The following is a 56122-nucleotide window of genomic DNA, read 5'->3' on the forward strand; positions in this document are numbered from 1 at the left end:
TCTCCGCCCTCTCCGCCCTCTCCGCCCTCTCCGCCCTCTCCGCCCTCTCCGCCCTCTCCGCCCTCTCCGCCCTCTCCGCCCTCTCCGCCCTCTCCGCCCTCTCCGCCCTCTCCGCCCTCTCCGCCCTCTCCGCCCTGGAGGCCATGCCAAGTCAGCGGGGCGGCGCCACCCACACCATGCCGGGCAAATGGCGTTTCACGATACGCAATTCAATCTCGCAGATAGGAATGCTTCTCGGGGTGTGGTAAAACTGCACCCTTACCTTTAGTCATATGCCGCAAGACCGGTCCATGGTGCATTGCGGTAAAATCGCGCCCATGCTCTATTCACTCGCCCGCAAAATCTTCTTCTCCCTGGATGCGGAGAAGGCCCACGGCATCGGCCTCAACGGCCTGGCCGCCCTCCACGCTGCCGGTCTGTCCTGCCTCATGGGCAAGAAGGCGCCGGAATGCCCGGTGGAGGTCATGGGCCTCCGCTTCCCCAACCCGGTGGGCCTGGCCGCCGGCCTGGACAAGAACGGCGAATGCATCGACGGCATGGCCGCCATGGGTTTCGGCTTCCTCGAAGTGGGTACCGTCACGCCCCGGCCCCAGCCGGGCAACCCCAAGCCCCGCCTGTTCCGCATCGAGGAGAAGCAGGCCATCATCAACCGCATGGGCTTCAACAACGAGGGGGTGGACCACCTGCTGCAGAACGTGGCCCTGGCCCAGTTCCCCAAGTGCGGCGGCATCCTCGGCATCAACATCGGCAAGAACTTCGACACCCCCATCGAGAAGGCCGCCGACGACTACCTGATCTGCCTGGAGAAGGTGTATGCCGCCGCCAGCTACGTCACGGTCAATATCTCCAGCCCCAACACCAAGAACCTGCGCGACCTGCAGCGGGATGACGCCCTGGACGACCTGCTGCGCCAGCTGAAGGCGGCCCAGGCCCGCCTGGCGGAAAAGCACGGCAAGCACACCCCCCTGGCCCTGAAGATCGCCCCGGACCTGGACGACGCCCAGATCCAGGCCATCGCCGACCTGCTGCGCCAGCACCGCATGGACGGGGTCATTGCCACCAACACCACCCTTTCCCGCAACGGCGTCGAAGGCTGCCGCTACGGCAACGAGGCCGGCGGCCTCTCCGGCGCCCCGGTGCGGGACCTGTCCACCCAGGTGATCCGCAAGCTGGCCACCGCCCTCCAGGGCGAGGTGCCCATCATCGGCGTCGGCGGCATCCTTTCCGGTGCCGATGCGGCGGAAAAGATCGAGGCCGGCGCCAAGCTGGTGCAGATCTATTCCGGCTTCATCTACCGGGGGCCGGACCTGGTCCGGGAGGCAGCGGAAACCCTCTGCCGGATGGGCCGCTGAGCCCTCCGGGGCGGCCCGGCGGGCAATGCCCCCAGGGCCGCCAAGGTTGCCCCTTACGTTGTTCGGCGGGATAATGCACCGCCCCTGAAAATCCGACCATGATCAGCCACTATCTCTTCATCGTCATCGGCGCCGTGTTGGTGAACAACGTGGTGCTGGTGAAAATCCTCGGCCTCTGCCCCTTCATGGGCGTTTCCAAGAAACTGGAAACCGCCTTCGGCATGGGGGCCGCCACCACTTTCGTGCTGACCGTGGCCACCGGGGCCAGCTACATCATCGACCATTACCTCCTGATGCCTTTCGGTCTGGAGTACCTGCGCACCCTCTCCTTCATCGTCACCATCGCCGCCATCGTGCAGCTGACCGAAATGGTGATCCAGAAGACCAGCCCGGTGCTGCACCAGGTGCTGGGCATCTACCTGCCCCTCATCACCACCAACTGCGCAGTGCTCGGCGTGCCCCTGCTCAACGTGGCCAACCACTACGATTTCGTCGAGTCCCTGCTCTTCGGCATGGGCTCCGCCGTCGGCTTCTCCCTGGTGCTGGTGCTCTTCGCCGGCATCCGGGAGCGCATCGAGGGGGCTGACGTGCCGGTTCACTTCCGCGGCGTGGCCATCGCCATGGTCACCGCCGGCCTCATGAGCCTGGCCTTCATGGGCTTCTCCGGCCTGGACAAGTACCAATAATGCTCATCGCCATCGCCATCATGGCCCTGGGGGCCGTCGTCCTGGGCGCCGCCCTGGGCTTTGCCTCGGTCAAGTTCAAGGTGGACGGCGATCCCCTGGTGGACAAGATCGAGGCCATCCTGCCCCAGACCCAGTGCGGCCAGTGCGGCTACCCGGGCTGCAAGCCCTACGCCGAAGCCATCGCCAAGGGCGAGGCCGACATCAACCTGTGCCCCCCCGGCGGTGCCGAGGGGGTGGGCAAGCTGGCCGACCTGCTGGGCCGGGAAGCCAAGCCCCTGGACGGGGTGGAGAAGCCGCCCCAGGTGGCCCTCATCGACGAGAACACCTGCATCGGCTGCACCCTGTGCATCCAGGCCTGCCCGGTGGATGCCATCGTCGGCGCCGCCAAGCAGATGCACACCATCGTCGAATCCCTGTGCACCGGCTGCGAGCTGTGCCTGCCGCCCTGCCCGGTGGAATGCATCACCATGGAGCCGATCCAGGAAACGGTGGATACGTGGAAGTGGAAATACCCGGTCGTTGAATTGAAGAGGGTCGCCTAAGCCATGGGCCTGATGCAGCTGTTCAAGTTCAAGGGAGGCGTCAAGCCGGCCACCAACAAGGCCCAGTCCGTCACCCTGCCCATCGCCAAGGCGCCCCTGCCCTCCGTGGTGGCCGTGCCCCTGCACCAGAGCATCGGCGGCACGCCCCGGCCCCTGGTGCAGGTGGGCGACAGGGTGCTGAAGGGCCAGATGATCGGCGAGGCCGACGGCTGGATCTCCGCCGCCGTGCACGCCCCCACCTCCGGCACCGTGCGGGAAGTGGGCATGTACGCCGCCGCCCACCCCTCCGGCCTGCTCACCGACTGCGTCGTCATCGAGCCGGACGGCGAGGACCGCTGGATCGAGCGGCAGAGCGTCGACTACAAAACCCTGACCCCGGAACAGGTGCGCGAACTGCTGCGTGACATGGGCGTGGTGGGTCTGGGCGGGGCCGTGTTCCCCTCCCACGCCAAAACCCAGGCGTCCCGCAGCGTGCCCATGGAAGAGCTGGTGATCAACGGCGCCGAATGCGAGCCCTACATCACCTGCGACGACCTGCTGATGCGGGAACGGGCGACCGAGGTGGTCAAGGGCATCGCCATCTTCCGCGACCTGCTGCAGCCGAAGAAGGTCCTCATCGGCATCGAGGACAATAAGCCGGAAGCCGCCGCCGCCATGGCCCAGGCCGTACAGGCCGCGGGCGAGGACTTCCAGGTCGTCAGCGTGCCCACCCTGTACCCGGCCGGCGGCGCCAAGCAGCTGATCCGCGTCCTCACCGGCAAGGAAGTGCCCGCCAACAAGCGCTCCACCGACATGGGCGTGCAGTGCTTCAACGTGGCCACCGCCTACACTGCCTGGCGCGCCCTGGGCCACGGCGAGCCGGTCATCTCCCGCCTGGTGACCCTCACCGGCAACGTGGCCGAGCCGCGCAACTACGAGGTGCTGATCGGCACCCCCATGGACGAACTGCTGGCCATCGCCGGCCCCAAGGCGGACACCGACGGCATCATCATGGGCGGCCCCATGATGGGCTTCCTGGTGCCCGAGGCCAAGGCGCCGGTGGTCAAGGCCACCAACTGCCTGATCGCCCATTCGCCGGCCCTGTTCCCGCCCAAGGCGCCGGAGATGCCCTGCATCCGCTGCGGCTCCTGCGCCCAGGTCTGCCCCCACGAACTGCAGCCCTTCGAGATGTACTGGTTCGCCCGCGCCAAGAATTTCGGCAAGACCCAGGAATACAACATCTTCGACTGCATCGAGTGCGGCTGCTGCTCCTTCGTCTGCCCTTCCCGCATTCCCCTGGTGCAGTACTTCCGTTTCGCCAAGAGCGAGATCTGGGCCCGGGAACGGGACAAGAAGGCGGCCGACGGCGCCAAGACCCGTTTCGAATTCAAGCAGCTCCGGGACGAGCGGGAAAAGCAGGAAAAGGCCGAGAAGCTGGCCAAGGCCGCCGCTGCCCAGGCCGCCAAGAAGGCCGCCGAAGCCGCCGCTGCCGCTGCTGCCGAAGGCGGCGCCCCGGCCGAAGCCGCTGCGGCGCCGGCCGCCCAGAGTCCGGAAGAGGCCGCCGCTGCCGCCAAGAAGGCCGCCATCGCCGCCGCCATGGAACGGGCCAAGGCCCAGCGCGCCCAGGCCCAGCCCCAGAATACGGACGACCTGGCCCCCGCCCAGCAGCAGGAAGTGGCCGACATCGAGGCCCGCCGCGCCCGCCTGCGGGACATCGCCAAGACCGAACTGGCCCACCCCGAAGCCCATCCCGCCGAGGCCGCCCCGGCCGCTCCGGCGGATGACGGCCAAACCCCCAAGAACTGACGCCCCGGTCATGGAATTCTCCACCTCCCCCTACCTGCTCAAGGACACCTCGGTGCGCCGGGTCATGACCCAGGTGCTGCTGGCCCTGGTGCCGGGCATTGTCGCCTACGCCCTGCTCATCGGCCCGGGCATCCTGGCCCAGATCGCCATCGCCACCCTCACCGCCCTGGCCGCCGAGGCCGCCATGCTGCGCCTGCGGGACAAGCCCCTGGCCCTCTTCCTCGGCGACGGCTCGGCCGTGGTCACGGCCTGGCTGGTGGCCCTCACCTTCCCGCCGGTGGCGCCCTGGTGGCTCACCGTGGTCGGCGTGCTGTTCGCCATCGTCGTCGCCAAGCACCTCTACGGCGGCCTCGGGCAGAACCCCTTCAACCCGGCCATGATCGCCTTCGCCGTGTGCATCGTCTCCTTCCCGGCCCTCATGTCCCAGTGGCCCGGCCCCGGCTCCCACCTGGCGCCGGCCCAGCAGCTGGACTGGATCTTCGGCCTGGCACCGCGCCTGGACGGCATGACCAGCGCCACCCCGCTGGATGCGTTGAAGACCGCCCTGCGCGCCGACGAGGGCCATAGCGGGCCCCTGCCCTTCCTGGCCGGCAACGCCCAGGCGGTGATCGCCCTCTGCTATCTGGCCGGCGGCCTCTTCCTGGTCTGGCGCAAGGTCATCACCTGGCACATCCCCACCGCCTTCCTCGGCGCCATGGGCCTCCTCGCCGGCCTGCTGTGGCTGTGGCAGCCCGCCGGCTTTGCCAATCCCGTCTTCCACCTGCTGGGGGGCGGCGCCATGCTGGGGGCCTTCTTCATCGCCACCGACCCGGTGTCCGGCGCCACCACGCCCCGGGGCAAGCTCATCTTCGCCGCCGGCGTCGGCCTGCTGGCCTACATCATCCGCGTCTTCGGCGGCTATCCGGACGGCATCGCCTTCGCCGTGCTGATCATGAACATCTGCGTGCCCCTGATCGACATGTACACCCAGCCGAAGGTCTTCGGCATGAAGGACCAATGACATGGTGACGGTAAAGGAACCCACGGCCGGCACCATGGCGGCGCGCACCGCCGTCATCCTGTTCGTCTTCGTCATCGTCTTCACCGGCCTCCTGGCGGGCGCCTACCAGTGGACCCTGCCGGCCATCCAGGCCTCGGCCACGGAAGAGAAGATGAAGCTGGTGAACGAAGTGCTGCCCACCGCCAGCTACGACAACGACCTGCTGCACGACACCCTGGCCCTGGCCCCCACCCCGGAACTGGGGCTGGAAGAGCCTTCCACCGTCTTCCGCGCCCGCATGGGCGGCGCCCCGGCGGCCCTGGTGCTGGAAGCCATGGCGCCGGACGGCTATGCCGGCAAGATCCGCCTGATCCTGGCGGTGCAGGCCGACGGCCGGGTGGCCGGCGTGCGCGTCACCCAGCACAAGGAAACCCCGGGCCTGGGCGACTACGTGGAGCCGAAGAAGGACAGGAACAAGGAACGGCCCTGGATCACCCAGTTCAACGGCCTCTCCCTCGCCACCCTGGCGGAAAAGGAGTGGAAGGTGAAGAAGGACGGCGGCCATTTCGATTCCAACGCCGGCGCCACCGTGACGCCCCGGGCCGTGGTCAAGGCGGTGAAGAAAGCCGTCGCCTACGTGGACGCCCACCGGGACGAACTGTTCGCCGCGGCCGACAAGAACGCAGCTGACCGGAAATAAGCGAGGCCGACCATGATCACCCGCGAGGAATTCAAGCAGATCGCCGGCAACGGCATCTGGAAGCAGAACACCAGCCTGGTGCAGATCCTGGGCCTGTGCCCCCTGCTGGCCGTGACCACCAACCTGGTGAACGGCGTCATGCTGTCCCTGGCCACCATCATCGTCATGGCCCTCTCCGGCGTGGCCATCGCCAGCCTGCGCAATTTCATCCCCCACGAAATCCGCATCCCGGTCTTCATCCTGGTCGTCGCCGCCCTGGTGACGGTGGTGGACCTGCTCTTCAACGCCAACCTGCACGAGCTGTACCTGGTGCTGGGCATTTTCATTCCCCTCATCGTCACCAACTGCATCGTGCTGGCCCGGGTGGAAGCCTACGCCGCCAAGAACCCGCCCCTGCAGGCCACCGCCGACGGCGTCTTCATGGGCGTCGGCATGCTGTGGACCCTGGGCCTGCTGGGCGGCCTGCGGGAGCTGATCGGCGCCGGCACCCTGTTCTCCGGCATCGACATGGTCTTCCCCGGCCTGCAGCCCCTGCAGCTGCTGCCCAAGGACTATCCGGGCCTGCTGCTGGCCATCCTGCCCCCCGGCGCCTTCATCCTGCTGGGCTGCCTGATCGCCTGGAAGAACTGGATCGAAGCCCGGGCCGCCGCCCGCCAGCAGAAGACTCCGCCGGCGCCGGTGGCCGAAGCCGGCTGCCATTGAAAACCCCTTGCCACAGAGGGCACAGAGGACACAGAGAAATACATGCCATGCCGGAAAGGCAATAGGGACGCCACTCTCCGGTAAGGCATGACCGAGACTCCCGCCCTTACTGCCTCTCAGGCCAGATGTAAAATACCCCCTGCCACCGGCCCCAATGCCGGAGCAACACTTACTCAGTCATCTCTGCGCCCCGAACCCCCAAAGGGGGTGAAGGAAGTCCCCTTGGGGGATGTCCTCTGTGGCCAAAACAAACCTCCAGCCAAGCCCAAGACCATGAATGCCGCCAAGCGGGCCCAGATTTTCGCCCGGCTCCAAGCCGCCAACCCGGCCCCCCGCACCGAGCTGGAATACGAGACCCCGTTCCAGCTGCTGATCGCCGTGCTGCTCTCGGCCCAGGCCACCGACGTGGGCGTGAACAAGGCCACGCGCAAGCTCTTCCCCGCTGCCCCGACGCCGGCCGCCATGCTGGCCCTGGGGGAGGAAGGGCTGATGGACTACATCAAGACCATCGGCCTCTTCCGCACCAAGGCCAAGAACACCATCGCCACCTGCCGCATCCTGCTGGAACAGCATGGCGGCCAGGTGCCGCGGGACAGGGAGGCCCTGGAGGCCCTGCCCGGCGTCGGCCGCAAGACCGCCAACGTGGTGCTCAACACCGCCTTCGGCGAACCCACCATCGCCGTGGACACCCACATCTTCCGCATCTGCAACCGCACCCGCCTGGCCCCGGGCAAGACGGTGCTGGCGGTGGAGGAAAAGCTGCTCAAGACCACGCCGCCGGAATACCGGCTGGACGCCCACCACTGGCTGATCCTGCACGGCCGCTACGTGTGCAAGGCGCGCAAGCCCGAATGCGAACGCTGCGTCATCGCCGATCTGTGCGAATATCCGGGCAAGACCTGTTCCGAACCCGCCCACCTGTAGCCCGTCCCGAGGCACTGCCATGACTGTCGCCACCGCCCTGGTTTCCGGCAACGATCCCCTGCCCCGCCTGGCGGAGGACGCGGTGCGCCAGGCCCTGGACAAGCTCCTTGCCGCCGGCGCCAGCCACGCCAACAGCGTGCTGCTCTACCTGACCCAGGACTTCTCCCGCCAGGTGCAACCGGCCCTGCTCGCCGCCAGCCGTGCCGCCGCCTGCACCCAGGTGGCCGGCAGCGTGGCCGCCGGCCTGTTCACCGAAGAAGGCTGGGTGCTGGACCGGCCCGCCGCCGCCGCCATGGTTTTCGCCGGCCCCCTGTCCCTGGTGCCGGGCCGTCCCGGCGCCGCGCCCCTGCTCTCCCTCGCCTCCGCCTCCACCCTGCCGCCGGAATGGGCGACCCCGGGCAGCCAGCGCTTCGGCGCCCTGCACCTGGACGCCCTGGCCAGCGAACCCGGGCCGCTGTGGCAGCAGGGCCGCCCCTGCGCCGACCACCGCCTGTCCCTGGCCATCGCCGGCAGCCAGGCCAGCGTGGCCCTCTCCTGCGGCCTGCGCCTGCTCACCGAACCGGCGCCGGTGGTGGAGGTGCGGGGACACGACCTGCATACCCTGGGCCAGCAGACGGCCCTGGATTCCCTGCTGCGGGCCCTGCCCCTGGAACAACGGGAGCGGCGCCTGCTGCACCACGTTACCGCCGTGGTGGCGGAACCGGGCCATGCCCTGGACCATCCCGAGGGCACCTACTGCCGCCTGCTGCCGGTGATCGATACCGGCCCGGAAGGCATCGTCACCCTGGCCGACAAGCTGGTGCCGGGCCAGTCCCTGGCCTGGGCGGTGCGCCAGCCCCTGGCGGCGGAACAGGAAATGCGCGACACCCTGGTGGCCCTGGGCGATGAGCTGCCCCAGCCCAGCCTGGGCCTGATGTTCTCCTGCATCGGCCGCGGCCCCTATTTCTACGGCGGCGAGGACCGGGACCTGCTGGTCTTCACCGAACGCTTCCCCGGCGTGCCCCTGCTGGGCCTCTACGGCAGCGGCCAGATCGCCCCCAGCAACGGCGGACGGCTGCTGCACAACAGCGTCGTCACCGCCCTCTTTTCCGAGATTTAAGCCATGTTCAATCCCAGCCGCGACCAGGTGCGCCGCTTCTTCTGCGACGCCTGGCAAAAGGACCGGCAAGGCCTGCCCCTGGTGGGCGCCGAAACCATCGCCGTGGACCTGATCCGCCTGCATCCCGAATACCACGCCCTGCTGGCCGACGTGGAACGGGCCCTGAGCCAGGAATGGACGCCGGAGGAAGGGCAGATGAATCCCTTCCTGCACCTCTCCTTGCATCTGGCGGTGGAGGAGCAGATTTCCATCGACCATCCCCGGGGCATCCGGGAAGCCTTCCACGCCCTGGCCCGGCGCCTGGACGATCCCCACGCCGCCAAGCACCAGCTGCTCGAATGCCTGGGCGAAGCCGTCTGGCGTGCCCAGCAGGCCGGCAACCAGCTGGACCCGGAAGCCTATCTGGAAGCCGTCAAGCGCGCCGGCCGCGGCTGAACCTGACGCCTGGCTGACAGAAGCCACCCCCACCCCCTGGAATTCCGCGCCTGTCGCGGACTTTGGCGGGCACTTGTCATTCCCCTACGGACAGGTGCAGTATTTAGCCACATTAGCCAAAAGTAATAGACAAAAAAACCTACACCCTGGGGGAAATCCATGTTTGCGAAACTCTCGCTCAAGACCAAGCTCGTCTTGCTGCTGGTCATGTCCGTCATCGGCATGGTCCTGCTCACCGGCCTCAGCGCCTGGGGAGTGAAACGGGACCTGACCGACGGCCGCAAGGCGGTGGTCAAGGCCGCCGTCGAATCGGCCTACAGCATCGCCGCCAACTACCAGGCTCTCGAAGCCGCCGGCAAGATGAGCCGGGAAGAGGCCCAGAAGGCGGCCCGGGAAGCCATGCGCCACGGCCGCTACGGCGGCGCCGACGGCAAGTCCGAATACTTCTACGTCTACAGGAGCGACGGCGTCACCGTCATGCACACCACCAAGCCGGAATGGGAAGGCATCAGCAAGGTGGAAGAGGTGAAGGACGTGCTCGGCCGCTATACCCTGAAAAACATCCTGGCCGCCTCCAAGGCCGCGCCCGAGGGCGCCTTCGTCGAAACCCTGTTCCCGCGCCCGGGCCAGCCGGCGGACAAGGCGGTGGAGAAGCTACAGTACCTGAAGCTGTTCGCCCCCTGGGAATGGGTCATCGGCAGCGGCATCTACATGGACGATGTGGCCACGGAAGTGCGGGAGCGGGCCCTTTCCGACACCTTCATCGCCGCCATCATCCTCATCGCCGTGGCGGTGGCCACCTTCCTGGTGGGCGGCAGCATCCGCCAGCAGGTGGGGGGCGAACCCGCCGACGTCATCAAACTGATGAGCCAGGCCGCCGCCGGCAACCTGGCGGTGGAGGTGGGCAATGCACCCAAGGGCTCCATGCTCGCCTCCTTCGGCCAGATGGTGAGCGAACTGCGCCAGGTGATCCGGGAAATCGGCAACAGCGCCACCGCCCTCTCCAACAACGCCGAGCGCATCAACACCGCCTCCCAGGAAGTTTCCACCGCCTCCCAGCACCAGGCCGACGCCACCTCCTCCATGGCCGCCGCCATCGAGGAACTGACGGTGAGCATCAACCACATTTCCGACAGTTCCCGGGATACGGAGGCCGACTCCCACAATTCCGCCAGTCTGGCGGCCGACGGCGAAACCCGGGTCACCACCGCCTCCAGCGCCATCAAGAACCTGGCCGGCTCGGTCACCGGCGCCTCGGAAAAGATCCGCCACCTGGAAGGCCGCATCAAGGAAATCTCCGGCATCGCCGGCGTCATCAAGGAAATCGCCGCCCAGACCAACCTGCTGGCCCTCAATGCCGCCATCGAGGCGGCCCGGGCCGGAGAACAGGGCCGGGGCTTCGCCGTGGTGGCCGACGAGGTGCGCAAGCTGGCCGAACGCACCGCCTCCGCCACGGTGGAAATCGAGGACATGATCGTCAGCATCCAGACCGAAACCGACGAGACGGTGCAGGTCATGGATGCGGCCCTGCCCCAGGTGGAAGAAGGCGTTACCCTGGCCGAATCCGCCGCCGACGCCCTGCGGCAGATCCGCGAGGGTTCGGAAACCACCCTGCACCGCATCCAGGAAGTGGCCGAAGCCACCCGGGAACAGAGCACCGCCAGCACCAGCATCGCCCAGCGGGTGGAGCAGATCGCCCAGATGGTGGAAGAAACCTCCGCCGCCATGCGCAACACCGCCGAGACCGCCGAGGCCCTGGACAACATCGCCCGGGAACTGAACACCATGGTGGGCCGCTTCACCACCTGATGCCGGCCCGGCACCAATGACAAGGGGCGCCCGCGGGCGCCCCTTTTGTTTTTGCCGCTGCCGGCGCCGGCCGGATCAGCGGTACAGGCGGAAGCTGGCCAGGATGGCGCGCAGGCCCTCGGCCGTGGACACCAGGGCCTCGGTGGCCCGCTGGGCCTCCTGGGCGGTGGCGGTGTTCTGCTCGATGAGCACGGAAATGTGTTCCATGCTGCCGTTCACCTCCTGGCTGGCGATGCTCTGCTGCTGGGAGGCTTCTGAAATCTGCCGGGCCATGGCGCTGACCTGCTGGGAAGCGGCGGTAATGCCCTCCAGCCCGGCCACGCTCTCCCGCATCATGCCGATGCCCTCCTCCACCTCCCGCACCGCCTGCTCCATGCGGCTCACCGCCTCATGGGTGGCGCCCTGGATGGCGCCGATGTTGCCGGTGATGTCGGCGGTGCTGGTGGTGGTGCGCTCGGCCAGCTTGCGCACCTCGTCGGCCACCACGGCAAAGCCCCGACCCGCCTCGCCGGCCCGGGCCGCCTCGATGGCGGCATTCAAGGCCAACAGGTTGGTCTGGTCGGCGATCTCCTTGATCACCTGGGTGATCTGGCCAATCTGGTCGATGGCCGTGTTCAGTTCGTGCAGGGTGGCCGAAGAGCCGGTCACCGCTTCCACCACCCGGTTGGTGACGGCCATGCTGCGGCCGATCTGGGTGTTGCTTTCCTCCACCAGCCGTTCCGAGTTCTGGGCCGCGCTGGCAGTCTCCCCGGCGTGGCCGGCCACTTCCTGCACCGACTGGGAGAATTCCTCCGTGGCGGCGGCGACGCTCTGCACGTCGTCCAGCTGCTGCTGGGACTTGGCCGCCACCAGGGCCACCTCGGATTCCAGCTGGCTACAGCGCTGGTCCATCTGGTGGGAGGCTTCCTGGATCTGGTCCAGCATGGCCTTCAGGGTGGCCTGCATGGTGGCCAGCTGGCACAGCAGCTGGCCGGCCTCGTCGCGCCGGCTGATGTCGATGTCGCTGGTGAGGTCGCCCTCGGCGATGAGCTTGAAGGTGTCGATGGCCTGGCGCATGGGATTGACGATGGCCCGCACCAGCAGCCAGCCACCCACCACCGCCAGGGCCAGAGCCGCCAGGGTGGCCAGGGCCATGGCCCACAGGATGTTCTCGTAACGTGCCTGGGCCCGCTCGAAATCGGCCCGGGCCGAGGCCTTCAGCTCATCCACCAGGGCCTTGCCGGCCTGCTGCACCTGGCCGTAGATGGGGTTGATCTTGGTCAGCAGCAGCACCGAGGCCTGATGGAAATTCTCTTCCTTGAGGGCCTCCCGGGCCGCATTGACGCCTTCGGCGGAGAATTTCTTGCGCGCCTCCCCCAGCTGCTCCACCAGCTGCCGTTCCTTCTCCGACAGGGGCAGCTTCTGCAGGGCTTCGAGCTGGGCGTTGATCTGCTGGCGGTTGGCCAGGGTCTTTTCCAGATGCACTTCCAGGCCGTCGTCGTGCAGCTTTGCCAGTTCGCTCTTGGGATCGTGCTGCAGGGCCAGCATGATCTGGGAGCGGTTTTCCCCCAGCAGGGCCAGCACCTCGTTCACCACCGTAGTCGGCTCCAGCTTGCGCTGGTACTGCTCCTGCAGGCTGGCGTTGCCTTCCTGCAGGCCGGAGAGGCCGATGCCGGTCACCACCGCAGTGATGGCGACGAAGGCCGCCATCATGGCCCCAAGGCGCCCCTTCACCGAGAGGCGGGACCAGAAGCCGGCAGCGGACTGGGGCAGGGAGGCGTTCTTGTTCTCCCGCAGGCGCTGGTAGAGGGCCTCGGCCGCCTGCACCTTGTCCCGGGCCGGCGGCGTGCGCACCGACATGTAGCCTTCGGTATGGCCGTTTTTCACCACCGGCACGACGAAGGCCTCGACCCAGTAGAAGCCGCCGTCCTTGCTGCGGTTCTTCACCAGACCGCGCCAGGGATTGCCCGACTTCACCGTGCGCCACAGGTCGGCAAAGGCCTGGGGCGGCATGTCCGGATGGCGCACCAGATTGTGGCTGGCCCCGATCAGCTCGTCGCGGGAGAAACCGCTGATTTCGACAAAGGCATCGTTGGCATGGGTGATGATGCCCTTGAGATCGGTTTTGGAGACCAGATACTGATTCGGGGGAAAGGGAATCTCTTGATTTGTAACCGGAAGATTGATTTTCATCGTTGCTGCCGCGAAAAAGGGGCTATGCCAGGAGACTAAGGAAAGACGCCATTCTTGGAATGGCATAACTTTTGTAATATCGTTTTTGATCATAGCAAAACGGCAGAAATGGCAAGCGGTACAAATCAACAAAAGGTCATTTAGCGCTGTCGTTACAATGATGAGAAAAACGGCAGGACGCCGCCTTGCCGCCATCGCGCCCCAACCCCACCGGAGCATCCCCATGACCCCACGTTTCGACGGTTCCGAGCGTTACGTCGCCCCCCGGGAACTGACCCTGGCGGTGAACGCCGCCGTGACCCTGCAACGCCCCCTGCTGATCAAGGGCGAACCGGGCACCGGCAAGACCCTGCTGGCGGAGGAAGTGGCCACGGCCCTGGGCCTACCCCTGTTCCAGTGGCACATCAAATCCACCACCAAGGCCCAGCAGGGCCTCTACGAATACGATGCGGTGTCCCGCCTGCGGGACGGCCAACTGGGGGACCCCAAGGTTTCCGACATCGCCAACTACATCGTCAAGGGCGTGCTGTGGCAGGCCTTCGAGAGCGAGACCCCGGCGGTGGTGCTGATCGACGAGATCGACAAGGCCGACATCGAATTCCCCAACGACCTGCTGCGGGAACTGGACCGCATGGAGTTCCACGTCTACGAAACCCGCCAGACCGTGCGGGCCCGGCACCGGCCCCTCATCTTCATCACTTCCAACAACGAAAAGGAACTGCCCGACGCCTTCCTGCGCCGCTGTTTCTTCCACTACATCCGTTTCCCCGACCGGGAGACCATGGAGAAGATCGTTGCCGTGCACTACCCGGAACTGAAGCGGGAACTGCTGCAGGAGGCCCTGGAGGTGTTCTTCGGCCTGCGCGAGATGGCCGGGCTGAAGAAGAAGCCCTCCACCTCGGAACTGCTGGACTGGCTCAAGCTGCTGCTGGCCGAGGACATTCCGGCCGAAGCCCTGCGCAGCAAGGATGCCCGCACCAGCATTCCGCCCCTGCACGGCGCCCTGCTGAAGAACGAGCAGGACGTGCATCTCTTCGAAAAGCTCGTCTTCCTCGCCCGACAGGGACGCTGACCATGCCCCCCGGAGCCGCCCGCCGCCGCCTGCTGCGCCATCTGCTGGCGGCCCTGTGCCTGCTGCTGGCGGCAGGTGCGGCCGGCGCCCTGGAAACGGTCACCCTGCAGCTCAAATGGCAGCACCAGTTCCAGTTCGCCGGCTATTACATGGCCCAGGCCAGGGGCTATTACCGGGAGGCGGGCCTGGAGGTGCGCATCGTCGAAGGCCGGGCCGATACCGACCCGGTGGCCGAGGTGCTGGCCGGCCGGGCCCAGTACGGCATCGGCGCCTCCGAACTGCTGCTGGAACGCAGCCGTGGCAAGCCGGTGGTGGCCCTGGCCGCCGTCTTCCAGCACTCGCCCCTGGTGCTGCTGGCCCGGGCCGGCGGCCCCATCCGCCGCCCGGCCGACCTGGAAGGGCGGCGCCTCATGCTGCTGCCGACGGAGGCCGAGCTGTTCGCCTTCCTGCGCCGGGAACAGGTCAAGGAGGAACGCCTGCAGCGCGTCCCCCACTCCTTCTCCGCCGCCGACCTCATGGCGGGCAAGGTGGATGCCATTTCCGGCTATCTCACGGACGAGACCTACGAACTGGAAAAGGCCGGCTTCCCCTACCTTTCCTTCTCGCCCCGGGCCGCCAACATCGACTTCTACGGCGACACCCTGTTCACCGCCGAAGCCCACGCCGTCGCCCATCCGCAGCAGGTGGAGGCCTTCCGCCGCGCCAGCCTGCAGGGCTGGGCCGCGGCCCTGGCCGATCCGGACGCCGCCGCCCGGGAGATTCTGCAGCACTACTCCACCCGCCACAGCCGGGAACACCTCCTCTTCGAGGCGGAACGCATGCGTCCCCTGATCGAACCGGACCTGGTGGAACTGGGCCACATGAGCCCGGCCCGCTGGCGCCACATCGGCGACACCTATGCGGAACTGGGCATGATGCCCCGGGACTATGCGGTGGAAACCCTGCTGTTCCACCCCGCCACACCCCAGCCTCTGCCACCGTGGGTCTGGGTTGTCCTGGCGCTAGCCGCCCTGGCCCTGCTCATCGCCCTCTACATCCATCGGCTCTACGGGCGTCTGCAGGGACAGATGCACCAGCGGGACAGCAGCGAACGCAACCTGCGGGCGAGGCGGGAACACCTGGCCCGCATCTTCGAGACGGCGCCCCTGGCGGCCATCGTCTACGACCAGGAAGCGAGGGTCCTGGAATGGAACCACCGGGCCGAGGAAATCTTCGGCTGGCGCCGGGAGGAAATGCTGGGCCGCAGCTTCTTCGAGCACATGGTGCCCGAAGAGGCCCGGCAGCAGGTGCAGGGCATCGTGGACAGCATTTTCCGCGGGCCGGAAATCCAGTATTCCCTCAACCGCAACCTGACCCGGGACGGCCGCGCCATCCTCTGCGAATGGAGTAACGCCATCCTCCGCGACGAGGCCGGCGGGCCGCCCAGCGTCATCGCCCTGGCCGCCGACGTCACCGAGCGGGAGCGGGTCCGCGCCGCCCTGCAGGACAGCGAGCAGCGCTACCGCACCCTGCTGGAAACCGCCCCTTTCCCGGTGGTCATCACCCGCCTCCGGGACAGCCTGGTGACCTACATCAACCAGCGGGCCGCCACCTGCTTCCAGGTGCCCCAGGAGGATGCCGTGGGGCGCCATGCCCCGGACTACTGGGTGGATATGGGCCAGCGCCAGCGGCTGATCGAGGAACTGCGGCAGAAGCAGGTGGTGACCGACATGGAGGTGCGTCTGCGGGATGCGGCCGGCCAGCCCTTCTGGGCCCTCCTCTCGGCCCGCATCCTGCTGGAGGAACAGGAACCCCTGGCCTTCGTCTCCTTCAACAACATCAACGAACGCAAGGCGGCGGAAGAGGCCCTGCAGGCCCTCAACGGCGAGCTGGCCTACCGCCTCCAGGAAATCAACCTGCTGCAGGCACGGCTGCAGGAGCAGGCCACCCGGGACGCCCTCACCGGCCTCTACAACCGCCGCTACCTGGACGAGACCCTGGAGCGGGAAGTGGCCCGGGCCCAGCGGGAAGGCTATCCCCTGGCCGTGGCCCTGCTCGACATCGACCACTTCAAGCAGCTCAACGACACCTACGGCCACCGGGCCGGCGACGAGATGCTGCGCCAGCTCGGCCACTTCCTCCAGGCCCGGGCCCGCAGCGGCGACGTACCCTGCCGCTACGGCGGCGAGGAGTTCCTGCTGGTGCTGCCCGGGGTGGACCTGGAGACGGCCCGCCAGCGTGCCGAGGAGTGGCGTGCCGGCTTCGCCGGGCTGACGGTGAACTTCGGCAGCCTGGCCCTGCAGGCCACCCTCTCCGTCGGCGTCGCCTGCTACCCGGGCCACGGCAAGAGCGCCGACGCCCTGGTGGATGCGGCCGATGCCGCCCTCTACCGGGCCAAGGCCGGCGGCCGCAACCGGGTCGAAGTGGCCGGCGCGGTGGAGGAATAGGCCATGCTCGCCGGATTCCTCCTGCACCTGCGGGACGCCCGCCTGCCCGTCTCCACCACCGAATTCCTCACCCTCCTGGGGGCCCTGCAGGCCCGGGTGGTGGGCCCCAGCCTGGACGACTTCTACATCCTGGCCCGGGCCTGCCTGATCAAGGACGAAAGCCTCTACGACCGCTTCGACCAGGCCTTCGCCACCTACTTCCGGGAAGTGGAAACCCTGCCCGGCTTCGACGCCGGCGCCGTGCCCGAGGAATGGCTGCAACTGGCCGCCCGGCGCCATCTCAGCGCGGCGGACCGGCAGAAGCTGGAGGCCCTGGGCTGGGAGCGGCTGATGCAGCAGTTCCGGGAACGGCTGGCGGAGCAGAAGGAGCGCCATGCCGGCGGCAGCAAGTGGATCGGCACCGGCGGCAGTTCCCCCTTCGGCCACGGCGGCTACCATCCGGAAGGCATCCGCATCGGCGGCGAGAGCGGCGGCAACCGCACCGCGGTGAAGGTGTGGGAGAAGCGGGAATTCCGCAACCTGGACGACTCGGTGGAACTGGGCACCCGCAACATCAAGGTGGCCCTGAAGCGCCTGCGCCGCTTCGCCCGCAGCGGCGCCGCCGAGGAGCTGGACCTGGAAGGCACCATCGCCGGCACCGCCCGCAACGCCGGCACCCTGGACCTGCAGCTGCGCCCGGAACGGCACAACGCGGTCAAGGTGCTGCTCTTCCTCGACGTGGGCGGCTCCATGGACGACCACATCCAGGTCTGCGAGGAGCTGTTCTCCGCCTGCCGCAGCGAGTTCAAGCACCTGGAGCACTTCTACTTCCACAACTGCGTCTATGAAAACCTGTGGCAGGACAACCGGCGCCGCTTCGACCAGCGCGTCGCCACCAGCGACGTGCTGCACAAGTACGGCAGCGACTACAAGCTGATCTTCGTCGGCGACGCCACCATGAGCCCCTACGAAATCCTCTACCCCCAGGGCAGCGTCGAGCACTCCAACCCGGAGCCGGGGGCCGCCTGGATCCGCCGCCTCACCGAGGCCTTTCCCCACGCCGTCTGGCTCAACCCGGAACCCCAGCGGCGCTGGGAGCACACCCAGTCCATCCAGCTGCTGCAGGACCTGCTGGGCCGGCGCATGTATCCCCTGACCCTGGCCGGCCTGGGCGAGGCCATGAAGCAGCTCTCCCGCAGCGGCTGAGGGCACCGCCCCGGCCGGGACGCCGGCTTCTGTCACCATCCTGCAACAGGCGTCTCCTAGGCTTGGCTGCTTCATCCCCACCCATGGAAGAAGCATGAGCCCCAAGACGCCCCTCGCCCTGGCCTTTGCCGCCGCCCTGGCCCAGGTTCCCGCCCTGGCCGACCAGGCTTTCCCCGCCACCCTGGCGGGCCATGCCGTGCTGCCGGCCCGCACCTTCATCGCCCCGCCCAAGGATGCCCCGGCCAGCCTGGCCGTCTCCGGCAAGTACACCGGGCCCGAATCCCGGCGCGTGGACACGCCCGCATCCCTTCCCGGCACCTCCTATCTCTCGGACAAGAACGCGCCCCGTCCCACCGGCGTCTCCCTGCCCTTCAAGGGCCAGCCGGTGCAGGGCTTCTCCGGCATCAAGCATGCCGGCCAGGGCCGCTACTGGGTGCTGCAGGACAACGGCTACGGCGCCCGCAACAACAGCGCCGACGCCCTCCTGATGTTCCACCTGCTGCAGCCGGACTGGCGCCAGGGCGGCGTCAAACTGGTGAAGAGCGCCGCCCTGCACGACCCGGACCAGAAGGTGCCCTTCCTCATCGTCAACGAAGGCACCCGCCAACGCTACCTGACCGGGGCCGACTTCGACATCGAATCCATCCAGCCCCTGGGCGATGCGGTGTGGTTCGGCGACGAACTGGGCCCCTACCTGCTCAAGACCGACCGCCAGGGCAAGGTGCTGGCCGTGTTCGAGACCAAGGTGGACGGCAAGGTGCTCAAGTCCCCGGACCATTTCAGCATCACCACCCCGGCCACCAGCGGCAGCTTCACCACCGTGGCCCGCCGCTCCCGGGGCTACGAGGGCATGGCCGCCTCCAGGGACGGCCAGTTCCTCTACCCCCTGCTGGAAGGGCCCCTGTGGAATGCCGAAGAGAAAAAATGGGAACAGCAGGACGGCCGGGAATACCTGCGCATCCTGGAGTTCAGCGTGGCCCGGGGTGAATGGACGGGCCGCTCCTGGAAGTACCGACTGGAGCAGAACGGCAACAACATCGGCGACTTCAACATGATCGACGCCGACACCGGTCTCATCATCGAGCGGGACAACGGCGAGGGCCTGCCGGAGCACGCCTGCAACGGCCCAGCCCGCCCGGACTGCCAGAACGTGCCGGCCAGATTCAAGCGCATCTACAAGATCAGCCTGAAGGAGGCGGACAGCGACGGCTTCGTGCGCAAGATCGGCCACATCGACCTGCTGGACATCGACGATCCGAAGCACCTGGCCCGGCGCGGCGGCAAGGACGGCAAATTCACCTTCCCCTTCGTCACCATCGAGGATGTGGACGTGGTGGACGGGGAGCACATCGTCGTCGCCAACGACAACAACCTGCCCTATTCCGCCGCCCGACAGCCCAACCTGCAGGACGACAACGAGTTCATCCTGCTGCGGGTGCCCGAACTGCTGCAGGCCCGCTAAGGAGAGACGCCATGGGCAAACGCCAACACTTCGCCGCCCTCCTCGCCCTCTGCCTGGGCCTGGCCGCCAGCCTGCCGGCCCGGGCCGAGGAGGCGGTGCTGGAGCTGTACCTGGCCCGCCACGGCCAGACCGCCTGGAACCTGGAGAAGCGCCTGCAGGGCAGCACCGACAATCCCCTCAACGACACGGGCCGCAGCCAGGCCCGGCAGCTGGGGGAAAAACTGGCCGGCGAAAACTTCGCCGCGGTCTATAGCAGCAGCCTGGCCCGGGCCCGGGAAAGCGCCGCCCTGGCCCGTCCCGGAATGACCGTGCAGGCCCTGCCGGAGCTGGCCGAACGCAGCTTCGGCAAGTTCGAGGGCATGGCCGAGGACGGCCGGGAAGGGCAGGAAGCCGCCCTGCTGGCCGAGTTCAAGGCCCGCAGCGGCAAGCTGGAGGACAGCCTGGACGGCGGCGAATCCCTCGCCAGCCAGGCCCGGCGCGTGGCCCAGGCGGTGGAACGCATCCGCCGCGAGCAGCCCCGGGGCCAGGTGCTGGTGGTCAGCCACGGCGGCGTCACGCCCCTGATCCTGGCCCACCTGCTGCAGCTGCCGGTGGCCGAGGCGGTGGCCCGCATCCGCCAGGGCAACGACGAGGTCTATCTGGTGCGCCTGCGCCCCGGCCAGGCCCCCTCCCTGTGGAAGCTGCTGGGCCGGGACAGCCTGGAGCAGTTGTAGGCGGCCGGCACCGGCAAAGACAAAGGCCCGGGAGGCAGCTCCCGGGCCTTTTTTCATGGGGCCATGCCGCTCACGCCCAGGGGGCGCGGCGTTCGGCCATGGCACGGCCAGCATGGCCGCCCTTGCTTACTCCTGGCCCGGCTCCTCCTGCAACAGCTTGCGCCAGCCCTCGTGACCGAGACGGCGCACGGTGGCGATGTTGCGTTCGTAGATGCTCTCCGGATCGGGGAAAGCGGCCACGGCCCGGTCGATGCTGGCCTCCCGCAGCAGGTGCAGGGTCGGATAGGGGGAACGGTTGGTGACGTTGTCGATGTCGTCCGCCTCGCTGCCGGCGAACTCGTAATCCGGATGCAGGCTGGCCACCTGGTACACGCCCTCGTAGCCCAGGTTGCGGATGAGGGCCTCCACCTCCTGCAGGAAGAAGTGGTAGTCGAGAAAGTCGGTGAGCACGTCCGGATGGATCAGCAGGGTGGTGTCGAGCAGGGCCGGGTCGGTCTCGCTCAGCAGGGTGAACTCCCGCTCCAGTTCTGCCAGCAGCTCGTCCGGCGTGGCGGCGGCGCTGAGGGCGTAGCGGATCTGCTTTTTCACATGCACCGACTTGGCGAAGGGGCACAGGTTGAGGCCGATGACGGCCCGCTCCAGCCAGCGCCGGGTGTCGGCGAGAATTTTCCCGGCCGCCTCGGCGTCGGGATAGGGGTGGAGAACCTCAGGCAGCATGGGCGTCTTTCGCGGAAAAGGGGGGGCGCCGGAAATGGCACGGGAATGGGACGGGATGGGGCAGGCGGCGGAAGCTGGACGCCCCGGCCACGGAGATGAATGGATGCCGCCGACCGCAGCTGGGCCGGAGAACCGCGCGGAGCCTCAGCCCTGGCTGGCCGGGGGCGCCACCTTGATCACCTCTTCCAGGGTGGTGAGGCCGGCGGCCACCTTCATGGCGCCGGAAATGCGCAGGGGCTTCATGCCTTCCCGGTAGGCCTGCTCCCGCACCTTGGCCACGTCGGTGGTGGTGGTCACCAGCTTTTTCACTTCGGGGGACATCAGCAGCAGCTCGTACAGGCCCATGCGGCCCATGTAGCCGGTCATGCGGCACTCCAGGCAGCCCACGGGCTGGTAGATCTGGGCCGGACGCTTGGATTTCCAGGGCGCCACCAGGCTGTCCCAGATTTCCTCGTCCTCCCGCCGCAGGTCCACCGGCTTCTTGCAGTGGGGGCAGAGGGTGCGCACCAGGCGCTGGGCCATGACCCCGAGCATGGTGGCGTTGATCAGATAGGGCGCCATGCCCAGGTCCAGCAGGCGGGAAATGGCGGAAGGTGCGTCGTTGGTGTGCAGGGTGGACAGCACCAGGTGGCCGGTGAGGGCCGCCTGGATGGCCATGTCGGCGGTTTCCCCGTCGCGGATTTCGCCGATCATGATGATGTCCGGGTCCTGGCGCATGAGGGCGCGCACCCCGTCGGCAAAGCCCAGGTCGATGTTCTGGGAGACCTGCATCTGGTTGAAGGACTGCTCCACCATTTCGATGGGGTCCTCGATGGTGCACACGTTCACTTCCGGCGTCGCCAGCTGCTTCAGGGTGGAATACAGGGTGGTGGTCTTGCCCGAGCCGGTGGGGCCGGTCACCAGGATGATGCCGTTGGGCTGGCTGGTCATGAACTGCCAGCGGCTCTTGTCCTCCTCGCCAAAGCCCAGTTCGGCGAAGTCCCGCACCAGCACCTCCGGGTCGAAGATGCGCATCACCAGCTTCTCGCCGAAGGCGGTGGGCAGGGTGGACAGGCGCAGCTCCACCTCCTGGCCGCCGGCGGTGCGGGTCTTGATGCGGCCGTCCTGGGGGCGCCGCTTCTCGATCACGTCCATGCGGCCGAGGAGCTTGATGCGGCTGGTCATGGCGGCCATCACCGCCATCGGGATCTGGTACACCTGGTGCAGCACCCCGTCGATGCGGAAGCGCACGATGCCCAGCTCGCGCCGGGGCTCGATGTGGATGTCCGAGGCCCGCTGCTCGAAGGCGTACTGCCACAGCCAGTCCACGATATGGACGATGTGCTGGTCGTTGGCGTCGAACTGGCGGTTGGTCTTGCCCAGCTCCACCAGCTGCTCGAAGGAGGAGAGGCCGCTGACCTCGCCGCCCCCGGCCGCCGCCTTCTTCACCGAGCGGGCCAGGTTGTAGAACTCCACCAGATAGCGGGCGATGTCCTGGGGATTGGCCACCACCCGGCGGATGTCCTTGCGCAGGATGGGCTTGAGCTCCTTCTCCCACTCCCGCAGGAAGGGCTCGGCGGTGGCGATGATCACCTCCCGCGTGGTCACCTGGATGGGCAGGATCTTGAAGCGGCCGGCATAGGTGTTGGAGACCACCTCGGTGACGGCGGAGAAGTCGATCTTGAGGGGGTCGATGTGCAGGTAGTCGAGGCCCACCTTGGCCGCCAGCCACTCGGTCAGGGTTTCCAGGATCAGGGGCTTGTGGGGCGGGACCAGGGACTTCCAGTTCTGGTCGGCGATCACCACCAGGGGATGGACGTCGCCCCGGTGATAGCGCCGCTCCTTGACCAGGCCGTCGGCCACCACTGCATCCACCATGCCGTCCTCCACCAGCAGCTTGACCAGTTCCCCCAGGGTCAGGCGATGCTCGGCGACGGTGGCTTTGGCGGAAGTGGTGCTGGCGGAAGTGGAGGCTGGCATGGCGGCGGAAAATGTCGGAAACATGGGGCGGAACTGATCCGCACTATAAACGAATCCCGCGCCGCCCGGGGGCGCGGCAAGGGCGCTATACTCAGGCCATACGCATTTTTACATTGGACCGACCATGAAAGCCCCGGCCACTGCCCTGCTCCTGCTGACCTTCCTCTGCGCCCAGGCAGCCGTGTCGGCCCCGGCCGAGCGGAGTCCGGCCGGCAAGGCCCCGGCGGCAGCCCCTGCCCCGCTCCAGGCCGACTGCAGCAAGAGCCGCCAGCCCCAGCGCTGCGAAGCCATGCAGAAGGCCCAGGCGGCCTGCCAGGACAAGTTCGGCCCCGAGCTGCGGGACTGCATCAACCGCCATACCAGCAGCCATCCCAACAGCCACCCCGGCGCCAAGAAGGCCGCCAAACAGCCCGCCAAATAAGGCTGCCGCCCGGCCCCGGGCCACCGCCCGGAGCCCTTCTCCAGCCTGGCCCGCCGCCCTTCGCCATTGAAACCCTACTCTTAATAGGGGATACTGGCGCTCCCCCGTTTGCCCCTCCGCCGCCCCCAGGGGACGGCAACGCCACTCCGCCCCCGCAGCTTCCGGATAGAGCGTGCGCAGCGGACAACGGGACTTCCGGCACTCATCACCCGAGGAGGAACCACCATGGGACCGCTGCTCCGGCGCCTGTCCGGCCTGCTGTGGGCAGGCCTGCTGATGCTCCCCCTCGCGGCCCCTGCCGCCCCCGCCACCGCAAAGGCCACCGCCGGCAAGCCGGCGGAGCGGGTCTACACCCTGGGGGTGACGCCCCAGTTCGAGCGGCGCCAGCTCTTCGCCATCTGGAAGCCCATCCTCATCGAGCTGGAAAAGCGCACCGGGCTGCGCTTCGACCTGGCCATCATGCCCGACATCCCCAGCTTCGAGCGCCAGTACAATGCCGGCGCCTTCGATTTCGCCTACATGAATCCCTACCTGATGGTGGCCAACCCGGCCGGCTACATTCCCCTGGTGCGGGACGAGACGCCGGTCACCGGCATCCTGGTGGTGGCCAGGGACAGCCCCTTCCGCACCCCGGCCGACCTGGAAGGCAAGGAAATCGCCTTCCCCGCCCCCAACGCCATCGGCGCCAGCCTGCTCATCCGGGCCGAACTGGTGCGCAAGTACAAGGTCAATTTCACGCCCCGCTACGTCAATTCCCACACCGCCGTCTATCTCTCGGTGACCCAGGGCCTGGCCAGCGCCGGCGGCGGCGTGCAGAAGACCCTCAACGAACAGAAACCGGAAGTGCAGGAACGCCTGCGGGTGCTGTACCGCACCGCTGCCTTCGCCGCCCACCCCATCGCCGCCCATCCCCGGGTCGATGGGGCCGTGCGCGAGCAGGTGCGCAGCGCCCTCCTGGACTTCGCCGCCACCCCGGCGGGCAAGGCCCTGCTGCAGGAAATCCCCCTGGCCCGCATGGTGCCCACCGCCATGAAGGACTACCAGCCCCTGAAGGACCTGGGCCTGGAAGACTTCTTCGTCCCGGAACGCTGAACCCATGACCCTGCGCCTCAAGCTGCTGCTGCCCCTGGCCCTGGTGTGGACCGCCTTCATCGCCTATCTCTACGGCATCTGGCTGCCCGACTCGGTGCGTTACCAGATCGCCGTCTTCGAGCGGCAGCAGGAGCGGGAAATGCACAACCTGACGGAAAGCCTGCTGCCCCTGGTGGTGGCCCGGCAACTGGGGGACATCCACGACACCCTGGATTCCCTGCGCCAGGAGAACCCGGAATGGGTCGAGGTGGTGCTGCAGGACCACGAAGGGCGCCAGCTCTACCCCCTGGCCGGCACTCCCGTCCCGCCGGCCGGCCCCGACGAGCAGCTGCACACCCAGCAGCTGAACCTGGCCAACGACAGCGTCGGCAGCCTGCGCATCCGGATCAGCCACCGGGCCCTGCTGGAAAGCGTGGCCCAGTCCCAGAAGACCCTCTTCGCCCTGCTCGCCTCGGTGCTGCTGGGAGCCTTCCTGGCCCTGGGCGTGGTGCTCGACGCCACGGTGCGGCGCCCGGTCAACCGCCTCATGACTGCCGCCCGGGAACTGGCCGAGGGCCGCTTCGACGCCCACCTGCCCCCCGGCGGCAAGGACGAGATCGGCACCCTGGTCAATACCTTCGCCGCCATGCGCGACCAGGTCCAGGCCACCCAGCAGAGCCTGCGCCAGCTCAACGAGCACCTGGAACAGCGGGTGCAGGAGGAACTGGCGAAGAACCGGGAGAAGGACCACATGCTGATCCAGCAATCCCGCCTGGCGGCCATGGGCGAGATGGTGCACAACATCGCCCACCAGTGGCGCCAGCCCCTCAACGCCCTCTCCCTGCTGGTGCGCAACATCAAGGACGACTATGACTTTCAGGCCCTCACCCCGGAAGTCATGGACCGCTCGGTGGCCGACGCCCAGCGCCTGCTGGGGCGCATGTCCACCACCATCGACGATTTCCGCGACTTCTTCCGTCCGGAAAAGGAGATGACCCAGTTCGACGTCAGCCATGCCGTGGAAGAGGCGGTGTTCATCATGCAGGGCACCCTGAAGAGCCACGGCATCGAACTGGTGGAAAAACTGGACCCCGGCGTCGAGGCCGAAGGCTTCCCCTCCCAGTTCGCCCAGGCGGTGCTCAACATCCTGGCCAATGCCAAGGAAGAAATCCTGGCGCGCAAGGTCGCCGCCGGCCGCATCGAGATCGAACTGCAGCGCCAGGGCGAAACCATCCTCCTGCGGGTCAGCGACAACGCCGGCGGCATCGCCCCGGAGATCCTGCCGAAAATCTTCGACCCCTACTTCACCACCAAGGACAAGGGCAGCGGCATCGGTCTGTACATGGCCAAGACCATCATCGAACACAATATGAACGGCAGCATCAGCGCCGCCAACCTGGCTGACGGCGCCTGTTTCACCCTGACCGTGCCGGTGCGCCAGCCGAAAAAGAATTAGAATACGCTCATGGACTCCCATACCCCGCCCGGCCTCGATCTGAACTTCCTGCAAGGCCTGCGCCTGCTCTACGTGGAAGATGAAGACGAGGTGCGGGAACTGCTCTCCCGCTTCCTCGGCCGCCGCGTCGGCACCCTGGAGGTGGCCGTCAATGGCAGGGAAGGCCTGGAAGCCTTCCTCAAGGGCGAGTACGACGTGGTGGTGACCGACATCAAGATGCCGGAAATGGATGGCCTGGAAATGGCCTCCAGGATTCGCGCCACGGGCCATGCGGTGCCCATCATCGTGGTCACCGCCTACAGCGACCGGGATTACCTGCTGCGCTCCATCGACCTGGGGGTGGACCGCTACGTCACCAAGCCCATCGACCCGGATGCCCTGCTCACCGCCATCCACGACGCAGTCATGGTGCGCACCCAGCAGAAGGCCCTGCTGGCGGCGGAAACCCGTATTGCCGACATCCTGCAGCAGACGGTGATGGCCTTGGCCCGTGCCATCGAGATGAGGGACCCCTACACCGACGGCCACCAGAAGCGGGTTTCAGCCCTGGCGGCAGCCATCGCCAAGGAAATGGGGCTGGCGCGGGAGGTGGTGGAAGGGGTGCGTTTCGGCGCCCTGATCCACGACATCGGCTCCATCCGCATCCCCAGCGAAATCCTGTGCAAGCCGGGCAAGCTCAAGCCCATCGAGTTCGAGATCATCAAGAACCACTCCCAGGCCGGCTACGAGCTGCTCAAGGATGTGGATTTCCCCTGGCCCATCGCCGAGATGGTGCGCCAGCACCACGAGCGCCTGAACGGCTCCGGCTATCCCCAGGGCCTCAAGGGTGAGGCCATCCTGCTGGAAGCCCGCATCCTGGCCGTGGCCGATGTGGTGGAGGCCATGAGTTCCCACCGTCCCTACCGCCCCGCCCTGGGGCTGGAGCAGGCCCTGGCCGAACTGGAAAGCGGCGCCGGCCAGCTTTACGATGCCGAAGTGGTAAACGCCTGCGTGCGCCTCATGCGGCGGCGGCCCGATCTGCTGCCGGAGCAGGGGCTGTAAGCCAGCCTGCCGGGGGCCGAGCCTGAGCCCTCCCCGTCCTTTCCCGTTGTTCCCGGTGTTATGCGGCCGCTCTCAGGCGGCCGTCCCCACGTAGCGTTCCGGATTGCTCTCCAGCACCGCCAGACAGGCATCCACCGCAGCCCCGTCGTAGAGGGTGCCCCGGTGTTGGCGGATTTCCTCCTTCGCCGCTTCCAGACCCAGGGCCGCCCGGTAGGGACGGTCCGAACTCATGGCTTCCACCACGTCGGCCACGGCGATGATGCGGGCCTCCAGGGAAATCTCGTCCCCTTTCAGGCCCTGGGGATAGCCGGAGCCGTCCAGGCGCTCGTGGTGCTGACGCACCATCTGGGCGATGGGCCAGGGGAAGGTGGCGTCGCCAAGGATCTCGTAGCCCGCTTCCACATGGGCCTTGATCAGGGCGAACTCGTCCGGCGAGGGTCGCCGCGGCATGCTGAGGAACTCGGCCGGCACCTGGATCTTGCCGATGTCGTGGATCGACGCCCCCACCCGGATGCCCGCCACCTGGGCGGCCGGCAGGCCCATGCGTTCGGCGATGGCCCCGGCCAGCTGGGAGACCCGCTTCTGGTGGCCGTCGGTGTACGGGTCCCGCACTTCGATGGCCCGCGCCAGCACCGCCACCACCTGGTTCAGGGCCTCGGTGGTTTCCTCCCGGGCCCGCTCGATTTCCCGCTGGTGGAAATGCATCTTGGCGCTGCGGCTGACCGCCTCCATGAGCAGGAAAGGGTCCACCGGCTTGGTGATGTAGCGGTCGATGCCGATCTCGATGGCCCGCACGAAATAGTCCATCTCGTTGTAGGCGGTGATGACGATCACCGGCACTTCCCGCTGGATGTCCTTGATGGCGGCGGCCATGGAGAGGCCGTCCATGACCGGCATGCGCACGTCGGTGACGACGATGTCGTAGCCGCCGTGCTGACGGAACAGTTCCAGCCCTTCCTGGCCGTTGGCCGCCACGTCCACCTTGGCAAAACGGCGGGAGAGGAAGCGGGTCAGTTCCCGGCGCACCTCTTCCTCGTCTTCGACGTAAAGCAGGCTGAGGGTGCGCAGGAATTCCGCGTCTTGGTCTTTTTCGAGGGCGTTCATTGCATTGGGGCCGTGGGCGGAAGGGTGTACAAAGGCACGGTGAGGACGAAGCGGGCGCCTTCGGCGGTGTTTTCAGCCCTTATTTTACCGTGCATGCTGCGCTCCAGTATCATTTTGGTCATATACAGGCCGATGCCGCTGCCCTGCTCCTTGGTGGTGAAATAGGGCTCGAAAATGTGCCCCAGGACGTTGCCGGGGATACCGCCGGCGTTGTCCTCCACCGTCACTTCCACCTGGCCGTCGCAACGGCTGACCTGCAGGCGGATGCGGGCCGGGCGCACATGGCGCTCCTGCAGCACCTCCTTGGCGTTGGCCAGGACGTTGAGCACGGCCTGGGAGAACTGGCCGTGGAAGCCCCAGGCCCGCAGGTCCGGCTCGATGGCCCGTTCCAGGGCGATATCGTTGTTCTTCAGGGAGGCCTCCATGATGAAGGCCGCATCCTCCACCGCCGCCCCCAGGTCGAAGTCCGCCGGGTCCCGGTCGGGACGGAAGAAATTGCGGAAATCGTCGATGGTGGTGGACATGCGCTGCAGCAGCTTCAGGGCCCGGCCCACGCTTTCGTCCAGGGCCGCCGCATCCAGCTGGCCAAACGCGAAGTCGTCGCGGATGTTGGCGATCACCAGGCCCAGGGCGTTGAGGGGCTGGCGCCACTGGTGGGCGATGTTGTGCACCATCTCGCCCATGGCCGCCAGGCGGGACTGCTGGATCAGCAGCTGGTCCTTTTCCCGGTTGCTCGCCAGTTCCTCCTGCACCCGGGCCTCCAGGCGGCTGTTGAGGGCCTGCAGTTCCGCTTCCAGGGTCTTGCGCTCGGTCACGTCCCGGTTGCTCACCCGCCGCCCCAGGGCCTCCCCCTCCTCTCCCACCACCGCCTGGCAGCCGTGGGCAATCCAGCGCACCTGCCCGTCCCGGCGCACGATGCGGAAGTCCACCATGTGCTCGTGATGGAAGACTGCCTGGTTGAGGTGTTCCTGGAACTCCTGCCGGTCGTCGGGGTGGACGATCTGCTGCAGCAGGGAAGGATCGTCGGCAAAGGCCTGGACGCCGTAACCGGTGATGCGTTCCACCGAGGGGGTCATGTAGACGATGCGGCCGTCGGCCCCCTGCCAGTATTCCCAGTCGTAGGTGAAGTCGGCCATGGTGCGGAAGTTCCGCTCGCTTTGCCGCAGGCTGTCTTCGGCCCGCCGCTTCTCGCCCACGTCCTCGACGATGCCGATGCCGCCGATGATGGCGCCGCTGGCATCGCGCAGGGGATTGGCGCGGAAGGATATCCACACGTCGATATGACTGAGGGTGGTGCGGTAGCTGCCGTCGTAGGTGCCGTCCTCCCCGGCCAGGGCCTGGCGCATGGCCGGCAGCACCGACTGGTCCCGCAGGCGCTGCAGATCCAGGCCCTGCAAGGCCTGCACCGTGCTGCCCACCATGGCGGCAAAACGCTCGTTGCAGAAGGTCAGACAGAGGCGGGAATCGAAGTGGATGACGCCCACCGGCAGGTTTTCCAGCAGCAGGCGGTAACGTCCCTCCGTTTCGGCCAGGGCCCGCAGGGCCGACTCCTCCTGCCGTTCGCCGCGCCGGTTGATCACCAGCAGGCCCAGCACCACCGCCGCCAATAGCAGGCTGCCGGCACTGTAGTAGTAGAGCTTGCTGCGCCAGTTGCTGAGGTAGTCCTCCGGCGCCATGCCGGCAAAGACGTAGAGCGGATACTCGCCCACCTTGCGGATGCTCACCAGCCGTTCCACCTGGTCCGTGCCGCTGCGGATCTTCATCAGGATTTCCCGGTCGCCCCGGGCCATGTAGGGCTGGGCCGGATGGGATTCCACCGGCTGGCCGATACGGTCGTCCCGGGCCGGGAAGCGCATCAGCATGCGGGCATGGGTGTCGCGGATGGAGACATTGCCGTGGGGCCCCAGATCCAGGCTCTGGTAGAAGGGGGCAAAGGATTCAGGCAGGAAGGTGGCCACCACCACCCCGGCGAAACTGCCGTCCGCATTGTTGAGGCGGCGGCTCACCGCCAGGGTCCACTTGCCCGTGGTGCGGCCCAGCACCGGCTCGGCGATCACCAGGCCCGCCTCCGGGTTCTGCACGTGGGCGGTGAAATGGCTGCGGTCCGCCATGTTGTAGGGCGGCAGGGGACTGAGGGAGCTGTAGAGGAAATCCCCCTTCACATTGACCAGGTGCAGGCCATGGACCTCGGGCACGATCTCCCGCTTGGTCCGCAGCAGCCGCTCCAGCTCCTCGCCCCGGGCGCCACGCTGGGCCTGGGAACGGGCCATGTCCTCGGGGGTGACGTGGCCCTGCACGTCCTGCAGGATCTGGTCGATGTTGCGGATGCGGGCTGCGGTGTGCAGCTCCATGAGGTGGCCCAGGTTGCCCACCTCGACCCGGGCCCGCTCCTCCAGACCGTCGTAGTCGCTCTTCAGGCTGACGCCGACCAGGATGAAAAAACCCAGGAGACCGGACAGGCCGGCCATCAGGGGGAGGCGGGAATGGCGGAATTTCATGGCGGTCTTTGTTATATCCACGTACGGCGCGTGGTTTCTTTCCGCCATGCTAAGCCCTCGCCGGCGGAAATGCCAGAAATACGAAGGGCGGGAAAGCGGCCATGCCGCCTCCCCGCCCTCGCCTGCCCTGGCGGAGGACTTACTTGCCGCCCAGGGACAGGGCCAGCATCAGGTCGTTGATGCGCTTGACGAAGCCGGCCGGGTCTTCCAGCTGACCGCCTTCGGCCAGCTGGGCCTGTTCGAAGAGCAGGTTGGCCCAGTCGTCGAAGCGGGCTTCCTCATACTTCAGGCGCTGCACCGCGGGATGGTGGGGGTTGATCTCCAGGATGGGTTTGACCTCCGGTGCCTTCTGGCCGGCGGCCTTGAGCATGCGCGCCAGGTTGCCGGAAAGGTCATGCTCGTCGGAGACCAGGCAGGAGGGGGAATCGGTCAGGCGGTGGGTGATGCGCACGTCCTTGACCCGGGCCTCCAGGGCCTGCTTCACCTTGTCGGTGAGTTCCTTATACTCGCCGGCTTCCTTTTCCTGCTCCTTCTTCTCGGCCTCGTCCTCCAGCTTGCCCAGATCCAGGCCGCCCTTGGCCACGGACTGCAGCGGCTTACCGTCGAATTCGGTGAGGTGGCCCACCACCCATTCATCGACGCGGTCGGAGAGCAGCAGCACCTCGATGCCCTTCTTGCGGAAGATTTCCAGGTGGGGGCTGTTCTTGGCGGCGAGGAAGGTCTCGGCGGTGACGTAGTAGATCTTCTCCTGGCCTTCCTTCATGCGGGAGACGTAGTCGGCCAGGGAGACGTTCTGCTCGGTGGTGTCGTGGTGGGTGGAGGCGAAGCGCAGCAGCTTGGCGATGCGTTCCTTGTTGGCGAAGTCCTCGCCCACGCCTTCCTTCAGCACATTGCCGAATTCCTTCCAGAAGCCGGCGTACTTTTCCTTCTCGGCGGCGTCGTCGCTGTCGGCCATGCCTTCCAGCAGGGACAGCACCTTCTTCACGCAGCCGCCGCGGATGGTCTCGATGTCCTTGCTCTGCTGCAGGATTTCCCGGGAGACGTTGAGCGGCAGGTCGGCGGAATCCACCACCCCGCGCACGAAGCGCATGTAGAGCGGCATCAGCTGCTCGGCATCGTCCATGATGAAGACGCGCTTTACGTAGAGCTTGACGCCGTGACGGGCGTTGCGGTCCCACAGGTCGAAGGGGGCCCGGGCAGGGATGTAGAGCAGCTGGGTGTATTCCTGCTTGCCTTCCACCTTGGCGTGGATCCAGCCCAGGGGATTTTCGAAGTCGTGGGCGACGTGCTTGTAGAACTCCTGGTACTGCTCTTCCGTGATCTCGCTCTTGGGGCGGGCCCACAGGGCGTTGGCCTGGTTCACCGTCTCGTCTTCGTCGGTGGCGACCTGTTCCTTCTTCTCCTCGTCCCACTTCTCCGCCTTCATGACGATGGGCAGGGTGATGTGGTCGGAGTACTTGCGGATGATGGACTTCAGCTTCCAGGCGTTAAGGAAGTCGTCCTCGCCGTCCTTCAGGTGCAGGATCACGTCGGTGCCGCGGCCGGCCTTCTCCACCATTTCCACGGAGTAGTCACCGGCGCCTTCGGATTCCCATTTCACCGCCTGGTTGTGCTCCAGGCCGGCGCGACGGGAAATGACGGTGACCTTGTCGGCGACGATGAAGGCGGAGTAGAAGCCGACGCCGAACTGGCCGATGAGGTGGGCGTCCTTCTGGGCGTCGCCGGAGAGGGAGGCGAAGAATTCCTTGGTGCCGGACTTGGCGATGGTGCCCAGGTGGGCCACGGCTTCCTCCCGGGAGAGGCCGATGCCGTTGTCGGAAATGGTCAGGGTGCGGGCCGCCTTGTCGAAGGAGAGGCGGATTTTCAGCTCGGAATCGTCGCCGTAGAGGCCGTTGTTGTTGAGGGCCTCGAAGCGCAGCTTGTCGCAGGCATCGGAAGCGTTGGAGACGAGTTCGCGGAGGAAGATTTCCTTGTTGCTGTAGAGGGAATGGATCATCAGCTGCAGCAGCTGCTTGACCTCTGCCTGAAAGCCGAGGGTTTCCTTGGGTGCGCCCATGCAAGACTCCGTGGGTAAAAAGTGGGAACGAACGGTTGCCGCCGTGCCGGCCCGGGGGCCGGCGCGGTCGTTGCCCCGGAAAATGGGGACGGCAATCAGGATTTCAAGAGGGGATGTTGCCGGGGGCGGCGTAGAGCGCCAGATTGCGGCCGCTGCGCTTGGCTTCGTAGAGGGCGCCGTCGGCCCGGGCCAGCAGATGGTCGATGTTGGCATCCTGGGGCGCCAGGATGGTGGCGCCGATGCTCACGGTGATGCCCAACTCGACGCCTTCGGCCACCCGCACCTTTTCCTGGGCCACGGCCTGGCGCAGCCGCTCGGCGGCCTGCATGGCGCCCTGGCCGTCGGTTTCCGGCAGCATGACGGCGAATTCCTCGCCCCCCAGACGGCCGCAGATGTCGATGGCCCGCAGCTCCCGGGCGATGATGGCGGCGACGATCTTGAGGGCCACGTCCCCGGCCCCGTGGCCGTGGGTGTCGTTGATGCGCTTGAAGTGGTCCACGTCCAGCATCAGCACGGCCACGCTGCGTCCGAGGCGGCGGGCGCGAGTGATCTCCGCCTCCCCCTGGTCGAGGAAGCGGGAGCGGTTGTTGAGGCCGGTCAGGGTGTCCACGGTGGCCAGCCGGTGCAGGGAATCCATGGCCCGGTTGCGGTCGATGGCGATGGCGGCCTGGCGGCAGGCGTGCTCGATGACGTCCTTGTCGAAGCGGTTGGGACGCCGGCCCTGGCGGAAATAGAGGGACAGGGTGCCCAGCACTTCCTTGCCCGGGGAGACGATGGGGGTGGACCAGGCGGTCTTCAGCCCCAGGGCCGAGGCAAAGTCGCGGCAGTCCTGCCACTGTTCCGAATCGTCAATGTGCTCGGCGATGATCTGCTTGCCGGTGCGGATGGCGGCGGCACAGGCGCACACCGCGGGGTTTTCCGGGCAGTTCTGGCCCACGTCGCGGCAGGTGCGGCGCAGGCTGGGGGCGGAGCCCAGCACCAGGTGGCCGTTGTCCGGCTGCAGCAGGAGGACGGCGGCGAAGCAGTCGGAGATGAGGGACTCGACCCGGTTGCACAGGGCGTCCAGCACCACCTGCAGGGAGGCGTCGCTGGCGATCAGCTCCAGCACCTGGCGCTCGGCGGCCAGCAGCTGCTCGGCCTGCTTGCGCTCGGAAATGTCGGTGGAGCTGCCGATGAGCAGGCGCCGCCCGCCCAGGTCCACGCCCCGCTTGTAGGAGAGCAGGTAGCGCTCGCCCTTGGGCGTCAGGTGCTTCTCTTCCCGGCCCGTGACCTTCTTCGCCGCCAGGGCCTTGATGTCGTCCTGGCGCAGGCGGGAAGCCACGTCGGCCGGGTACAGCTCGAAATCGCTGCGCCCCACCACCTCGTGCTTGTCGTGGCCGACGAAGGCGGCGGCGGCCTCGTTCATGACCAGGTAGCGGCCGTCCTCGTCCTTGACGAAGACCATCACCGGCAGGGTGTCCAGGATCATCTCGGTCAGGCTGGACTGCTGCTCCAGGCGCTGGTGGCTTTCCTTGAGGTCGTCCCGGGCCCGCTTCTGCTCGGTCATGTCGGTGAACACGCAGACATAGTTGATGACCTGGCCGCCCTCCCCCTTGACCGAGGTGATGGTGAGGTTCTCCGGGTACAGCTCGCCGTTCTTGCGCCGGTTCCAGATTTCCCCGCTCCACACGCCGAAGGCCGCCAGGTCGGCGTAGAGCTGACGGTAGAAGTCGGCGTCGTGGAGGCCGGACTTGAGCAGGCGGGTATCGTGGCCCACCGCCTCCTCGGCGGAATAGCCGGTGATGGCGGAAAAGGCCGGGTTGATGGACTGGATGATCCGTTCCGCATTGACGATCATGATCGCCTGCTGGCTCGACTCGGCCACCTTGGAGGCCAGCAGCAGGGCGTGGCGGGACTGCTGCAGCCGCTGGCTCTGCTCCTGCAGGGCGGCCCGCAGCTCGGCCACGTATTCCTGCTCGACGCTGTCCAGGATGTCGGCGTAGGAGAGCAGGCCGGTGATGCGGCCGTGCTCGTCCATCACCCCCAGGTGGCGGATGCGCCGGTCGTTGAATATCTTGCGCGTGTGGTACAGGGTGGAACTGCGCGGCACGGTGATGAGGGGGAAGGTGGCCACCTCGCCGGCGCTGCAGTTGAGGGATTCCTGGCCGATCAGGCGCAGCACGTCGCGGCCGGTGAGGATGCCCAGATGGCCGTTGTGCTCCACGATGGCGGCGTCGCTGCGGGCCTCCCGCAGGCACTGCACCGCCTCGGCCACCGGCATGCTGCCGGGCACCTGCAGGGGGGCGCTCTTCAGCACCGAGCCCACGTCGCGCATGTGCACGTAGAACTCCACCCCCTGGTGGTTCACGATGTCGGTCTGGGAAACGATGCCCAGGCGCCGCCCGTCCCGGTCCACCACCAGCAGGTGGCGCAGGCGCTCCTGCTTGAAACGGATGGCGGCGTCGGCCACGGTGTCCGTTTCCCGCACGGTCTTCACCGGCGTGCTCATGACCCGGGAAACCGGCAGATGGATGGATTCGGGGTCGGAGAAATTCAGGGCCAGGGCGTCCCGTTCGGTCCAGATGCCCCGCACCTCCCCCAGCTCCACCACCAGGATGGAGCCGCAGCGGGCCTGGTGCATGCGCCCTGCCGCCTCCGCCACCGTGGTCTGGGGAGCGCATTCCAGCAGCTCGTGCCGCAGGATCTGGGAGATGGGCAGGTCGTAATGCATGATTTCTGTCTTTACTCGATGGCCAGGTAGCGGACTTCGACGATCTCGATCTCCCGCTGGCCCATGGGGCTCTGGAAGCGCACCGTATCCCCTTCCCTGGCCTTGATCAGGGCCCGGGCCAGGGGCGAGATCCAGCTGATGTGGCCCCGGGAGATATCGGTTTCATCCACCCCGACGATGGTGTAGGTCTGTTCCTGGCCCTGTTCGTCGGCGATGGTGACGGTGGCGCCGAAGAACACCTGGTCCGTGGCTTCCCGCAACAGGGGATCCACCACCAGGGAGTTGTCCAGGCGTTTGGTGAGAAAGCGGATGCGGCGGTCGATCTCCCGCAGGCGCTTCTTGCCGTAGATGTAGTCGCCGTTTTCCGAGCGGTCGCCGTTGGAGGCGGCCCAGTGCACCACCTCCACCACCTTCGGCCGTTCCACCTTGAGCAGATGCTCCAGTTCGGCCTTGAGACGGGCGTGGCCGACCGGCGTCATGTAGTTCTTGGTGCCGATCGGCAGGCGCTGGGCGGGCTCGAGTTCGTCCTCGTCCGCGTCGTCCGACTCTTTGGTGAAAGCCTTGCTCATGAAGGGAAATGCTCGGTGAGTGCTGCAGGATGCGAAATAATTCACGCACATGATAGTGCAAAAGCCTGCCGCCGTCCCTCAGCGTCAGGCCTGACGTGGCATTTGCGGCAGTCCCGGCCGGCGCCGGGAAGGGGCCTCAGGGGCGCCCCAGGATGCCCCGCAGGAAGCCCCGCCGCCCGTCATTGACGGCCGCGCTCTCGGCCGTGGCGGCCGCAGCGGCAGTGCCGGCAGCGGTGGCGGCCGGCGCACCTGCCTCGTTGCCGACGGTGGCAGCGGGGGTGGAGGCGGCCTCAGCCGGAGGCGGCGTCAGCAGGGCGTCCAGGGCTTCCCGGGCCGCCGCCAGGGCTTCGTCCTGGGTAGCGAACTGGGGCACCGGCGCCAGCAGCACGCAGTACTGCAGCGGGCCCAGGGCCTCGTCCTCGTCACCGATGAAATCCATGGTCCCGGCCGGCAGCTGCACCTGGCGGCGCAGGCCCTGGGCCAGGTCCTGCCACAGCTCGCCGCCACCGGGCAGCAGATAGACGTGAAGGAACCAGGGCGTCAGCACGATGCCGACCCAGTCGCCCTGAACGCGGGCGAAGGGCAGCGCCGCCACCGCCAGGGCCTCGTTGAGGAAAGGCATGCCGGCCATGGTGCCCTGGCGCACGCGCCGGAAGTGCTCCTCCAGCCGGGGTGCCGGGTCATCGGCCCAGGGCTTGCCTTCCCGGGCAGGGGGCGGCGTCCAGGCCGGTACGCGGGGGCGGAAGGAACTCATGCCCCTACTGCCGGTTGAGGTCGGCGAAGTGGCGGGCCGGGTCGTAGTCCCCTTCCAGGGATTCGGCCAGGGCCGCCAGGGCGTCCTCGATCAGCAGGCGCTCCTCTTCCTCCACCACTTCCTTGCCCAGTCCGAGGGAGGCCAGGATCCAGGTGCCGACGGGCTGGGGCCCGAGCAGCATCATGTTCACCCGCTCCCGGCGGAAGTGCTCGCCCTCGCCCCGCTCGACCCAGGCGAACTCGCCCTCCTCGCCTTCCAGCTCGACGATCTGCATGGGAATGGAGAGGCACATCAGGCGATCCCTTCAATGGCTTGGGGCACGACGCCGGCCTTGGCCAGCTCGGCCAGCACCAGTTCCAGCATTTCCGGCACCTTGGCTTCCGCCTCCGGCGTCAGGGCCATGCCCGTATCCAGGGAGACGGGCTGCAGACCGATGAGGGCCACCGCCTTGGGCGCCTTCTCGGTCAGTTCCAGGGCCGCCAGCAGGTCGGAGAGGCCGATCTGGTGGGGCGATATCTTGGTGCGGAAGAACTTGGGCACCTCGTCGCCCTGCAGCAGCACGACGGAACCGGGCGGCTGGCCGACCCGCACGGCGTCGGCGATGATGAGCTTGTCCAGGCCTTCCAGGGGCTCCAGCAGTTCCATGCCGGCGGTGCCGCCATCCAGCACCAGCACGTGCTCGGGCAGGGAGTAGCGCCGCTGCAGCTCGTCGACGATGCGCACGCCGATGCCCTCGTCGGTGAGGAGGATGTTGCCGACGCCAAGGACGGCGATGGTGGGGGTAGTAGTCATGGGCGGCACTTTAAACAATCCGGCCCCGGGCCGGTTTGAGGCAACGCAAGAAATGCTGCGGGATCAGCCGGGGCACCAAACAAAACGGCGGCACCACCGGCGCCGCCGCTTCCCGTCAAACCGGCGGCTCAGGCCGCCTTGACCTTCACCACCTGGTCGTTTTCCTTGTCCACCACATGCACGGCGCAGGCCAGGCAGGGGTCGAAGGAGTGCACGGTGCGCAGCACTTCCAGGGGCTTCTCGGGATCGGCCACCGGGTTGTCCAGCAGGCAGGCCTCGTAGGCGCCGGAAACGCCCTTTTCGTTACGCGGGCCGGCGTTCCAGGTGGTGGGCACGACGCACTGGTAGTTCTTGATCTTGCCGTCGTCGATCACCACCCAGTGGGAGAGCACGCCGCGGGGCGCTTCGTGGAAGCCGACGCCGGCGATCTCGCCCTTGGGGAAGGTGGGCTTGTTGTAGGTCTTGAGGTCGCCCTTGCCCATGTTGGCCAGGAGCAGGTCCCACTGATGGGCCAGTTCGTCCACCTGGACACAGGCCACCACGGCCCGGGAGGCATGGCGGCCGATGGTGGAGTGCATGGCATCCAGGCCGATCTTGGTCTTGGCCAGGGAAGAGACCGTGTCCAGGGCCAGGGTGGCGTACTTCTTGGTGGGCTCGTGGCCGGCGGCCAGCATGGCCAGCATGCGGGACAGGGGGCCGACCTGGGCGGGCTTGCCGTAGAAGGTGGGGGACTTCAGCCAGGAATACTTGCCCTCGTCCTGGAAGTCCGTGTAGTTCGGCGTGGTCTCGCCCTTGTAGGGGTGCAGGGTGGCGTTGTCGCCGTCCTTGTAGGAGTACCAGGCGTGCTTGACGGCCTCGGAGACGCCGGCCTCGAAGTACTTGTCGCCGAACTGGGTGATGGGCTTGAAGGTGCCGAGGTCGGCGTTCTGGATGTAGCCGCCGGGCAGGGCGAACTGGGTGCCCTTGCCGTCCAGGGGCAGGTCGGGCACGGACAGGTAGTCCACGATGCCGCGACCGATCTTGGTCCACTCGGGGTAATGGGCGCCGACCACGGCCACGTCGGGCAGGTACACCTGCTTGACGAACTCGTCCAGCTTTTCGATCCATTCCTTCACCGCCAGCAGGCGTTCCACCGTCAGCACGGACTGGGAATCCACCGCCAGGGGGTTGGCCACGCCGCCCACGGCCACGTTCTGGATGTGGGGGGACTTGGAACCGAGGACGGAAACGATCTTGGAGGCAAAGCGCTGGATTTCCAGGGCCTGCAGGTAGTGGGCCACGGCGATCAGGTTCACTTCCGGCGGCAGCTTCATGGCCGGGTGGCCCCAGTAGCCGTTGGTGAAAATGCCGAGCTGGCCGGTCTTGACGAAGCCGGCGATCTTTTCCTTGACCTTGCGGAACTCGTGCTTGCCGTTGCGGTTCCACGGCGAGAGGCTCTCGGCCAGGGCGGAAGCCTTGTCCGGGTCGGCCTGCAGGGCGGAGACCACGTCCACCCAGTCGAGGGCGGAGAGATGGTAGAAGTGCACGATGGAGTCGTGCAGGTTGTGGGCGGTGATGATCATGTTGCGGATGTACTGGGCATTCACCGGAATTTCCAGCTTCAGCGCATCTTCCACGGCCCGCACCGAACAGATGGCGTGGACGGTGGTGCACACGCCGCAGATGCGCTGGGTGATGGCCCAGGCGTCGCGGGGGTCGCGGCCGATGAGGATGTTCTCCACACCGCGCCACATCTGGCCGGAGGACCAGGCCTTGGTCACCTTGCCGCCATTCACTTCCACGTCCACCCGCAGGTGGCCTTCGATGCGGGTCACCGGATCGATCGTTACGCGCTTGGTCATTTTGGGTTTCTCCTTGAATTCTTAGTGTGCAGCGGCGTCTTCCGCGGCCAGGACCGGGAAGCGGCGGGTGATGACGATGTAGCCGAAGACCTCGATGGCGAACATGCCGAAGGTGACCAGCATTTCGGGGACGGAGGGGAAGTAGTGCCAGCCGTCGCCGGTCTCGTAGCCCACCAGGTAGGAATTGATGCGCAGCAGGACGCCGCCCAGCATCAGCAGCACGGCGCCGACGAAGAGTCGGGCCGGGTTGCGGCGGGAGGCTTCCTTGCCCAGCAGCGCCAGGGGAGCGATGAAGCAGGCCATCTCGAGCCAGAACATGAGGGCCTGCAGGCTGCCCTCGAAGGCCCGGGGCAAGGCGCCGCGGACCAGCAGGTCGCCCATCCGCACCACCAGGAACACCGCCAGCATGCCCAGCATGACCTTGGACAGGGGCGTCAGGATGTGGGTCTCCATCTGGCGGCGGAAGCCGGCGGCGGCCATGCAGGATTCAAAGAGAATCACGGCGTAGCCGATGGTGATAGCAGAAAGCAGGTAGATCAGGGGCAAAGCCATGGACTGCCACAGGGGATGCACCTGGGTGCCCATCACCACCAGCAGGGAGCCGAGGGAGGACTGGTGCATCATGGGCAGTACGGTGCCCAGGGCGATGAAGAAGAACATCACCTTGTTCAGCTTCTTGCGCTTCTCGTGCATGCCCCACTTTTCCATGAAGGTGGGGGAGAACTCGATCCACATCACCACGATGTAGAGGGAAATGCACAGGGCCACTTCGAACATCACCGAGTTGGCCGAGGCGTAGCCCGGGGTCAGGATGTGCCAGAAGTTCCACCAGCGGCCCAGGTCGAAGATGACGCCGACGCCGGCCAGGGTGTAGCCGAAGAGGGAGGCCAGCAGGGCCGGGCGTACCAGGGGATGGTATTCGCCCCTGTTGAAGATGTAGACCAGCATGGCCACGGAGAAGCCGCCACAGGCGAAGGCGGAACCGATGACCACGTCGCCCACCACCCACAGGCCCCAGGGGTAGCCGTCGTTGAGGTTGGTGACGGCGCCCAGGCCGAAGACGAAACGGACCAGGATGATGGCCAGGGCCACCACGATCAGGGTCGCCGCGGTGAGGGTCACCGGGGTCAGCAGCTTGCCGCCGACGGGGGTGGGTGCAGCGTGTTGTTGTGCAGACATTGCGATCTCTCCCTTACAGCTCGTCGTCGTCAGGCTTGACGTTGCGCTTGGCGAAATAGGTCATCACGCCGAGCACCGCCAGGGGCATCACCAGCCCGCCGTAGAGCGTGTGTTGCAGGGTTTCCGACTTGGAGGAGGCGGAACGCTCGGGCAGGGGCTTGTGGCCCACCTTCTCGAAGGGCACGGCGGACAGCTTGATCACCTGGGTGCCGCCCACTTCCTTCTCGCCATAGACGTGCTGCACGTAATGGCCCACCACGTTTTCGTAGCTCTGGTCCTTGCCCCCCAGCTGGCCGCGCTGGAACACGGTTTTGGTGCCGGGCTTGAGGGAGAGGCGGCGTTCGGCCTCGGCCTTGAGGTCCGACACCTTGCCGTAGAGGGTGGCGCCGGTGGGGCAGACCTCGGCACAGGCGGCGTACTTGCCTTCCGGCAGGCGGTGGCGGCACAGCTCGCACTTGCCGATCTTGCCGGTGGCGGAGGAGTAGTCGTACTTGGGAATGCCGAAGGGACAGGCGGCAACGCAGTAACGGCAGCCGATGCAGGCGTCGGCGTCGTAGCCGACGATGCCGGTGACCGGGTCCTTGGTCATGGCCGACACCGGGCAGGCCGAGACGCAGGAGGGATCGTTGCAGTGCAGGCAGGAGGTCTTCATGAAGGCGTAGCCGTTGTCCGGATCGTCCTTCGTCTCCATGGTGCCGCTGCGGAACATCTTGATGACGTTGAAGGTCTTGGCAGTGGTATCCAGGGGCGTATCCCACAGCTGTTCAGGCGTGGAGAACTCCGCCGGGTTGCCATTGACCTCCTTGCAGGCGGCGACGCAGGCCTTGCAGCCGACGCACAGGGTGGCGTCGTAGAGCAGGCCCAGGGCGCCCTCGGGCTGGGGATTGTTGTCCCGGGCGCAGGCCGGGCCACTCACCGAAACGGAGACCGCAGCCGCGGCTGCGCCCCCCGCCAGCGTCCCTTTCAGGAAATTGCGACGGGAAGTCATGGTCACACCTTCTCGGCGGGTTTCTGTTCGGAAGACTGCTTGGCCTTCTCGGCCTCCTCGGCGGCGTGGGAGAGACCCAGGTTCTTCGCCACCATGGCCCCGGCCCCGGCGGCGGCCCCGGCCACGGCAGCCAGCACGGCGGCGGCCCCGAGGGAGGCGCCCTTGCCCTGTTCCTCGACGATGCGCGGGAAGGAGGCGGGCGGGGCGTAGGTCATGACCTTGGCGGTCTGGTGGATGGGTTTCTGGAAGCCCACGCCCTGCTCCGTACAGCCGATGCAGGGGTGGCCGCAGGCCACGGGCCAGGTGCCGGCGCCGGCGTCGCCGAAGAGGATGGTGGGACAGTTGGCGTAGGTCTCGGGACCCTTGCAGCCCAGCTTGTACAGGCAGTAGCCCTTGCGGTGGCCCTCGTCGCCGAACTCCATGGCGAAGCGGCCGGCGTCGAAGTGGGCGCGGCGCTCGCAGTTCTCGTGCACCAGGCGGGAATAGGCGAACTTGGGACGGCCCAGCTCATCCACCGGCGGCAGCTGGCCGAAGGTGAGGAAGTGCACCACGGTGGAAAGGAAGTTGTAGGGGTTGGGCGGACAGCCGGGAATGGTCACCACCGGCTTGTCGATGATCTTGTTCACCCCCACGGCCCCGGTGGGGTTGGGGTCGGTGGAAGGCATGCCGCCCCAGGAGGCACAGGAGCCGATGGCGATGATGGCGGCGGCGTCGGTGGCGCATTCCTTGACGATGTCGATGGCGGTCTTGCCGCCCACCTTGCAGTAGATGCCGCCATCCTTGGTCGGGATGGCACCTTCCACCACCAGCAGGTACTGGCCCTTGTTGGCCTTCATGGCGGCCTGCTTGGCGGCCTCGATCTGGTGGCCGGCGGCGGCGAAGAGGGTCTCGTGGTAGTCGAGGGAGATGACGTCGAGAATCAGCTTCTCGATGGTGGGATGCTCGGCCCGCAGCATGGATTCGGTACAGCCGGTGCATTCCTGGAAGTGCAGCCAGATGACGGAGGGGCGCTTCTTCACCGCCACCGCCTCGGCCACCGCGGCCTCGGCCCCGGCCGGCAGGCCCAGGGTGGCGGCCATGGCCGTACAGAACTGGAGGAATTCCCGGCGGCCCATTTCCAGGCGCTTGGCCGCCTCGATGACGTGCTCGTGGATTTCCAGGGACTGGAGTTTTTGCTCTTGCATGGCCTCACCCTCGGTCTGTTGCCCCGTTCCCACGGGGCTATTTGCATGGTTGCGCGGGGATCGCCGCGCCCTTATTGGGGTGGGACGATTACAAGAACCGTGCCAGACAGGGCAAAACCATAACAATCAAGCAGCTACGGAACTCGCGTGAAATGGCGTTTCATAAAGTTGTAAACCTTGCGACGTAACAAAGCCGACACCTGGAAACTTTCTTTCCACTCTGCAAAGATGACAGATGCAAACAGTTCCCACCCAGGCCCTGGCGACGACCACCTCGGACACCCCCTGCCGCCGGGGCAGGCGGCAAGCGCCTCCCGGCCATGCCATGGCTGGAGGCCAGGAACGGCGCCGGCCTCCAGCCACCCCAAACCCGCATCAATCCCGGACCCGCACCGCTCCCCCGCTGCGGTAGCGGAGGCCACCGGCAGCAGCGCCGGGCCGGGGTGCTAGAATCCGGGCTCGTTGCCGCCTTTGCCGACCACCCTGACCCGCCGGGCCCGATGCCTTCCTCCCTCACTTCCCTCCTCGCCGCCACCGACATTCCGGGCCACATGCTGGTCATCGCCCTGCTCCTGGCGGCCATCTGCACCGGTTTCATCTTCCGCTTCGTCCTGCCCGCCCTGGGCCTGGGCCGCCTCTTCCGCCGCACCATCGGGCAGCTGGAGCAGCTGCGGGAGAGCGGCGGCAACCCCGATCCCCAGCAGATCGGCCGCGACATCATGGGCGCCCCGCCCCTGGCCCACCTGTGGCGCGAATACGCCCAGACCCTGCACCCGACCCGCACCGAGGCCGGCCCCCGCTGGCGCGCCACGGCCCTGGCGGAAAGCTTCCTCACCGAACAGGCCCTGGTGGATACGCCCCTGCGGGCCGAGTTCTACAAGCACCTGCCGGGCATCCTCACCGGCATCGGCATCCTCGGCACCTTTTCCGGCCTCATCGTCGGCCTCACCCACTTCGAGGTTTCCGCCAGCGCCGACGTGGTGCGGGGCAGCCTCAGGGAGCTGATCCAGGGCGTCGGCCACGCCTTCAAGATTTCCGCCATCGCCATCGGTCTGGCCATGCTCCTCACCTGGGTCGAAAAATCCCTGGTGGTGGCCCGCTACCGCCAGGTGGAACGCCTCAACCAGCTCATCGACAGTCTCTTCGACACCGGCATCGGCGAGGAATACCTGGCCCGCCTGGTGGGCGCCAGCGAGGGCGCCGCCCAGCAGGCGGCACAACAGGCCGCCCAGCTGCGCCAGGCCCTGGTGGCGGAAATGCGCCAGGCCCTGGCCAGCCTGCTGGAGCAGCAGCAACAGGCCGGCCAGCGCCAGCTGGAGAACATGACGGCGGGCCTGGCCGGCGCCGTCGGCGACAGCATCCGCGCGCCCCTGGAGCGCCTGACCCAGACCCTGGAACGGATGGAGGCCCAGCAGGGCAAGGCGGTGGCCGGCGGCATCAGCCAGGCCCTGGACGGCCTGCTGGGCAATGTGGGTCAGCAGATCGGCGAACAGCTGGGACGCCAGGAGCGGGAGGCGGAGCAGCGCCAGGAGCGCCTGCTGCAAAGCCTGGAAGCCACCGGCCAGCGTTTCGAGGCCAGCAGCCAGCGTCTGGAAAAAGCCATCCAGGAATCCATGGCCCAGCTGGCCGGCCAGCTCGCCCAGCAGGTGGCCGGCGTCTCCGAGGCCATCGGCGGCGGCCAGCAGGCCCAGCAGGAGCGCCTGACGGAGCAGACCGACAAGCTCATGGGCAAGGTGGCCGGCCATCTGCAGGGCGTCACCACGGAACTGAAAAATGCCGCCGCCACCCTGGAAAGCTGCGTCGCCAGCTTCAACCGGGCCGGCAGCCAGGCCATGGGCCAGCTCAGCGCCGGCGCCGAAGCCGTGCAACTGGCCTGCGGCGGTTTCGCCGCCGCCGGGCGCAGCTTCGACCACACCGCCCAGACCGTGGCCGAGGCCGGACGTGCCATCCAGAGCGCCGCCGGCAGCCTGGCCGCCGCCAGCGCCGGCAACGGCCAGCTGCTGGAACAGCAGCACAAGGTCGGCGCCAGCCTACGGGAACTGCTGCAGGAAGTGCAGGGCACGGTGGCCCTGGCCCAGCGGGAGGCCGCCCTCAACAGCGAGGTGGTGGGCCGCCTGGAAAGCGCCGCCCAGTCCCTCGCCCGGGCCGAGCAGCGGGCCGACGTCTATCTGCAGGGCGTCAGCGAGGTCCTGGCCAAGGCCCACGGCGCCTTCGCCGACAACGTGGAGCGTTCCCTCAAGGCCGGCAACGCCCAGTTCCAGCGGGAGCTGGCCGAGGCCGTGGGCTACCTGAAGGACGCCATCGAACACCTGGGCGACGTCCTCGCCGACGGCAAGGGCTAAACCGCCGCCATGATCGGACTCCTGCCCGGCAAGCGCCGCGCCCGCCGCGAGGAAGGGGAAAAGCCCTTCTGGATTTCCTTTTCCGACCTCATGTCGGGCCTCATGGTGCTGTTCCTGGTGGCCATGACCGTGGCCCTACTGGCGGTCACCCACGAGATTTCCGAAAGCGAGCGGGAGAAGACCCGGCGCGAGGAAGACATCCGGGAGGTGCTGCAGCGGGTGCGGGACATGACCCGGGACTTCCCCGGCGTCACCCTGCGCGGCCAGTCCGTGGACTTCGGCGAACGGGCCCGCTTCGACACCAACAGCCACAAGCTCTCCGCCGAGCAGGCCCGCCTGCTGCGGCAACTGGTGCCGAAGATCCTGGCCCTGGCCCGGGACCCGGTGGCCGGTAAATGGCTGAAGCAGATCGTGGTCGAGGGCTTCGCCGATGCCCGGGGCAGCTACCTGTACAACCTCAATCTCAGCCTGCAGCGCTCGGAGCGGGTCCTCTGCGCCCTCCTCGCCAGCCCGGCAGGCAGCGCCGACGCCATCTCGGAGACGGACCAGCAGACGGTGCGGGAACTGTTCCTGGTGGGCGGCTCCTCCTTCAATTTCCAGAAGGCCAGCGCCGAGGAAAGCCGCCGCATCGAACTGCGCCTGGAATTCCGCGATCTCGGCGAACGGGCTCCGGCCCTGCGGCCGCGCCTCCAGGAGGGGGACAGCCGCTGCCCCCTGGATGCCCCGTGAGCCAAACCGGCAGCGACCTGCAGGCCCTCGCCCTGGCCCTGGGGGAGCCCTGCCCCAGGCTGGACCCGGCAGCCGACCCCGCCGATCCGGCGCCCATGACCCGGGCCCTGCAGCGTATTCGCCTGGCCTTCGGCGACAGCGGCGCCCTGGCCGCCTCGCCCCGCTCCGCCCGGGCCCTGCTGGCCTTCCGCAGCGGCGACAGACTGCGCTTCATCGATCTCAAATACCTGTGCCACGCCGTGGACCGGCCCAATCCCTGGGACGGCCGGCGCCTGCTGCAGGACGCCCAGCTCCTGCAACGGCTGCTGCAGCAGGTGGACGCCTGGCAGGGCGAGCCCCGCCGCTTCCGCCAGTGCTACCGGGGCCTGCTGCAGGCCTACAGCGGAGCGGCGGCCGGCCCCGGCCGGACCCTGCTGGGCGATTATCTGCGGCGGTACCGGCAGTACGTCGCCGCATCCCAGCCGCCCCTGGAATGGACCCGGGAGCTGGCCCGGCACCCGGCCCTGGCCGATGGCAAAGACTGAGGCACAAAAGCAGAACGGCGCACCGAGGTGCGCCGTTCTTTTTTCCCGCCGCTGCGGTTTCAGTAACCGATGATGAAATCGGCCACATCCACCCGCACCGTATCGCGGCCCAGGGCCAGGGCGGCGTTACGGGTGAAGTCCTTGGCCCAGCCGCCGGCCTCGGCGAAGCGGGCTTCGCCGCCGTACTTGGCGACGTTGAGTACCTTGTCGATGATCAGGACCTTGCCCACCGGATTGGAGGGTTCGCATTCCAGGGTGACGAACTCCTTGTCGAACCAGCGACGGGCCTCTTCCGCGGTCTGGCCGCCGAGGTCTGCCTGGGTGAACTTGAATTCGTACTCCTTGCCTTTGCCGAAAACGACAATGACGGTGTGGGACATGGATCTCCTCCATAAGGTTAGAATTGTACGGTCTATTCTATGCCCTTTTCCGTACGCTGTGGAATGGTCCACAATGCGTCCTCGATCCTGCCTTGGCGGCCGCTTCCCTCGCGGGAAGAAAGCCGCCGGCAAAGATCATTTTACGAATGTAAACAGCCCATGACCCTGAGCGACGACGAGGCCGGCATCATCCGCGGCCGGCTGCACGAGCTGGAAGTGGAACACCGGGACCTGGACCTGGTGATCGAACACCTCACCGCCAACCCGCCGCCGGACCAGCTCCTGGTGCGGCGCCTGAAAAAGCGCAAGCTGCAGCTCAAGGACCGCATCAGGCTGCTGGAAGACATGCTGCTGCCGGACATGCCGGCCTGACAGCCAAAGAACAACGAGACCCTCAGGAGAACGCCCATGGCCGGTAAGGACGGCTACACCCTCGACACCCTGGCCCTGCACGCCGGCCAGGTGCCCGACCCGCAGTACGGCGCCCGCGCCACCCCGATCTACCTGTCCACCTCCTTCGTCTTCAAGGACTCCGACCAGGCCGCTGCCCTCTTCAACATGGAACGGGCCGGCCACGTCTATTCCCGCATTTCCAATCCCACCGTGTCGGTGCTGGAGGAGCGCATCGCCGCCCTGGAAGGCGGCGTCGGCGCCATCGCCACCGCCAGCGGCCAGGCCGCCATGCACCTGGCCGTGGCCACCCTGATGGGGGCCGGCAGCCACATCGTCGCCTCCGGCGCCCTCTACGGCGGCAGCCACAACCTGCTGGACTACACCCTGCGCCGCTTCGGCATCGATACCACCTTCGTCCCCACCCGGGACGTGGACGCCTGGCGCGCCGCCATCCGCCCCAACACCCGCCTGCTCTTCGGCGAGACCCTGGGCAACCCGGGCCTGGACGTGCTGGACATCCCCCGTATTTCCGCCCTGGCCCACGAACACGGCCTGCCCCTGCTGGTGGATTCCACCTTCACCAGCCCCTACCTGCTGAAACCCTTCGAGCACGGCGCCGATCTGGTCTTCCACTCCGCCACCAAGTTCCTCTGCGGCCACGGCACCGCCGTCGGCGGCGTGCTGGTGGATTCGGGCAATTTCGATTGGGAAGCCTCGGGTAAATTCCCCACTCTGACCGAGCCCTACGACGGTTTCCACGGCATGGACTTCGCCGAGGAATCCACCGTCGCCGCCTTCCTGCTGCGGGCCCGACGCGAAGGCCTGCGCGACTTCGGCGCCTGCATGAGCCCCATGAACGCCTTCCAGATCCTGCAGGGCGTCGAAACCCTGCCCCTGCGCATGCAGCGCCATGTGGAAAACGCCCGCAAGCTGGTGGATTTCCTCGTTGCCCACGAGGCTGTGGAAAGCGTCGCCTACCCGGGCCTGGAAAGCCACCCGGACCATGCCCTGGCCCAGAAGCTGTTGCCCCGCGGCTGCGGCTCCGTCTTCAGTTTCAGCGTCAAGGGCGGCCGCCCCGCCGGCAAGAAATTCATCGAGACCCTGAAGCTCTTCTCCCACCTGGCCAACGTGGGCGATGCCAAGTCCCTGGTGATCCACCCGGCCTCCACCACCCACTTCCGCATGTCCGACGAAGCCTTGCTGGCCGCGGGCATCGGCGCCGGCACCATCCGCCTCTCGGTCGGTCTGGAAGATGCGGACGACCTCATCGAAGACTTGTCCCGGGGCCTGGCCGCTGCGGCCAAGGCTGTGGCGTAAGGAGGGGGCCATGGAACTGATCGTCCGCGACACCAAGATCTACGCCTACACCGGCGGCAAGACCTTCGACCCGAAGAAGCCCGCCCTGGTCTTCCTCCACGGCGCCGCCAACGACCACACGGTGTGGGGCCTGCAGAGCCGCTATTTCGCCAACCACGGCTACAGCGTGCTGGCGGTGGATCTGCCCGGCCACGGCCGCTCCGGCGGCGAACCCCTGGCTTCCATCGGCGCCCTGGCCGACTGGGTGGCCGATCTGCTGGATGCGGCCGGCGTGGAAAAGGCCGTGCTGGCCGGCCACTCCATGGGCTCCCTGACCGCCCTGGAAGCCGCCGCCCGCCACCCCGGCCGCATCGGCAAGATCGCCCTGCTCGGCAGCGCCGTGCCCATGGCCGTCTCCGAGCAACTTCTGGCCGCCGCCAAGGACAAGCCGGAAAAGGCCTACCGCATGATCAACCAATGGTCCAACGCCCAGGGCCTGGGCGGCAACACCGTGCCCGGCGCCTGGCAGCCCGGGGCCAGCCTGGCCCTGATGCGCCGCGCCCGGGCCGGCTCCCTGTTCGTCGACCTGTCCAACTGCAACGACTACCAGACCGGTCTGGAAGCCGCCGCCAAGGTGCAATGCCCGGCCCTGCTGGTGATCGCCAAGCGGGACCTGATGACCCCGCCCCGGGCCGCCGGCGACCTGGCGAAAGCCCTCAAGGACGTACGCAAAGCCGAGATCGACGGCGCCGGCCATGCCATGATGGCGGAACAGCCGGACCGGGTGCTGGACGCCCTGCGGGCCTTCCTCCTCTGACCATTTCCACTGGACCACTGCCATGAATGCCAACGCCCTGCCCCATCGCCTGCTCCGCCCGCTGCAGACCTTCGCCGGCCTGATGCTGGCCGGGGCGTTGCTGGTGGCCCCGGTCCAGGCCCAGGAGATCTACCAGGCCAAGAGCCAGACCCTCTACCTGCCCATCTATTCCCACCTCTGGCACGGCAACCTGGACAAGAGCGGCAATCCGGACAAGTCCTACCTGTCGGCCCTGGTCAGCGTGCGCAACACGGATACGAAGAACCCCATCAAGGTGCTCTCGGCCCGCTACTACGACACGGACGGCAAGCTGCTCAAGGATTTCGTGCCCAAGGTGCGCACCATTCCGCCCCTGGGCACCCTGGAGCTGTTCATCGAGCGGCGGGAGGACGAAGGCGGTTCCGGCGCCAACTTCCTCATCCGCTGGCAGGCCGAGGCCACCGTGAACACGCCCCAGGTGGAAGCGGTGCATGTGGACCTCTACAGCACCAAGGCCCTCTCCTTCATCACCTCCGCCCGGCCCATCGCCGAGTAAGCCCGCTGCCACCAGGCCCATGCCCCGGGCACGACACCGGGGCATGGCCGGAGCGCCTTATCCGGCGGGCCTCTCCGGCATAACCGGGCTACGCGCCAGGACCACCACCGCGCCCAGGATGAGGGCGCCGCCGGCCAACTGCCAGCCCCCCACCACCTCCCCGAGAAACAGGGCCGCCAGCACCAGGGTCACCACCGGCTCCAGGGTGGACAGGGTGGCCGCATCCGCCGCCCCCAGCTTGGCCATGCCGGCGAAGAACCCCACCATGCCGACGATGGTGGAAAACACCACGATCCCCAGCACCGCTGCCCATCCCGCCAGGGAAGCCGGCCACGGCGAGGCGGCATGGAAAGCCAGCACGCCGAACACCACCGCCGCCGCCAGCATGATCACTGCAGCCGAGGCCAGGGCCCCGGCCCGGGCCGTCAGGCGCTCTCCGGCCAGGATATAGACCGAGTAGATGAGGGCTGCCGCCAGGCCCAGGCCGATGCCCAGGGGCGTGCCCGCCAGGCTGCCGCCGATGGTCAGCAGGGTGCCGACGAAGGCGGCCCCCACCGCCAGCAGCTTGCGCCCGCTGAGCCGCTGGCGCCCCAGCAGGGCCGCGAGCAAGGTCACCAGCACCGGATAGAGATAGAGCAGCACCGCCGTGAGTCCGGCCGAGGCATGGCGCAGGGCGGCAAAGTAACAGTAGGACTGGCCCACGTAGCCGATCCCGCCCATGGCCGCCAGCCCGGGCCAGAGGGCCGGGGCCGGCCAGGCCTGGCGCCGCCAGCGCAGGATCAGGGCGAGGCAGGCGCCGCCCAGGGCAAAGCGCAGGAAGAGCAGGGTTTCCAGGCCGACGCCCTCGGCATAGGCCAGCTTGGCGAAAATGGCCATGGCGCCGAAACCGGCGGCGGAAGCGGCAATCCACAGCCCTCCGCGGAGACGCTGGGGCAACGCCTTCATGGCTGGCCGTCGTCGGCGGGGGGACGGTTTTGCGGCGGCCGGGCGAAGAGCCAGAAACAGGCGCCGAAAATGGCGGCGATGCCGATTTCCCAAAGGAAGGGGAAAGACCAGACGAGCAGGACGAAGGCGGCGATCACCGCCAGAAGCTTGAGCCAGACCATGGGTGTGGAGCGGAAATGGAGTCAGGCTCCATTATGCCCGCCCCGGACGGGGCGGGCGGCGGGGAATCAAAGCAGAAAGCTGCCCAGATACCAGGCACCGGCTGCAATGAGGGCACTGCAGGGGATGGTGAGGATCCAGGCCCAGACGATGCCGCCGGCGATGCCCCAGCGCACGGCGTTGAACTTGCGCGCAGAGCCGACGCCGACGATGGCGCCGGTGATGGTGTGGGTGGTGGACACGGGAATGCCCAGGGCCGTGGCCAGGAACAGGGTGATGGCCCCGCCCGTCTCGGCGCAGAAGCCGCCCACGGGTTTCAACTTGGTGATCTTCTGGCCCATGGTCTTGACGATGCGCCAGCCGCCGAACATGGTGCCCAGGCCGATGGCCACGTAGCAGCAGACCACCACCCAGACGGGGATGGGGTCGCTGGACTGGGACAGGCCGGCGGCGATGAGCAGCATCCAGATGATGCCGATGGTCTTCTGGGCGTCGTTGCCGCCGTGGCCCAAGCTGTAGAGACCGGCGGAAACCAGCTGCAGGCGGCGGAACCACTTGTCCACCTTGCGCGGCGTGGTGCGGAAGAACAGCCAGGACACCGCCACCATGAGCAGGGTGCCGAGGATGAAGCCGAGCAGGGGGGAGACGAAGATGAAGGCCACGGTCTTCAGGATGCCGGCGGCGATCAGGGCATCGGGACCGGACTTGGCCAGGGCCGCCCCCACCAGACCGCCGATGAGGGCGTGGGAGGAGGAGGACGGGATGCCGTAGAACCAGGTCACCAGGTTCCACACCACGGCCCCCATGAGGGCGCCGAAGATGACGATGTGGTCCACGATGGCCGGATCAATGGTGCCCTTGCCGATGGTGGTGGCCACCTTCAACTGGAAGATGAAGATGGCGACGATGTTGAAGAAGGCGGCGAAAGCCACCGCCTGGTGGGGCTTCAGGACCCCGGTGGAAACCACGGTGGCGATGGAATTGGCGGCATCGTGAAAGCCGTTCATGAAATCGAACGCCAACGCCAGCACCACCAGGAGCACCACGACTCCCAGGCTGATTTCGAGACCAGTCATGGTTATCGCTTAGGAGTTTTCGAGGACGATGCCTTCGAGGATGTTGGCCACATCCTCACAGCGGTCGGTCACGGTTTCCAGCAGTTCGTAGATGGCCTTGAGCTTGATCAGCTGGCGCACGTCCGGCTCGTCGCGGAACAGGCGGGACATGGCGGAACGCATGACGCGGTCGGCGTCGGACTCCAGGCGGTCGATTTCCTCGCAGGTCTTGAGGATGGCAGGACCCTGGTCGGCGTTGGGCAGCAGGGAGACGGCCCAGCGCACCCGGTCGCAACAGGAGACGCAGATCTCGGCCAGCTGGATGGCTTCCGGGGTGCCCTTGCGGATGTCGTAGAGGGAGACGGTCTGGGTCACGTCCTGGATCAGGTCCAGGATGTCGTCCATGCCGGTGATGAGGGAGTGGATCTCGTCCCGATCCAGGGGGGTGATGAAGGTCTTGTGCAGCAGGGCGACCGTCTCGTGGGTGATCTTGTCGGCCCGGCTTTCGGCGGTATCCACTGCGTCGGCGGCCTGGGTGGCCTCTTCGGGGTTACGTCCCAGATGGTTGATGAAGGTGGCCAAGGCTTGACCACCCTGCACGATCTGTTCTGCGTGAGCGTTGAACAGGTCGAAAAACTTGCCCTCTTGGGGCATCAGACGTCCGAACATGAATTTTGAGTTTAGGTTTTGTGACAGAGCGAGATTTTAGCACGGCAGCCCCCGGCAAGCTGTGCCCTTACGGCTTGCCGCTCTGCTGTTTTTGTTCCGGATGCCGCGGAAGCTGCGCCAGCACTCGATTCTGCCCGGTGACGAAGCGGATTTCCTCCACCTCGCCGATGAGGTAGCGCTTCTTCAGGGTGAAATCCGTGGGCCGGGCATGGATGGCCTTCCAGAAGGTGGTGCTCTCGGAAACGTAGGGCTCCTGCAGGTGCACCCGGGCGATCAGGCTCACCGCCCCCGGTTCCAGCAGGGGCGCCGCCTGCTCCGGCTCCAGGGTCAGCTCGGCGTCGAAGCCGGCTTCGTCGTCGGTACCCCGGGGCATGAAGTCGTAGAGATTGTCGAAGGCCAGGAAATAGTCGTAACGCCAGAGCACCCGCATGGTTTCCGGCTCGCCGATCTTGTCCTCCCCCACATAGCTGTCCCGCTCCTCGTTCACGCTGCCCAGGGGCAGATACTTGAAGCGGTAGTAGTCCTCGCTGGCCGGATCGGCCAGGGGCCGCCAGCTCCAGCCTTCGGTCAGCTGGTTGAAGGCCATGGGGTAGTGCAGGTGCAGGCGCCGGCTGGCCGCATCGTAGGAGACTTCCAGCCCCGAATCGGGGGCCGCCGCCAGGAGGATGTCCTCGCCCCGCCCTTCCCCGGCCGCCACGGCCTGGTAGGAGGCCACCGGGCTGGGCCAGGGCGCCGCCTGGAGGGAACCGGCAAGGAACAGCAGCAGGAAGCCGCGCAGGAGCAGGCCGGGCTGGGTGGACGTCGGATGGGTCATGGTCGTTCTGCCAAAAAGGAGCCACCCTCCCCCGGGCAGCATGCGCCATGATCTGTCGGCGGGCCGGGAACAAACCATGATGCAGGTCAATTCACCGGCGGCCCGGAATCCTAGAGCAGGGGCGGCAATCCGGGCAGGGGCCGGAGCTGGCTCCAGCGCTCCGGGTCCGGCTCGGTACACAGCTGGCGGAGAAAGTCCCAGGCCGCCTCCAGGTGCTGGCGCCCGGCGGGGCTGAGCCCCTCCCCCAACTCGAAGCGCTGGCCCCGCACACAGAGGACGTAGGCCGGCGGCGGCGCCTGTTCCAGGGCCTGGCCATAGACGGCAAGCACGGCGCCGGGAGCCAGGGAATGGGTGCTGTGGGCCGGATTGAAGAGGGGCGTCACCGGGGCGAAGCTGAAAGGCGCCGGCGTGCCCTCCCCGGCATCGATGAAAAGGGCCAGGTCCCGACCCTGGAGGTCGATGGCGTGCTCGATCTGCAGCTGGAAATCCTCCACCGTCACCACCCCGGGCAGACGGGCCTGCTCCAGGCGCTGCAACAGCAGGGGCCCCAGGGCATCGTCGCCGCGGCTGGGGTTGCCGATGCCGAAGACCACCAGCCGGCGCGTCATCCCTTGACCCGGCGGTCCAGCAGGCGGCCGCTGCCGTCCAGCAGTTCCACGGTCAGGGGCATCTGGCCCAGGGCGTGGGTGGCGCAGGAAAGGCAGGGATCGAAGGCGCGGATGGCCACCTCGATATGGTTGAGCAGCCCTTCGGTGATTTCCCGGCCGTTCAGGTACTGGCGCGCCACCTGGCGCACCGCCTCGTTCATGGCCTGGTTGTTGTGGGTGGTGGAGACGATCAGGTTGGCCATGGTGACGAGGTCGTCCTCATCCACCTGGTAATGGTGGATCAGGGTGCCCCGGGGCGCCTCGATCACGCCCACGCCTTCGCGGCGGCGGTCGCCGCAGGACATCAGGTCGTCCCCCAGCAGGTCGTCGTCGGCCAGCAGTTCCTTGATGACTTCGGCGGCGTGCAGCATTTCGATCATGCGGGCCCAGTGGTAGGCCAGGGGCGCGTGCACCAGGCCGCCCTGGCCGTGGTCCATGAATTCGCGCCGCTCGATCTCGGCCAGGGGGCTGGGAATGAAGTCGCAGTTCTGCACCCGGGCCAGGGGGCCCACCTTGTACCAGCCCTGTTCCCGGCCCATGGCGGTCACATAGGGGAATTTCATGTAGCTCCAGGACTTCACCTCCTCGGTCAGCAGGTGGTGGTAGTTCTGGTAGTCCACGCCGTCCAGCAGCACCTTGCCGTCCCCGTCCCGCAGACGCAGGTGGCCGTGGTAGAAGTCCAGGGCACCATCGGCCCGCACCAGGCTGAAGAGGTTGGAGCGGAACAGCCCGAACTGGTCGTAGAGGGCCGGGTTGCTGGTATGCAGGCGCTTGGTCAGATGCACCGCGTCCCGGCTCCAGGCGATCATCTGCTCCACGTCCTGCAGCAGCATGGCCCGGTCGGCCGGGTCCAGGGCCTTGTTCACCCCGCCGGGAACGGCGCCGGTGCCGTGGATGCGCTTGCCGGAGGTGACGCGGATCACCTCCTGGCCGAACTTGCGCAGCAGGATGCCCTGCTTGGCCACCTCCGGATGGGCGGCGGCGACGCCGACGATGTTGCGCTGCCCCACGTCGGAATCGAAGCCGAACAGCAGGTCGGGCGAGGACAGGTGGAAGAAATGCAGGGCGTGGGACTGCAGCATCTGGCCGTAGTGCATGAGGCGGCGCATCTTTTCCGCCGTCGGCGTGATGCTGGCGGCGCCCACCACCAGGTCCAGGGCCTTGGAGGCCGCCAGATGGTGGGAGACGGGGCAGATGCCGCAGAGACGCTGCACCATCACCGGCACTTCCCAGTAGGGGCGGCCCTGGATGAATTTCTCGAAGCCCCGGAATTCGACGATGTGCAGGCGCACCTGCTGCACCTGGTTGTGATCGTCCAGCAGCAGGGTCACCTTGCCGTGGCCTTCGACCCGGGAAACAGGATCGATGGCGACGCGGCGCAGGTTGTCGGTCTGGGACGCGGTTTCAAGTTCGAACATGGTGGGGAAGCCTCAGTCGAAACGCAGGATGGGATGGGAAAGCCGGGGCGTGTGGCCGGCGATGAGGTCCGTCAGGAACTTCCAGATGGCCTCCCCCGAGGGCGGGCAGCCGGGAATGAAGTAATCCACCCGCACCACTTCGTGGATGGGATGGACCTTGTCCAGCAGCAGGGGCAGTTCCGGGTCGTTGGGTACCTGGCCGCCGGGCAGGGATTCGACGCCGATGCAGGTGTGGTAGACCTCCTGCAGGCACTGGCCCACGTCCAGGTGGTTGCGCTGGGCCGGCAGGCCGCCGGTGACGGCGCAGGCGCCGAGGGCGATGAGTATCTTGCAGTGCTTGCGGAATTCCCGCAGCACATGGACATTCTCCGCATTGCAGACGCCGCCTTCGATGATGCCGATGTCGCAGGGGCCGCAGTGCTTGATGTCGGTCAGGGGCGAACGGTCGAATTCCACCAGTTCCACCAGTTCCAGCAGGTGCTCGTCGATGTCGAGGAAGGACATGTGGCAGCCGAAGCACCCGGCCAGGGAGGTGGTGGCGACCCGCAGCTTGCGTCCGGAAACGATCATTTTTCCACCTCTTCCATGGCTACCACGCTGATCGGCTTGGCGTCGTAGTCCCGCTCGCCGATGGGCCTGGCAAAGCCCTGGCGCTTGTGCAGGATGACGCCCACGGGACAGATGTTGGCCGCCCGGTCGCTGGCGGCAAAATCCGTGTCGGCCAGGCAGCCGCTTTCCGCATTGACCACCAGGTGCTTGTGGATGCCCCGGTCGGTGAGGGCGAAGATGTTCTTGCCGTCGATGTCCCGGCTGGCCCGCACGCACAGCTCGCAGAAGATGCAGCGGTTGAAGTCCAGCAGGACGTCCGGGTGGGAGGCATCCACCGGCCGGTTGGGATAGAAATGGTTGAAATGGGCGGAGAGCATTTCCAGGTCGTAGGCCAGGGCCTGCAACTGGCAGTTGCCGCTCTTCTCGCAGGAGGGACAGAAATGGTTGCCCTCGACGAACAGCATCTG

The 56122-nt window shown here is 67.2% G+C and carries 53 protein-coding genes (1 of these 53 cut by a window edge); 28 read left to right on the forward strand and 25 right to left on the reverse strand.

The window, feature by feature from the left end; all coding sequences use genetic code 11:
* From OEL49_RS00010 to OEL49_RS00065, 12 genes are all read left to right on the forward strand, one after another.
* Positions 1–248 (forward strand): hypothetical protein (locus OEL49_RS00010; protein WP_287873679.1); only part of this gene is annotated, 248 nt, incomplete at its 5' end.
* 69 nt (positions 249–317) lie between these two features.
* Positions 318–1352 carry a quinone-dependent dihydroorotate dehydrogenase gene (locus OEL49_RS00015; protein WP_043798339.1) on the forward strand — a complete coding sequence of 345 codons (1035 nt, stop codon included), beginning with the start codon at positions 318–320 and terminating at the stop codon, positions 1350–1352.
* Between the two features lie 101 nt (positions 1353–1453).
* The gene (gene rsxA, locus OEL49_RS00020; protein ID WP_130459282.1) at positions 1454–2038 is read left to right on the forward strand and encodes an electron transport complex subunit RsxA; all 585 of its coding nucleotides are present in this window, start codon (positions 1454–1456) and stop codon (positions 2036–2038) included.
* The gene (rsxB, locus tag OEL49_RS00025; protein ID WP_014237996.1) at positions 2038–2580 is read left to right on the forward strand and encodes an electron transport complex subunit RsxB; all 543 of its coding nucleotides are present in this window, start codon (positions 2038–2040) and stop codon (positions 2578–2580) included. The genes rsxA and rsxB overlap by 1 nt, the downstream gene beginning before the upstream one ends.
* 3 nt (positions 2581–2583) lie before the next feature.
* Positions 2584–4365: an electron transport complex subunit RsxC gene (rsxC, locus tag OEL49_RS00030; RefSeq protein ID WP_287873687.1), complete on the forward strand. Its 1782-nt coding sequence runs from the start codon at positions 2584–2586 to the stop codon at positions 4363–4365.
* Positions 4366–4375: 10 nt separating this feature from the next.
* Positions 4376–5365: an RnfABCDGE type electron transport complex subunit D gene (locus OEL49_RS00035; protein WP_014237998.1), complete on the forward strand. Its 990-nt coding sequence runs from the start codon at positions 4376–4378 to the stop codon at positions 5363–5365.
* Position 5366: 1 nt separating this feature from the next.
* Complete coding sequence (rsxG, locus tag OEL49_RS00040) at positions 5367–6044, forward strand: electron transport complex subunit RsxG (RefSeq protein WP_287873689.1); 678 nt, start codon at positions 5367–5369, stop codon at positions 6042–6044.
* Positions 6045–6056: 12 nt separating this feature from the next.
* Positions 6057–6746, forward strand: coding sequence for an electron transport complex subunit E (locus tag OEL49_RS00045; RefSeq protein ID WP_130458718.1), 690 nt, complete (start codon positions 6057–6059; stop codon positions 6744–6746).
* A gap of 273 nt (positions 6747–7019) precedes the next feature.
* The gene (nth, locus tag OEL49_RS00050; RefSeq protein ID WP_152088982.1) at positions 7020–7670 is read left to right on the forward strand and encodes an endonuclease III; all 651 of its coding nucleotides are present in this window, start codon (positions 7020–7022) and stop codon (positions 7668–7670) included.
* A 19-nt stretch (positions 7671–7689) separates the two neighbouring features.
* On the forward strand, positions 7690–8769 hold the full coding sequence (locus tag OEL49_RS00055; protein WP_287873691.1) for an FIST C-terminal domain-containing protein: 1080 nt from the start codon (positions 7690–7692) through the stop codon (positions 8767–8769).
* A gap of 3 nt (positions 8770–8772) precedes the next feature.
* Positions 8773–9204, forward strand: a complete 432-nt coding sequence (locus tag OEL49_RS00060; RefSeq protein ID WP_287873692.1) for a DUF1841 family protein — start codon at positions 8773–8775, stop codon at positions 9202–9204.
* 159 nt (positions 9205–9363) lie between these two features.
* Positions 9364–11013 carry a methyl-accepting chemotaxis protein gene (locus OEL49_RS00065; protein WP_130458722.1) on the forward strand — a complete coding sequence of 550 codons (1650 nt, stop codon included), beginning with the start codon at positions 9364–9366 and terminating at the stop codon, positions 11011–11013.
* Positions 11014–11088: 75 nt separating this feature from the next.
* Here the strand turns inward: OEL49_RS00065 and OEL49_RS00070 are convergent, their stop codons facing one another.
* Entirely contained in the window at positions 11089–13185 is a 2097-nt protein-coding gene (locus OEL49_RS00070; protein ID WP_287873693.1) for a methyl-accepting chemotaxis protein, read from the reverse strand.
* Between the two features lie 223 nt (positions 13186–13408).
* Between OEL49_RS00070 and OEL49_RS00075 the strand changes: the two genes are divergently transcribed.
* The 5 genes from OEL49_RS00075 (at position 13409) to OEL49_RS00095 (ending at position 20043) form a co-directional block, all read left to right on the forward strand.
* The gene (locus OEL49_RS00075; RefSeq protein ID WP_287873694.1) at positions 13409–14257 is read left to right on the forward strand and encodes an AAA family ATPase; all 849 of its coding nucleotides are present in this window, start codon (positions 13409–13411) and stop codon (positions 14255–14257) included.
* 2 nt (positions 14258–14259) lie between these two features.
* Positions 14260–16683, forward strand: coding sequence for a diguanylate cyclase (locus OEL49_RS00080; RefSeq protein ID WP_287873695.1), 2424 nt, complete (start codon positions 14260–14262; stop codon positions 16681–16683).
* A gap of 3 nt (positions 16684–16686) precedes the next feature.
* Positions 16687–17868 carry a vWA domain-containing protein gene (locus OEL49_RS00085; RefSeq protein ID WP_287873696.1) on the forward strand — a complete coding sequence of 394 codons (1182 nt, stop codon included), beginning with the start codon at positions 16687–16689 and terminating at the stop codon, positions 17866–17868.
* A gap of 94 nt (positions 17869–17962) precedes the next feature.
* A complete protein-coding gene (locus OEL49_RS00090; RefSeq protein WP_287873697.1) occupies positions 17963–19330 on the forward strand; it encodes an esterase-like activity of phytase family protein in 1368 nt (455 codons plus the stop codon).
* 11 nt (positions 19331–19341) lie between these two features.
* Positions 19342–20043 (forward strand): histidine phosphatase family protein, encoded by a 702-nt coding sequence (locus OEL49_RS00095; RefSeq protein WP_287873698.1) that lies wholly within the window; start codon positions 19342–19344, stop codon positions 20041–20043.
* A 126-nt stretch (positions 20044–20169) separates the two neighbouring features.
* Here the strand turns inward: OEL49_RS00095 and OEL49_RS00100 are convergent, their stop codons facing one another.
* Positions 20170–20760 (reverse strand): DUF1415 domain-containing protein, encoded by a 591-nt coding sequence (locus OEL49_RS00100; protein ID WP_152088973.1) that lies wholly within the window; start codon positions 20758–20760, stop codon positions 20170–20172.
* Between the two features lie 144 nt (positions 20761–20904).
* The gene (locus OEL49_RS00105) at positions 20905–22743 is read right to left on the reverse strand and encodes a GspE/PulE family protein (protein ID WP_287873699.1); all 1839 of its coding nucleotides are present in this window, start codon (positions 22741–22743) and stop codon (positions 20905–20907) included.
* 100 nt (positions 22744–22843) lie between these two features.
* Between OEL49_RS00105 and OEL49_RS00110 the strand changes: the two genes are divergently transcribed.
* The 4 genes from OEL49_RS00110 (at position 22844) to OEL49_RS00125 (ending at position 26708) form a co-directional block, all read left to right on the forward strand.
* Complete coding sequence (locus tag OEL49_RS00110; RefSeq protein ID WP_287873700.1) at positions 22844–23140, forward strand: hypothetical protein; 297 nt, start codon at positions 22844–22846, stop codon at positions 23138–23140.
* A 225-nt stretch (positions 23141–23365) separates the two neighbouring features.
* On the forward strand, positions 23366–24232 hold the full coding sequence (locus OEL49_RS00115; RefSeq protein ID WP_287873701.1) for a phosphate/phosphite/phosphonate ABC transporter substrate-binding protein: 867 nt from the start codon (positions 23366–23368) through the stop codon (positions 24230–24232).
* A gap of 4 nt (positions 24233–24236) precedes the next feature.
* The gene (locus OEL49_RS00120; RefSeq protein WP_287873702.1) at positions 24237–25667 is read left to right on the forward strand and encodes a sensor histidine kinase; all 1431 of its coding nucleotides are present in this window, start codon (positions 24237–24239) and stop codon (positions 25665–25667) included.
* Between the two features lie 9 nt (positions 25668–25676).
* The gene (locus OEL49_RS00125) at positions 25677–26708 is read left to right on the forward strand and encodes an HD-GYP domain-containing protein (RefSeq protein ID WP_130458733.1); all 1032 of its coding nucleotides are present in this window, start codon (positions 25677–25679) and stop codon (positions 26706–26708) included.
* A 72-nt stretch (positions 26709–26780) separates the two neighbouring features.
* Here OEL49_RS00125 and OEL49_RS00130 read toward each other — a convergent pair whose 3' ends face one another.
* The 12 genes from OEL49_RS00130 to OEL49_RS00185 all read right to left on the reverse strand — a co-directional run bounded on the left by OEL49_RS00130 (position 26781) and on the right by OEL49_RS00185 (position 42383).
* Positions 26781–27812: an HD domain-containing phosphohydrolase gene (locus OEL49_RS00130; RefSeq protein ID WP_130458734.1), complete on the reverse strand. Its 1032-nt coding sequence runs from the start codon at positions 27810–27812 to the stop codon at positions 26781–26783.
* Positions 27809–30310, reverse strand: coding sequence for a PAS domain S-box protein (locus OEL49_RS00135; protein ID WP_287873703.1), 2502 nt, complete (start codon positions 30308–30310; stop codon positions 27809–27811). The genes OEL49_RS00130 and OEL49_RS00135 overlap by 4 nt, the downstream gene beginning before the upstream one ends.
* Positions 30311–30449: 139 nt before the next feature.
* Positions 30450–32366, reverse strand: coding sequence for a molecular chaperone HtpG (gene htpG / locus OEL49_RS00140; RefSeq protein ID WP_152088968.1), 1917 nt, complete (start codon positions 32364–32366; stop codon positions 30450–30452).
* Positions 32367–32469: 103 nt separating this feature from the next.
* Positions 32470–35076: a diguanylate cyclase gene (locus OEL49_RS00145; protein WP_287873704.1), complete on the reverse strand. Its 2607-nt coding sequence runs from the start codon at positions 35074–35076 to the stop codon at positions 32470–32472.
* Between the two features lie 11 nt (positions 35077–35087).
* Complete coding sequence (gene greB, locus OEL49_RS00150; RefSeq protein ID WP_014238020.1) at positions 35088–35645, reverse strand: transcription elongation factor GreB; 558 nt, start codon at positions 35643–35645, stop codon at positions 35088–35090.
* Between the two features lie 136 nt (positions 35646–35781).
* Positions 35782–36399: a [NiFe]-hydrogenase assembly chaperone HybE gene (gene hybE / locus OEL49_RS00155; protein WP_287873705.1), complete on the reverse strand. Its 618-nt coding sequence runs from the start codon at positions 36397–36399 to the stop codon at positions 35782–35784.
* Between the two features lie 4 nt (positions 36400–36403).
* Positions 36404–36691: a HypC/HybG/HupF family hydrogenase formation chaperone gene (gene hypC / locus OEL49_RS00160; protein WP_014238022.1), complete on the reverse strand. Its 288-nt coding sequence runs from the start codon at positions 36689–36691 to the stop codon at positions 36404–36406.
* Complete coding sequence (locus OEL49_RS00165; RefSeq protein WP_287873707.1) at positions 36691–37191, reverse strand: HyaD/HybD family hydrogenase maturation endopeptidase; 501 nt, start codon at positions 37189–37191, stop codon at positions 36691–36693. Before OEL49_RS00165 ends, hypC begins: the two co-directional genes overlap by 1 nt.
* A gap of 128 nt (positions 37192–37319) precedes the next feature.
* Positions 37320–39032, reverse strand: coding sequence for a nickel-dependent hydrogenase large subunit (locus OEL49_RS00170; protein ID WP_014238024.1), 1713 nt, complete (start codon positions 39030–39032; stop codon positions 37320–37322).
* A gap of 21 nt (positions 39033–39053) precedes the next feature.
* Positions 39054–40211: a Ni/Fe-hydrogenase cytochrome b subunit gene (gene hybB / locus OEL49_RS00175; protein WP_014238025.1), complete on the reverse strand. Its 1158-nt coding sequence runs from the start codon at positions 40209–40211 to the stop codon at positions 39054–39056.
* A 13-nt stretch (positions 40212–40224) separates the two neighbouring features.
* Complete coding sequence (gene hybA, locus OEL49_RS00180; RefSeq protein ID WP_014238026.1) at positions 40225–41199, reverse strand: hydrogenase 2 operon protein HybA; 975 nt, start codon at positions 41197–41199, stop codon at positions 40225–40227.
* Positions 41200–41201: 2 nt separating this feature from the next.
* Positions 41202–42383 carry a hydrogenase small subunit gene (locus OEL49_RS00185; RefSeq protein ID WP_014238027.1) on the reverse strand — a complete coding sequence of 394 codons (1182 nt, stop codon included), beginning with the start codon at positions 42381–42383 and terminating at the stop codon, positions 41202–41204.
* Between the two features lie 500 nt (positions 42384–42883).
* Between OEL49_RS00185 and OEL49_RS00190 the strand changes: the two genes are divergently transcribed.
* Genes OEL49_RS00190 through OEL49_RS00200 form a run of 3 tightly spaced genes read left to right on the forward strand, consistent with a single transcriptional unit; the run spans position 42884 to position 45978 of the window.
* Positions 42884–44725 carry a hypothetical protein gene (locus OEL49_RS00190; RefSeq protein WP_287873708.1) on the forward strand — a complete coding sequence of 614 codons (1842 nt, stop codon included), beginning with the start codon at positions 42884–42886 and terminating at the stop codon, positions 44723–44725.
* 9 nt (positions 44726–44734) lie between these two features.
* On the forward strand, positions 44735–45454 hold the full coding sequence (locus tag OEL49_RS00195; RefSeq protein ID WP_287873709.1) for an OmpA family protein: 720 nt from the start codon (positions 44735–44737) through the stop codon (positions 45452–45454).
* The gene (locus OEL49_RS00200; RefSeq protein ID WP_287873710.1) at positions 45451–45978 is read left to right on the forward strand and encodes a hypothetical protein; all 528 of its coding nucleotides are present in this window, start codon (positions 45451–45453) and stop codon (positions 45976–45978) included. The genes OEL49_RS00195 and OEL49_RS00200 overlap by 4 nt, the downstream gene beginning before the upstream one ends.
* 59 nt (positions 45979–46037) lie before the next feature.
* Here the strand turns inward: OEL49_RS00200 and OEL49_RS00205 are convergent, their stop codons facing one another.
* Positions 46038–46358 carry a hypothetical protein gene (locus OEL49_RS00205; protein WP_130458744.1) on the reverse strand — a complete coding sequence of 107 codons (321 nt, stop codon included), beginning with the start codon at positions 46356–46358 and terminating at the stop codon, positions 46038–46040.
* Positions 46359–46517: 159 nt separating this feature from the next.
* On the opposite strand from OEL49_RS00205, the gene OEL49_RS00210 reads away from it, so the two are divergent.
* Genes OEL49_RS00210 through OEL49_RS00225 form a run of 4 tightly spaced genes read left to right on the forward strand, consistent with a single transcriptional unit; the run spans position 46518 to position 49399 of the window.
* Positions 46518–46730 carry a YdcH family protein gene (locus OEL49_RS00210; protein ID WP_014238032.1) on the forward strand — a complete coding sequence of 71 codons (213 nt, stop codon included), beginning with the start codon at positions 46518–46520 and terminating at the stop codon, positions 46728–46730.
* Positions 46731–46766: 36 nt separating this feature from the next.
* Complete coding sequence (locus tag OEL49_RS00215) at positions 46767–48068, forward strand: O-acetylhomoserine aminocarboxypropyltransferase (protein ID WP_287873711.1); 1302 nt, start codon at positions 46767–46769, stop codon at positions 48066–48068.
* A 10-nt stretch (positions 48069–48078) separates the two neighbouring features.
* A complete protein-coding gene (locus OEL49_RS00220) occupies positions 48079–48864 on the forward strand; it encodes an alpha/beta fold hydrolase (RefSeq protein ID WP_287873712.1) in 786 nt (261 codons plus the stop codon).
* A 22-nt stretch (positions 48865–48886) separates the two neighbouring features.
* Positions 48887–49399: a DUF3124 domain-containing protein gene (locus tag OEL49_RS00225; RefSeq protein ID WP_287873713.1), complete on the forward strand. Its 513-nt coding sequence runs from the start codon at positions 48887–48889 to the stop codon at positions 49397–49399.
* Between the two features lie 57 nt (positions 49400–49456).
* Here OEL49_RS00225 and OEL49_RS00230 read toward each other — a convergent pair whose 3' ends face one another.
* The 9 genes from OEL49_RS00230 to OEL49_RS00270 form a co-directional block, all read right to left on the reverse strand.
* Entirely contained in the window at positions 49457–50344 is an 888-nt protein-coding gene (locus OEL49_RS00230) for a DMT family transporter (protein ID WP_287873714.1), read from the reverse strand.
* A complete protein-coding gene (locus OEL49_RS00235) occupies positions 50341–50505 on the reverse strand; it encodes a hypothetical protein (protein WP_287873715.1) in 165 nt (54 codons plus the stop codon). The genes OEL49_RS00230 and OEL49_RS00235 overlap by 4 nt, the downstream gene beginning before the upstream one ends.
* Before the next feature lie 66 nt (positions 50506–50571).
* A complete protein-coding gene (locus tag OEL49_RS00240; protein WP_130458749.1) occupies positions 50572–51579 on the reverse strand; it encodes an inorganic phosphate transporter in 1008 nt (335 codons plus the stop codon).
* Between the two features lie 9 nt (positions 51580–51588).
* A complete protein-coding gene (locus OEL49_RS00245; RefSeq protein ID WP_043798343.1) occupies positions 51589–52227 on the reverse strand; it encodes a DUF47 domain-containing protein in 639 nt (212 codons plus the stop codon).
* 67 nt (positions 52228–52294) lie between these two features.
* On the reverse strand, positions 52295–53041 hold the full coding sequence (locus OEL49_RS00250; RefSeq protein WP_287873717.1) for a hypothetical protein: 747 nt from the start codon (positions 53039–53041) through the stop codon (positions 52295–52297).
* A gap of 110 nt (positions 53042–53151) precedes the next feature.
* Complete coding sequence (locus OEL49_RS00255; protein WP_014238041.1) at positions 53152–53649, reverse strand: hydrogenase maturation protease; 498 nt, start codon at positions 53647–53649, stop codon at positions 53152–53154.
* Positions 53646–55106: a Ni/Fe hydrogenase subunit alpha gene (locus OEL49_RS00260; protein ID WP_152088957.1), complete on the reverse strand. Its 1461-nt coding sequence runs from the start codon at positions 55104–55106 to the stop codon at positions 53646–53648. Before OEL49_RS00260 ends, OEL49_RS00255 begins: the two co-directional genes overlap by 4 nt.
* 12 nt (positions 55107–55118) lie before the next feature.
* On the reverse strand, positions 55119–55676 hold the full coding sequence (locus OEL49_RS00265; protein ID WP_014238043.1) for an NADP oxidoreductase: 558 nt from the start codon (positions 55674–55676) through the stop codon (positions 55119–55121).
* On the reverse strand, positions 55673–56122 hold the 3' portion of the coding sequence (locus OEL49_RS00270) for a 2Fe-2S iron-sulfur cluster-binding protein (protein ID WP_205229856.1). It continues 264 nt past the right edge of the window; 450 of the gene's 714 nt are visible here — the last part of the coding sequence; its start codon lies beyond the right edge, outside the window — the gene reads right to left on this strand; it ends in the stop codon at positions 55673–55675. The genes OEL49_RS00265 and OEL49_RS00270 overlap by 4 nt, the downstream gene beginning before the upstream one ends.

Source organism: Azospira sp., from assembly GCF_030247495.1.
GTDB classification, from domain to species: Bacteria; Pseudomonadota; Gammaproteobacteria; order Burkholderiales; family Rhodocyclaceae; genus Azospira; species Azospira oryzae.

Excerpts from the sequence above, each read along its gene's own strand:
- OEL49_RS00015 (WP_043798339.1), top strand. The coding sequence starts at position 318 with ATGCTCTATTCACTCGCCCGCAAAATCTTCTTCTCCCTGGATGCGGAG.
- rsxB (WP_014237996.1), top strand. The coding sequence starts at position 2,038 with ATGCTCATCGCCATCGCCATCATGGCCCTGGGGGCCGTCGTCCTGGGC.
- rsxC (WP_287873687.1), top strand. The coding sequence starts at position 2,584 with ATGGGCCTGATGCAGCTGTTCAAGTTCAAGGGAGGCGTCAAGCCGGCC.
- OEL49_RS00035 (WP_014237998.1), top strand. The coding sequence starts at position 4,376 with ATGGAATTCTCCACCTCCCCCTACCTGCTCAAGGACACCTCGGTGCGC.
- rsxG (WP_287873689.1), top strand. The coding sequence starts at position 5,367 with ATGGTGACGGTAAAGGAACCCACGGCCGGCACCATGGCGGCGCGCACC.
- OEL49_RS00045 (WP_130458718.1), top strand. The coding sequence starts at position 6,057 with ATGATCACCCGCGAGGAATTCAAGCAGATCGCCGGCAACGGCATCTGG.
- nth (WP_152088982.1), top strand. The coding sequence starts at position 7,020 with ATGAATGCCGCCAAGCGGGCCCAGATTTTCGCCCGGCTCCAAGCCGCC.
- OEL49_RS00055 (WP_287873691.1), top strand. The coding sequence starts at position 7,690 with ATGACTGTCGCCACCGCCCTGGTTTCCGGCAACGATCCCCTGCCCCGC.
- OEL49_RS00060 (WP_287873692.1), top strand. The coding sequence starts at position 8,773 with ATGTTCAATCCCAGCCGCGACCAGGTGCGCCGCTTCTTCTGCGACGCC.
- OEL49_RS00065 (WP_130458722.1), top strand. The coding sequence starts at position 9,364 with ATGTTTGCGAAACTCTCGCTCAAGACCAAGCTCGTCTTGCTGCTGGTC.
- OEL49_RS00070 (WP_287873693.1), bottom strand. The coding sequence starts at position 13,185 with ATGAAAATCAATCTTCCGGTTACAAATCAAGAGATTCCCTTTCCCCCG.
- OEL49_RS00075 (WP_287873694.1), top strand. The coding sequence starts at position 13,409 with ATGACCCCACGTTTCGACGGTTCCGAGCGTTACGTCGCCCCCCGGGAA.
- OEL49_RS00080 (WP_287873695.1), top strand. The coding sequence starts at position 14,260 with ATGCCCCCCGGAGCCGCCCGCCGCCGCCTGCTGCGCCATCTGCTGGCG.
- OEL49_RS00085 (WP_287873696.1), top strand. The coding sequence starts at position 16,687 with ATGCTCGCCGGATTCCTCCTGCACCTGCGGGACGCCCGCCTGCCCGTC.
- OEL49_RS00090 (WP_287873697.1), top strand. The coding sequence starts at position 17,963 with ATGAGCCCCAAGACGCCCCTCGCCCTGGCCTTTGCCGCCGCCCTGGCC.
- OEL49_RS00095 (WP_287873698.1), top strand. The coding sequence starts at position 19,342 with ATGGGCAAACGCCAACACTTCGCCGCCCTCCTCGCCCTCTGCCTGGGC.
- OEL49_RS00100 (WP_152088973.1), bottom strand. The coding sequence starts at position 20,760 with ATGCTGCCTGAGGTTCTCCACCCCTATCCCGACGCCGAGGCGGCCGGG.
- OEL49_RS00105 (WP_287873699.1), bottom strand. The coding sequence starts at position 22,743 with ATGTTTCCGACATTTTCCGCCGCCATGCCAGCCTCCACTTCCGCCAGC.
- OEL49_RS00110 (WP_287873700.1), top strand. The coding sequence starts at position 22,844 with ATGAAAGCCCCGGCCACTGCCCTGCTCCTGCTGACCTTCCTCTGCGCC.
- OEL49_RS00115 (WP_287873701.1), top strand. The coding sequence starts at position 23,366 with ATGGGACCGCTGCTCCGGCGCCTGTCCGGCCTGCTGTGGGCAGGCCTG.
- OEL49_RS00120 (WP_287873702.1), top strand. The coding sequence starts at position 24,237 with ATGACCCTGCGCCTCAAGCTGCTGCTGCCCCTGGCCCTGGTGTGGACC.
- OEL49_RS00125 (WP_130458733.1), top strand. The coding sequence starts at position 25,677 with ATGGACTCCCATACCCCGCCCGGCCTCGATCTGAACTTCCTGCAAGGC.
- OEL49_RS00130 (WP_130458734.1), bottom strand. The coding sequence starts at position 27,812 with ATGAACGCCCTCGAAAAAGACCAAGACGCGGAATTCCTGCGCACCCTC.
- OEL49_RS00135 (WP_287873703.1), bottom strand. The coding sequence starts at position 30,310 with ATGAAATTCCGCCATTCCCGCCTCCCCCTGATGGCCGGCCTGTCCGGT.
- htpG (WP_152088968.1), bottom strand. The coding sequence starts at position 32,366 with ATGGGCGCACCCAAGGAAACCCTCGGCTTTCAGGCAGAGGTCAAGCAG.
- OEL49_RS00145 (WP_287873704.1), bottom strand. The coding sequence starts at position 35,076 with ATGCATTACGACCTGCCCATCTCCCAGATCCTGCGGCACGAGCTGCTG.
- greB (WP_014238020.1), bottom strand. The coding sequence starts at position 35,645 with ATGAGCAAGGCTTTCACCAAAGAGTCGGACGACGCGGACGAGGACGAA.
- hybE (WP_287873705.1), bottom strand. The coding sequence starts at position 36,399 with ATGAGTTCCTTCCGCCCCCGCGTACCGGCCTGGACGCCGCCCCCTGCC.
- hypC (WP_014238022.1), bottom strand. The coding sequence starts at position 36,691 with ATGTGCCTCTCCATTCCCATGCAGATCGTCGAGCTGGAAGGCGAGGAG.
- OEL49_RS00165 (WP_287873707.1), bottom strand. The coding sequence starts at position 37,191 with ATGACTACTACCCCCACCATCGCCGTCCTTGGCGTCGGCAACATCCTC.
- OEL49_RS00170 (WP_014238024.1), bottom strand. The coding sequence starts at position 39,032 with ATGACCAAGCGCGTAACGATCGATCCGGTGACCCGCATCGAAGGCCAC.
- hybB (WP_014238025.1), bottom strand. The coding sequence starts at position 40,211 with ATGTCTGCACAACAACACGCTGCACCCACCCCCGTCGGCGGCAAGCTG.
- hybA (WP_014238026.1), bottom strand. The coding sequence starts at position 41,199 with ATGACTTCCCGTCGCAATTTCCTGAAAGGGACGCTGGCGGGGGGCGCA.
- OEL49_RS00185 (WP_014238027.1), bottom strand. The coding sequence starts at position 42,383 with ATGCAAGAGCAAAAACTCCAGTCCCTGGAAATCCACGAGCACGTCATC.
- OEL49_RS00190 (WP_287873708.1), top strand. The coding sequence starts at position 42,884 with ATGCCTTCCTCCCTCACTTCCCTCCTCGCCGCCACCGACATTCCGGGC.
- OEL49_RS00195 (WP_287873709.1), top strand. The coding sequence starts at position 44,735 with ATGATCGGACTCCTGCCCGGCAAGCGCCGCGCCCGCCGCGAGGAAGGG.
- OEL49_RS00205 (WP_130458744.1), bottom strand. The coding sequence starts at position 46,358 with ATGTCCCACACCGTCATTGTCGTTTTCGGCAAAGGCAAGGAGTACGAA.
- OEL49_RS00210 (WP_014238032.1), top strand. The coding sequence starts at position 46,518 with ATGACCCTGAGCGACGACGAGGCCGGCATCATCCGCGGCCGGCTGCAC.
- OEL49_RS00215 (WP_287873711.1), top strand. The coding sequence starts at position 46,767 with ATGGCCGGTAAGGACGGCTACACCCTCGACACCCTGGCCCTGCACGCC.
- OEL49_RS00220 (WP_287873712.1), top strand. The coding sequence starts at position 48,079 with ATGGAACTGATCGTCCGCGACACCAAGATCTACGCCTACACCGGCGGC.
- OEL49_RS00225 (WP_287873713.1), top strand. The coding sequence starts at position 48,887 with ATGAATGCCAACGCCCTGCCCCATCGCCTGCTCCGCCCGCTGCAGACC.
- OEL49_RS00230 (WP_287873714.1), bottom strand. The coding sequence starts at position 50,344 with ATGAAGGCGTTGCCCCAGCGTCTCCGCGGAGGGCTGTGGATTGCCGCT.
- OEL49_RS00235 (WP_287873715.1), bottom strand. The coding sequence starts at position 50,505 with ATGGTCTGGCTCAAGCTTCTGGCGGTGATCGCCGCCTTCGTCCTGCTC.
- OEL49_RS00240 (WP_130458749.1), bottom strand. The coding sequence starts at position 51,579 with ATGACTGGTCTCGAAATCAGCCTGGGAGTCGTGGTGCTCCTGGTGGTG.
- OEL49_RS00245 (WP_043798343.1), bottom strand. The coding sequence starts at position 52,227 with ATGTTCGGACGTCTGATGCCCCAAGAGGGCAAGTTTTTCGACCTGTTC.
- OEL49_RS00250 (WP_287873717.1), bottom strand. The coding sequence starts at position 53,041 with ATGACCCATCCGACGTCCACCCAGCCCGGCCTGCTCCTGCGCGGCTTC.
- OEL49_RS00255 (WP_014238041.1), bottom strand. The coding sequence starts at position 53,649 with ATGACGCGCCGGCTGGTGGTCTTCGGCATCGGCAACCCCAGCCGCGGC.
- OEL49_RS00260 (WP_152088957.1), bottom strand. The coding sequence starts at position 55,106 with ATGTTCGAACTTGAAACCGCGTCCCAGACCGACAACCTGCGCCGCGTC.
- OEL49_RS00265 (WP_014238043.1), bottom strand. The coding sequence starts at position 55,676 with ATGATCGTTTCCGGACGCAAGCTGCGGGTCGCCACCACCTCCCTGGCC.